This window comes from Bartonella sp. AA18HLJMS (assembly GCF_042197245.1).
Classification (GTDB): domain Bacteria; phylum Pseudomonadota; class Alphaproteobacteria; order Rhizobiales; family Rhizobiaceae; genus Bartonella.
This window is the reverse complement of record NZ_JBHIRP010000005.1, coordinates 1-57671: the sequence shown is the minus strand read 5'-3', so window position 1 is coordinate 57671 and position 57671 is coordinate 1. Positions and strand designations below refer to the sequence as shown.

Annotated in this window: 38 protein-coding genes, 2 tRNA genes and 4 pseudogenes (1 of these 44 running past the window's edge); 5 read left to right on the top strand and 39 right to left on the bottom strand. The window is 37.0% G+C overall.

The features are described from left to right. The 9 genes from ACFINW_RS04475 to ACFINW_RS04435 form a co-directional block, all read right to left on the bottom strand. On the bottom strand, positions 1-881 hold the 5' portion of the coding sequence (locus tag ACFINW_RS04475; RefSeq protein ID WP_375628106.1) for a COG2958 family protein. It extends 58 nt beyond the left edge of the window; only the first 881 of its 939 coding nucleotides appear in the window; the start codon lies at positions 879-881; its stop codon lies beyond the left edge, outside the window. Positions 882-1260: 379 nt separating this feature from the next. Continuing rightward, entirely contained in the window at positions 1261-4014 is a 2754-nt protein-coding gene (locus ACFINW_RS04470) for a DEAD/DEAH box helicase (RefSeq protein ID WP_375621247.1), read from the bottom strand. Between the two features lie 22 nt (positions 4015-4036). Further along, positions 4037-5677 carry a site-specific DNA-methyltransferase gene (locus tag ACFINW_RS04465; RefSeq protein ID WP_375673833.1) on the bottom strand — a complete coding sequence of 547 codons (1641 nt, stop codon included), beginning with the start codon at positions 5675-5677 and terminating at the stop codon, positions 4037-4039. An 83-nt stretch (positions 5678-5760) separates the two neighbouring features. After that, complete coding sequence (locus tag ACFINW_RS04460; RefSeq protein WP_273787976.1) at positions 5761-6162, bottom strand: SUF system Fe-S cluster assembly protein; 402 nt, start codon at positions 6160-6162, stop codon at positions 5761-5763. Continuing rightward, complete coding sequence (locus tag ACFINW_RS04455; RefSeq protein ID WP_375618154.1) at positions 6155-7399, bottom strand: cysteine desulfurase; 1245 nt, start codon at positions 7397-7399, stop codon at positions 6155-6157. Before ACFINW_RS04455 ends, ACFINW_RS04460 begins: the two co-directional genes overlap by 8 nt. Positions 7400-7409: 10 nt before the next feature. Beyond that, entirely contained in the window at positions 7410-8672 is a 1263-nt protein-coding gene (gene sufD / locus ACFINW_RS04450) for a Fe-S cluster assembly protein SufD (protein WP_375672030.1), read from the bottom strand. An 11-nt stretch (positions 8673-8683) separates the two neighbouring features. Beyond that, positions 8684-9439, bottom strand: coding sequence for a Fe-S cluster assembly ATPase SufC (gene sufC / locus ACFINW_RS04445; protein WP_375672022.1), 756 nt, complete (start codon positions 9437-9439; stop codon positions 8684-8686). 158 nt (positions 9440-9597) lie between these two features. Next, complete coding sequence (sufB, locus tag ACFINW_RS04440) at positions 9598-11109, bottom strand: Fe-S cluster assembly protein SufB (protein ID WP_375634078.1); 1512 nt, start codon at positions 11107-11109, stop codon at positions 9598-9600. A gap of 139 nt (positions 11110-11248) precedes the next feature. Next, entirely contained in the window at positions 11249-12424 is a 1176-nt protein-coding gene (locus ACFINW_RS04435) for a cysteine desulfurase family protein (protein WP_375673831.1), read from the bottom strand. Between the two features lie 160 nt (positions 12425-12584). Here ACFINW_RS04435 and ACFINW_RS04430 point away from each other — a divergent pair, with 160 nt between their 5' ends. The 3 genes from ACFINW_RS04430 (at position 12585) to ACFINW_RS04420 (ending at position 15517) form a co-directional block, all read left to right on the top strand. Next, entirely contained in the window at positions 12585-13265 is a 681-nt protein-coding gene (locus ACFINW_RS04430; protein ID WP_375613441.1) for an alpha/beta hydrolase, read from the top strand. Positions 13266-13587: 322 nt separating this feature from the next. Further along, positions 13588-14841 (top strand): tyrosine--tRNA ligase, encoded by a 1254-nt coding sequence (gene tyrS / locus ACFINW_RS04425; RefSeq protein WP_375640760.1) that lies wholly within the window; start codon positions 13588-13590, stop codon positions 14839-14841. 190 nt (positions 14842-15031) lie between these two features. After that, the gene (locus tag ACFINW_RS04420) at positions 15032-15517 is read left to right on the top strand and encodes a peroxiredoxin (RefSeq protein WP_375640755.1); all 486 of its coding nucleotides are present in this window, start codon (positions 15032-15034) and stop codon (positions 15515-15517) included. A 346-nt stretch (positions 15518-15863) separates the two neighbouring features. On the opposite strand, the gene prfB is transcribed toward ACFINW_RS04420, so the two are convergent. The 3 genes from prfB to ACFINW_RS04405 form a co-directional block, all read right to left on the bottom strand. Beyond that, a protein-coding gene (gene prfB / locus ACFINW_RS04415) for a peptide chain release factor 2 (protein WP_375640750.1) occupies positions 15864-16992 on the bottom strand; the annotation gives its coding sequence in 2 pieces (ribosomal slippage) (positions 15864-16922 and positions 16924-16992; 1128 coding nt in all). A gap of 169 nt (positions 16993-17161) precedes the next feature. Then, positions 17162-19627 (bottom strand): penicillin-binding protein 1A, encoded by a 2466-nt coding sequence (locus ACFINW_RS04410; RefSeq protein WP_375621237.1) that lies wholly within the window; start codon positions 19625-19627, stop codon positions 17162-17164. A 168-nt stretch (positions 19628-19795) separates the two neighbouring features. Beyond that, complete coding sequence (locus ACFINW_RS04405) at positions 19796-21025, bottom strand: N-acetylmuramoyl-L-alanine amidase (protein WP_375640745.1); 1230 nt, start codon at positions 21023-21025, stop codon at positions 19796-19798. Between the two features lie 587 nt (positions 21026-21612). Between ACFINW_RS04405 and ACFINW_RS04400 the strand changes: the two genes are divergently transcribed. Continuing rightward, complete coding sequence (locus tag ACFINW_RS04400; protein WP_375640740.1) at positions 21613-24243, top strand: ribonuclease E/G; 2631 nt, start codon at positions 21613-21615, stop codon at positions 24241-24243. Between the two features lie 89 nt (positions 24244-24332). Here the strand turns inward: ACFINW_RS04400 and ACFINW_RS04395 are convergent, their stop codons facing one another. The 24 genes and pseudogenes from ACFINW_RS04395 to ACFINW_RS04280 all read right to left on the bottom strand — a co-directional run bounded on the left by ACFINW_RS04395 (position 24333) and on the right by ACFINW_RS04280 (position 52570). Next, positions 24333-24944 carry an invasion associated locus B family protein gene (locus tag ACFINW_RS04395; protein ID WP_273791265.1) on the bottom strand — a complete coding sequence of 204 codons (612 nt, stop codon included), beginning with the start codon at positions 24942-24944 and terminating at the stop codon, positions 24333-24335. A gap of 1640 nt (positions 24945-26584) precedes the next feature. Beyond that, positions 26585-27424, bottom strand: coding sequence for a hypothetical protein (locus ACFINW_RS04390; protein WP_375640735.1), 840 nt, complete (start codon positions 27422-27424; stop codon positions 26585-26587). Between the two features lie 242 nt (positions 27425-27666). Next, complete coding sequence (gene mfd / locus ACFINW_RS04385; RefSeq protein WP_375673829.1) at positions 27667-31155, bottom strand: transcription-repair coupling factor; 3489 nt, start codon at positions 31153-31155, stop codon at positions 27667-27669. A 5-nt stretch (positions 31156-31160) separates the two neighbouring features. After that, on the bottom strand, positions 31161-31448 hold the full coding sequence (locus ACFINW_RS04380; RefSeq protein WP_375621232.1) for a succinate dehydrogenase assembly factor 2: 288 nt from the start codon (positions 31446-31448) through the stop codon (positions 31161-31163). 65 nt (positions 31449-31513) lie between these two features. Next, positions 31514-32194 carry an ABC transporter ATP-binding protein gene (locus ACFINW_RS04375; protein ID WP_375640725.1) on the bottom strand — a complete coding sequence of 227 codons (681 nt, stop codon included), beginning with the start codon at positions 32192-32194 and terminating at the stop codon, positions 31514-31516. Next, a complete protein-coding gene (locus ACFINW_RS04370) occupies positions 32194-33462 on the bottom strand; it encodes a lipoprotein-releasing ABC transporter permease subunit (protein ID WP_375640720.1) in 1269 nt (422 codons plus the stop codon). Before ACFINW_RS04370 ends, ACFINW_RS04375 begins: the two co-directional genes overlap by 1 nt. An 11-nt stretch (positions 33463-33473) precedes the next feature. Next, complete coding sequence (gene proS, locus ACFINW_RS04365) at positions 33474-34799, bottom strand: proline--tRNA ligase (RefSeq protein ID WP_375640715.1); 1326 nt, start codon at positions 34797-34799, stop codon at positions 33474-33476. A 203-nt stretch (positions 34800-35002) separates the two neighbouring features. Continuing rightward, positions 35003-36679 carry a ribonuclease J gene (locus ACFINW_RS04360; RefSeq protein WP_375673827.1) on the bottom strand — a complete coding sequence of 559 codons (1677 nt, stop codon included), beginning with the start codon at positions 36677-36679 and terminating at the stop codon, positions 35003-35005. Positions 36680-36724: 45 nt separating this feature from the next. Further along, a pseudogene (locus ACFINW_RS04355) lies at positions 36725-37535 on the bottom strand (biotin--[acetyl-CoA-carboxylase] ligase). Further along, positions 37535-38989, bottom strand: coding sequence for an NADH-quinone oxidoreductase subunit NuoN (gene nuoN, locus ACFINW_RS04350; RefSeq protein WP_375640709.1), 1455 nt, complete (start codon positions 38987-38989; stop codon positions 37535-37537). Before nuoN ends, ACFINW_RS04355 begins: the two are co-directional and overlap by 1 nt. Positions 38990-39006: 17 nt before the next feature. Next, positions 39007-40476, bottom strand: coding sequence for an NADH-quinone oxidoreductase subunit M (locus ACFINW_RS04345; RefSeq protein WP_273791287.1), 1470 nt, complete (start codon positions 40474-40476; stop codon positions 39007-39009). Then, a complete protein-coding gene (gene nuoL / locus ACFINW_RS04340; RefSeq protein ID WP_375629783.1) occupies positions 40476-42440 on the bottom strand; it encodes an NADH-quinone oxidoreductase subunit L in 1965 nt (654 codons plus the stop codon). Before nuoL ends, ACFINW_RS04345 begins: the two co-directional genes overlap by 1 nt. A 6-nt stretch (positions 42441-42446) precedes the next feature. Continuing rightward, complete coding sequence (gene nuoK / locus ACFINW_RS04335; protein WP_273791275.1) at positions 42447-42755, bottom strand: NADH-quinone oxidoreductase subunit NuoK; 309 nt, start codon at positions 42753-42755, stop codon at positions 42447-42449. A gap of 14 nt (positions 42756-42769) precedes the next feature. Beyond that, positions 42770-43390, bottom strand: coding sequence for an NADH-quinone oxidoreductase subunit J (locus ACFINW_RS04330; protein ID WP_375621225.1), 621 nt, complete (start codon positions 43388-43390; stop codon positions 42770-42772). A gap of 94 nt (positions 43391-43484) precedes the next feature. Then, positions 43485-43976 (bottom strand): NADH-quinone oxidoreductase subunit NuoI, encoded by a 492-nt coding sequence (gene nuoI, locus ACFINW_RS04325; protein ID WP_273723184.1) that lies wholly within the window; start codon positions 43974-43976, stop codon positions 43485-43487. Positions 43977-43990: 14 nt separating this feature from the next. Beyond that, complete coding sequence (gene nuoH / locus ACFINW_RS04320; RefSeq protein WP_375629900.1) at positions 43991-45037, bottom strand: NADH-quinone oxidoreductase subunit NuoH; 1047 nt, start codon at positions 45035-45037, stop codon at positions 43991-43993. A gap of 22 nt (positions 45038-45059) precedes the next feature. Continuing rightward, positions 45060-47129, bottom strand: coding sequence for an NADH-quinone oxidoreductase subunit NuoG (gene nuoG / locus ACFINW_RS04315; RefSeq protein WP_375640706.1), 2070 nt, complete (start codon positions 47127-47129; stop codon positions 45060-45062). 68 nt (positions 47130-47197) lie between these two features. Next, positions 47198-48502, bottom strand: a complete 1305-nt coding sequence (gene nuoF / locus ACFINW_RS04310) for an NADH-quinone oxidoreductase subunit NuoF (protein WP_375629774.1) — start codon at positions 48500-48502, stop codon at positions 47198-47200. Positions 48503-48631: 129 nt separating this feature from the next. Further along, positions 48632-49322 (bottom strand): annotated as a pseudogene (gene nuoE, locus ACFINW_RS04305) (NADH-quinone oxidoreductase subunit NuoE). Continuing rightward, a complete protein-coding gene (locus ACFINW_RS04300) occupies positions 49322-50512 on the bottom strand; it encodes an NADH-quinone oxidoreductase subunit D (protein WP_375613457.1) in 1191 nt (396 codons plus the stop codon). Before ACFINW_RS04300 ends, nuoE begins: the two are co-directional and overlap by 1 nt. 120 nt (positions 50513-50632) lie before the next feature. Beyond that, positions 50633-51244: an NADH-quinone oxidoreductase subunit C gene (locus tag ACFINW_RS04295; RefSeq protein WP_375629771.1), complete on the bottom strand. Its 612-nt coding sequence runs from the start codon at positions 51242-51244 to the stop codon at positions 50633-50635. Between the two features lie 14 nt (positions 51245-51258). Further along, complete coding sequence (locus ACFINW_RS04290; RefSeq protein ID WP_375629768.1) at positions 51259-51840, bottom strand: NuoB/complex I 20 kDa subunit family protein; 582 nt, start codon at positions 51838-51840, stop codon at positions 51259-51261. Continuing rightward, positions 51831-52196 carry an NADH-quinone oxidoreductase subunit A gene (locus ACFINW_RS04285; RefSeq protein ID WP_005773599.1) on the bottom strand — a complete coding sequence of 122 codons (366 nt, stop codon included), beginning with the start codon at positions 52194-52196 and terminating at the stop codon, positions 51831-51833. Before ACFINW_RS04285 ends, ACFINW_RS04290 begins: the two co-directional genes overlap by 10 nt. Before the next feature lie 297 nt (positions 52197-52493). Next, positions 52494-52570: transfer RNA gene (locus ACFINW_RS04280), tRNA-Asp, on the bottom strand. Positions 52571-52742: 172 nt separating this feature from the next. Between ACFINW_RS04280 and ACFINW_RS04275 the strand changes: the two genes are divergently transcribed. Then, a tRNA-Val gene (locus ACFINW_RS04275) sits at positions 52743-52818 on the top strand. A 34-nt stretch (positions 52819-52852) separates the two neighbouring features. On the opposite strand, the pseudogene ACFINW_RS04270 reads toward ACFINW_RS04275, so the two are convergent. The 3 genes and pseudogenes from ACFINW_RS04270 to ACFINW_RS04260 all read right to left on the bottom strand — a co-directional run. After that, positions 52853-53286: pseudogene (locus ACFINW_RS04270) on the bottom strand (XRE family transcriptional regulator). Positions 53287-53405: 119 nt separating this feature from the next. Further along, complete coding sequence (locus ACFINW_RS04265; RefSeq protein ID WP_375640700.1) at positions 53406-54098, bottom strand: AAA family ATPase; 693 nt, start codon at positions 54096-54098, stop codon at positions 53406-53408. After that, a pseudogene (locus ACFINW_RS04260) lies at positions 54052-57671 on the bottom strand (hemagglutinin repeat-containing protein); the annotation flags it as partial. The pseudogene ACFINW_RS04260 and the gene ACFINW_RS04265, both read right to left, overlap by 47 nt.

Sequence of the window (57671 nt, the reverse complement as noted above, 5' to 3'; positions counted from 1 at the left end):
CGAATGAGCTTAATATAATCAAGAAAATCTTTGTTTTCCTCCACTAATCTATTAGCAGTATCCCAATCAATATCACTACGTTCTTTGGCAGGAATTAAGATTTCACTCTCGGAAGAGTTTTCCTTATTAAGTCTTATAAATCCAATTCCATGCAAACTTGAAAGCATCCGAAGCTCTTTTAATGTATCAACTCCTTCAATTTCACTAGCAACTAAATAACTCAAATTAGCCCATGAAGAATTACTAACTGTTTGAAAAAATGCTTTTCGTAAATTTGAACGATTGATGAGAATTTTTACTTCAAAAGACCAAAGCTTTGTCTTTTTATCAAAATATTGCAAAACACAGTCTTTGATTTCACGATTCCATTCCTTGCTTAAATCTTGCATCCCTACGAGATCTGGATAAAGCCATTTATTTCCGCCTGCACCATGTTTATTACGAGAACATTTCTCATTAATGCGTTTGCTATAAACTGCAAGCTCTGACCATAAAAATTTAGATAATAATGGATAAAGATCATGCTCTTTAACAGAGCCATCTTCTGTTCTACTCTTTGCATTGTCCTCTATTGCATCAATTTCAGCACTATCTGTTTGTTCAGTAAAATAATATTGTCGCGGTCGTCCTTCAGTGGTTTTAATTTCTGAATAACGCTTTTGTAACTGAGGGCGTTTTGCCCCTATTTCAGCAACAATTTGCTGAATAAGAGCTGCATCACTATTAAGGGGAGTGATTATTGCCGTTGAATTCTTTTGTTTTTGACGGCATTTTTCTGGGTAATTTTCAAATATCCATTGAGCAATTTCTCGAGCTGTAAACTTTTTTGTCGGGTTTTTCTTTAAAAAATTAAAAACAGTGTTTGTTAAATTTAAAGTCATATGAAAAACTCCCCCTTTTATCCTCTGGGTATTTCATTATATTCAGGCGTTTTAAATGAAAGAACAATAAACTGTTTAAGTTTTTTAAAAAAAAGAACATTTATCAAATTACTCAATAAAATTAAAATATTTTTTTTAATTTATGACTATAACTCAAAGATCTTTTCACATAACAAAAATAAGATTGTACTTTTATAAAAAAGTGTAAATGTGCTACAAATCCCCATACAAAAGCATAATCTTGTATAACTTTGCTATACATTTTTCCTTTTATTTTAACGTCGTTAGAAAAAAGTTAAAAATAATTATTCAAACATTTGATTGAATCTCACATCCGTCAATTAAAAAAACTTATGTGTTTTATTTTTGAAGCAAAAAGTTATGAGCTCTCAAGTATAGATTCTGAAATGGTAAACTCTGCACACAAACCTTCAAAACTACTATTTGCTTTAATAGCATCATGGGGAATAAGAACATAATACCATTTTTTATCGCCATAAGTCGCCGCATAGCGCGTTGCATGACAACACCATTGAACTGCAGCTTCTCTCTTTTTTAAAACAATAGGATTTTGCATTTCAGAGGCTTTTTTAGGCTCACAAAGATATTTGGCATCCTTCGTTTCTACAACAAAGTCTGGTTCATAGATTGATCCTTTATCATATTCTATCTTGAAAAAACCTCGAGCGGGTTTCATCCATTTCAAGACTTGTGCATCATCCTCTAATATTTGAGCAAATCGTAATTCCCCTTCTACTGAATCAAACTTTTGTAAAGGATAACAGCATTTTCTAAAGCCGCTGAATACAAGTTTTTTAATATCGCTTTTAATGGCAGGAATATTACGAAAGTCAAGAGGAGACGTCCCTTGCGGCAACACATAATGGATAGGTTGTAAAGTTGTAAAACCTCGTGTAACTTTAACCGCATAATCTTTTTGCGTTTCCCATTGATGTTCTCTTAATTGCGCAACAATAAAACTAGTAAGCTTGTGCTGATAGTGAATTAATACGTTCTCAACAGCTGTATCATTGGGTAAATAAGATCGGAAATGTTCTACTATCTGACTAGCTAATTTTCGTAATAAGAGCGTATGGTTATCATAATCGACAAAGTCATTATCAATCAAACCACGAATGATGTAGTTTTCAAGATAAGGCTCTTTGACATATTCATTCTTAGATGTGAGAAAAATGCTTTTATGGGTACGCAATTCTCGAATTAAAAGTTCTTTACTAACAGGTTGAAAATTTAAGTTTTCTAAATTTTCCAAATCAAAATCATAAAAACCATAAGTAACATCACGCGAAGGAATGAGTATAATATTTGGAATATCTATGATCAGTTCTGTTAATTGTTTTGTCAGAATTGTCACCACTTTTGATACAAGAGACTTTTGTGATGAAGGCTTAATATTCATAACTTTATTAGCAATTTTTTCTTGTATCTGTGCAGAACAAAGCATTTGAGAACTTGGCAATTTATCATTCTCTTTGATAAGATCCCACGCGATCGCTGCAATATCTTGCTCTTCAGGTGTTAATGTAGGGGAATCTGTATGACGTAATATGATACCTTGTAAATCAGAAGATGCTCCATTTATATCGGAATTACGTATTACCATCGTTTGCATCAATAAAGCTTCTACTTGACTTGGAACTGTCACTATATCGGTCTTTTCAAAGGGGATATTCCCTCCTGTTCCAATCTCAATATGCTTTTTTATAATTGAGTTTGGATCGTTTGCACGATCAATAATATCTTGAAAACGATCATGCGCAATAATTGTTAAACGATCAATAGCTTCCACGCCTGTTCTATACCCATAAGGCAAACGCAATCCACGCCCAATTGTTTGCTCTGTTAAAATTTCTGAAGCCGATGCACGCAACGGTACAATAGTATAGAGATTCGTAACATCCCACCCCTCCTTTAATTTATTAACGTGAATAACAATTTCTGTTGGGTCATGAGAATCTTCAATTGCAATCAGCTTTTGAATATTTTGATCTTCTTCTATATTCGACTGTTTTGTATGAATCTCTATAACTTTTCCCTTATAAGCTCCTGCAAAAAAATCATCTGATTCCAATAAATCACGCAATTTCTGTGCATGATTTGTATCTTGAGCGACAACTAAAATAAAAGGCTTAACGAACTTTTTGTTATAATCTTTTGCATAGACAATTAAATCTGCTTTCACGTTTTCATGGGCATGAATTGCATCTTGTAATTTGATATGTTCTAATTGTTCAGATGTATAATTTTGAGGTTGAAAATCTTTACGTGTAGCAACAGCAGGCTCTTTTACAAAACCATCTCTCATAGCCTCTGCAAGTGAATAACTATAGACAACATTTTTAAAATCTACGGGTTTTGCACCTATTGTTTTTGGTGTCGCTGTAAGCTCTATTCCTAAAACAGGTTTTAACTCATTAATTGCTGCCGCACCAGCAGAAGCTCGATAACGATGTGCTTCATCCATTAACAAAACTAAATCAGGAAGATTTGCGAGATAATCAAAATAACTTTCACCAATCGTTTCTTGTAAGCGTTTAATTCGCGGAATACTAGATTTTAGTGCGCCTTTTTTATTATCCGTTGTATTAATTTTAGAAATATTAAAAATATTGATAAAGGCCGTATCTCTATTCTCAAACAAACGCTTTTGTCCTTGAATATGGTGTTCATCAACGCGAATACCTTTACCACTTTCATAATCTTCACCTGTAATAATAACGGGTCTATTGGCAATAAATTCACTCATTCCACTGAAAACATACTTCGGACTTTGGGGACTAAAATCCTGTTTTAACTTTTCATAAATAGTCAAATTTGGCGCTAAAACAAAAAAATGGCGACTACGACCTGTTAAATAAAGATAGCTGATAAAAGCCCCCATAAGTCGCGTTTTCCCAACACCCGTTGCTAAGGCAAAACAAAAAGAGGGAAAGTTTCGTTCAAAATCTTGTACAGAAGGATAAAGATTTTTTATCACTTCTAACTCTGCAACCAAATCAGCATTTTTAGAAAGCTCTATATTTTCTAAGATTTTTACCAAAATATTTAAAGATTCACGTTGAGGATCACGCAACGATAAGCGAGCAGAAATCCTTTTTTCAACAGTGTTCATGAAAAACTCCGCTTTTTATATATTATTCAAATAGATCTAATTCTGCTTGCGCAATATCTTTATTTTTGCTGTTTTCTTTTACCACAATCACTGGTTCAAGATTGGCTACATTTAAACTGTAATCGTCCCTTCCCCATTCGCATTTTTCTAATATTGCACGGGGGATTTTAGTGAGTGTCAGATTTTCAAAGGATGCTGATTTTGTATCAAAGGCTGTACCACAAATCAGCAACGTGCGATGAGAGCCTACCTCTTCACTCATTATACAGAGTTGTTCATGGGTCATGGCGCTCGTTGTGACATAAATATAATCTGTTTCGGTTGAATACCCTTGCATCCAATAATGATTTTCATCAGGTGCGTAGGTAAATCCCATATGTTTGCACATGGCTTCTGATAGCATGGCAGCATTATATTCGCGACTAATAATCCATTGTCCCCATGGATCTTTTTGCAACAGGGAAGGTGCAAGGCGATAATAACGGAATCCACCGCCACCTTGCCAATTGACACTTTTGGAAATTCCCCCTTGATCAGTTCCATCAATGACTTGTTTTAAACGAGGGATAATGTGGGTGTGACAATGCTCACCAAGTTCAATCATAATCCACTTCCTTCCCATTTTATGGGCAACAGCACCGGTTGTGCCAGAACCAGCAAAAGAATCCAGTACAAGATCACCGGGATTAGTGGCAAGTTGAATAATGCGTTCCATTAAACGTTCCGGTTTAGGAGTTGTAAAGACACTATCAGAATTAAAAATTTTAACTTCTCTTTTGGCATCTTGGTTGTGTCCCACTTCTGTGTAGGGCCAAATCGTCATTGAAACCATACCATTTTTTACTTCTGATAAAAAACGCTTAATACGTGGCACTCCATTATTATCTGTTCCAAACCAAATACGATTATCTTTCAATAATTCAAAGAATTTTTTTTCATTTATAGCCCAACTTCTACCATTAGGAGGCATCACCTTGCGTCCAGAAGGTGTGATGATTTCATAAATATCCTTAGGCGTTACTCTTTTTACGGACAAATCTCCAGATTGCCATAACCCACGCGGATCATTATCAGGATTTTTATAGCGCGCATCCATATCGCTTGAACGAGGAAGCAATTGAGGGCGCCAAATCGTTTTATCTTTGGCATAAACTATCACGAAATCATGATTGTCTGAAAGCCACTTTGCATCATTCTGCGGAGCAAATTTTTTTTGCCAAATAATGTTGTTGATGAAATTTTGGCGACCAAAAATTTCATCCATCATCACTTTAAGATAAGCTTGTTCATCATCATCAATGGAAATCCAGATACTTCCATCATCCGCCAGTAAATGATGTAACAATTCTAGCCTGTCTCTCATAAGGCTGAGCCATATGGAATGCTCTAAACCATCTTCATAATGTTCAAAGGCATTGCCTGTATTATAAGGCGGATCGATATAGATACATTTTACCTTCCCCATATATTCTTGTTCAAGCGCTTTGAGTGCGAGCAAATTGTCACCAAAAATAAGTTTATTATCAAAAATATCCTGGGATGATATTCGATGCGAAGCGTGATAAGATTTTTCAAGATCTTCTAATAAGATACGAGGCTCTAGTTTTGGGCGTTTTTCTTTTCCAATCCAAGTGAGTTCTAGTTTTTGTTTATTATAACTCATGTGATCGTCCTTAAATTCAAATGCTTGTGAAAAGTAAACAGCTTATTCATGAATGGCTAAATTAGAGTCTCTTAACAATACTTTTAGTACCATCCGACAGCAATTTGAGCTTCTTCTGACATACAATCAGGTGTCCATGGTGGATCAAAAGTCATAGTGACTTCAACATACGAAACCCCTTCAACTGCACTGACTGCATTTTCTACCCACCCTGGCATTTCACCCGCAACAGGACATCCCGGTGCTGTAAGAGTCATTTCAATTTTTACTGAACGATCATCTTCAATATCAATACGATAAATCAGTCCTAGCTCATAAATATCAGCAGGAATCTCTGGGTCATAAACTGTTTTGAGAGCAGCAATAATATCATTTGTCATACGATCAATTTCGTCTGCTGGAATTGCTGATATGTAAGATTTTTTATTTTCGCTTACAGTTTCAACGGATTCTGTAGAATGACGCTCTTCAATTGATTCAGCCATTAAAAAATGTCCTTGTTTCTTGCAATGCTTCTACTAATTGATCTATATCCTCTTGAGTGTTATACATGGCTAACGATGCGCGGCAAATAGATGTTAGACCAAAGCGCTGTAATAAAGGCTGTGCACAATGAGTTCCCGCACGTATCGCAACCCCTTTTCTATCAATAAACATAGCGATATCATGGGCGTGAATCCCTTCAATTGTAAATGATATAATAGCTCCTTTATTGGGAGAATGACCATAAATACGCAATGACTCAACCATTTTAAGTTTTTCCTGCGCATAAGCTAAAAGGGATCTCTCATGGGCATGAATCGTGCTACGACCTTTCTCTTGTATATAATCAATAGCCGCAGTTAATCCAATAGCTTCAACGATAGGAGGAGTGCCTGCTTCAAAACGGTAAGGAGGAGCATTATAAAAAACCTTATCGGTTGTTACCTCCTCGATCATTTCCCCTCCCCCTTGAAAAGGACGCATTTCTTCTAACCTATCTTCTTTACCATACAAAACACCAATACCAGTGGGTCCATAAAGCTTATGACCTGTAAAGACATACCAATCACAATCGAGATCTTGCACATCAACGGTTAAATGTACTGCTCCTTGAGAACCATCAACAAGAACCGGAATAGAATTTTGATGTGCTAGTTTAATAATCTCTTTAACAGGAGGCACAGTTCCTAATATATTGGACATATGCGTTATAGCAACAAGCCGCGTTTTTTCGCTTAAAGCCTTTTGGAAATCTTCAATGTGCAGAACACCATTTTCATCGACAGGAACAAAAATAAGTTTAACACCTTTTTGTTCACGGAGAAAATGCCAAGGAATAATATTTGAATGATGTTCCATGATCGTTAGAACAATCTCATCACCTTCCTTGAGTTTTGGCATCGCCCAACCATAAGCAACAGTATTAATAGCTTCTGTTGCATTTTTCGTAAAAACAATTTCTTCAGCTTTTTGAGCATTTAGAAAAACACGAACGGTTTCACGAGAATTTTCATAGGATTGTGTTGCTATATTGGCTAAAAAATACATTCCCCTATGCACATTAGCATAACTATAGTGATAATAATTATTCATTGCATTGAGTACTGACATTGGTTTTTGGGCAGAAGCACTACTATCAAGATATGCTAATCGCTTTCCATAAACTTGATGGTGCAAAATAGGAAAATCACGCCGAATTTCTTCGACATTATAAGTAAATGTTTGTACGTTATTTTCCATTTTTTCTACCTTAAACATTTTTTTCAAGCCATTTACTAATGATATTCTCCAAAACGATTTGAATATTATCTTGCTTGATGTCATCAATGAGCTCAGAGATAAATCCTTTAATCAAAAGTGCTCGCGCCGTTTTAAATGGGATACCACGTGTCATAAGATAAAAAAGATAATCATGATTAATATTAGCAACTGTTGCACCATGACCACATGCAACATCATCAGCAAAAATCTCCAGTTCAGGCTTTGCATTAAATTCTGCATCATCTGAAAGAATAAGGCTATTACAAGCCATGCGTGCATCTGTTTTTTGCGCTTTTTGAGAAACACGTATTATTCCTTGGAAAACACCAACAGCCTTATCCGTAACCACATTGCGTATAATTTCGGTTGATGTTGATTTTTCTTCCACGTGACGAACAGTCATTGTAAGATCACTATGTGTTTGTCCTGATAATAAATTTATGACGCGTAATTGAAAATCAGATTCTTCTCCCTGTAATTCAATATCGATTTCTTGGCGATTTAATTGACTCCCTATATTAATGACATAAAGTGATAACTTCGCTCTTTGATCAAGAACAGCACAAAATCGACCAAATTGTGTAGAATTAAAATCACGATTGCGAATGAGAATCCACGTAACATCACTATCAGCAGCAACATTTAATGAAAATATTGAACTGACAAAGGTATCTTTATCATTGCCAACCTGATGTTCAATAAACATAACTTGACTATTTTTATCAACTTTTATATCCGAAAAAATATGAGATTGTCCCCCCATTTGTATATTTTGTAATTCAATGGGGATATTTAACTTTGTATTTTCAGGGATGTAAAAAAGCCAACCATCTGTAACAAAAGCTGTATTTAACTGTCCAATAAAATCTTCATCAGAAATGTTTTGATTTATCTGTACAGAATTATCTTCTAATGCGTCTGAAAGGCGTTTTACTGCAATGTTGTCTACCTTTGACTCTATCGATGTTTTTCCATTGTTTATGGAGAAAACAGCACTTTCTGAAAGCAATGCATCAACCAATTGATTGTCTTGAACTTTTGAAAAATTGCTAATAGACTTCAGTAAGGTACGTAGATTGGTATAATGCCAACTTTCGATTTTACGGGAAGGAAGCCGTGTCATTTGAAACTGCTCAATAGTTTTCTTGCGGATTTCCTGTACAGCTTTATCACCAGGTAAGTGGTTTACATACTGATTGAAATTACTGAGTATATTTTCTTCAACCGCTAACAAGTTTTGCTGTGCATTCATATTTAATAACCTCAAATCGCTTCCCTAATAAGATCAGCATACCCATTTTGCTCTAAATAAAGCGCTAAGGATTTATCACCGCTTTTGATAATTTGTCCTTTATAAAGAACATGTACCGTATCAGGAATAATATAATTAAGCAGCCGTTGATAATGGGTAATCACCAAAAATGAACGTTTTGAATCCCGAAGTTTATTAACACCATCTGCAACAATTTTTAGTGCATCAATATCTAAACCAGAATCCGTTTCATCTAAAATGCAAAGTGTAGGTTCAAGAAGTGCCATTTGTAAAATTTCAGCGCGTTTTTTTTCTCCACCTGAAAAACCTACATTTAATGGACGCTTTAGCATATCCATATCTATTTCAAGTTTGGCTGAAACTTCTTTAACACATTTTATAAATTCAGGAATTTTAAGTTCTTCGTCACCTCGCGCTTTGCGTTGAGAATTCATCGCAACTTTTAAAAATTCCATTGTTGCTACCCCTGGTATTTCCATTGGATATTGAAATGCAAGAAAAACACCATATGCAGCACGTTCTGCTGGATCCATTTCTAAAAGTGATTGTCCATTATAGAGAATATCTCCTTCTGTTATTTCATAATCATCACGACCAGCAAGCAAATAAGATAAAGTTGATTTTCCGGCTCCATTTTGTCCCATGATAGCGGCAACTTCTCCATCTTGAACTGTCAAGTTTAAACCACGAATAATTTCTGTATCGGTTTCAGCAATACGGGCGTGCAAATTTTTGATCTCTAACATAATTAATCCTGTTTTGGCTGTTTTTCAGATATCAATGCGTATTATTTTACCTTAGCATCCATCTACTTTTGTAATTACCATAGAGGTCATTTTTAGCATTATATGCTACCGTTACAGCCTTTTTACATAAAGTCTTCTATTTATCTAATTAAATAAAATTATCCAACACTACCTTCAAGGCTAATACTAATAAGCTTTTGTGCTTCGACAGCAAATTCCATAGGAAGTTTTTGAATGACCTCTTTTACAAAACCATTTACAATTAATGCGATAGCTTCTTCTTCGGGAATTCCTCTTTGCATAACATAAAAAAGTTGGTCATCAGAAATTTTTGATGTTGTGGCTTCATGTTCAAACTGAGCTGTTGCATTTTTTGCTTCAATATAAGGAACTGTATGCGCACCACAATCATTTCCGATTAACAAACTATCACATTGCGTAAAGTTACGCGCATTTTGTGCTTTTCGATGCGCTGTGACTTGTCCTCGATAAGTGTTATTTGAAAAACCTGCAGAAATACCTTTGGAAATAATGCGACTGGATGTATTCTTTCCCAAATGAATCATTTTTGTACCAGAATCAATTTGTTGATAACCGTTTGCAACAGCAATAGAATAAAATTCTCCACGCGCATTATCACCACGGAGTAAGCAGGATGGATATTTCCAAGTAATCGCAGAACCGGTCTCAACTTGTGTCCATGAAATTTTAGAGCTATCACCTCGACAATCTCCACGCTTCGTCACAAAATTATAAATACCGCCCTTTCCATCTTTATCGCCAGGATACCAGTTTTGTACTGTAGAATATTTAATCTCTGCATTTTCAAGGGCAATAAGCTCAACAACAGCAGCATGAAGTTGGTTTTCATCACGTTGGGGTGCTGTACACCCTTCAAGATAAGAAACATAGGAATCTTCAGCGGCGATAATCAATGTTCGTTCAAATTGGCCAGTGTTGCGTTCATTAATCCTAAAATAAGTTGAAAGCTCCATAGGACAACGAACCCCTTTAGGAATATAAACAAATGAACCATCTGTAAAGACAGCTGCATTTAAGGCCGCATAATAATTATCACTTATAGGTACAACTGTTCCTAAATATTCTTTAATAAGCTCAGAATGTTCAATAATCGCCTCTGAAATAGAACAAAAAATCACACCAGCACGTGCCAGCTCTTTTTTGAATGTTGTTACAACAGAAACAGAATCAAAGACTGCATCAACAGCCACCTGCCCCGATACAGACATACTGTCATCAAAAGTGGAGGGATCAGACTGTTTTCTTACTCCTGCCAAAATCTCTTGTTCTTTAAGGGGAATGCCAAGTTTTTCGTACGTTGCTAATAACTCAGGATCCACTTCATCCAAAGATTTTGGTCCTGTATGATTTTTGGGAGCAGCATAATAATAAAGCTCCTGAAAATCAATTTTAGGATATTCAAGACGCGCCCAATGAGGCTCTTGCATTGTCAGCCAACGGCGGTAAGCTTTTAAGCGCCATGTTAGCATCCATTCAGGCTCATTTTTTTTAGCGGAAATAAATTTGATAATATCCTCATTTAAGCCTTTTGGAGCTTTATCGGTTTCAATATTGGTTTCAAAACCATATTTATATTGGTCAACATCTATTTCACGTACTTGGCGTATCGTTTCTTGTACTGCCGGCATAAATTTTCTCCATTTTTTGGCGTCAAAAACCGGTAACTAAAGTCTTGTTTTTTACAAGATTAAAGTAAGCAAGTTATCTCCTAGGCTATAGGTAAAGCGCAAAAATTTCAATCAAACTTATTTTATTTTTAAAATAATTCTAATTTTTATAACTTTCTGATGATAAATCTTCCCCTTTTTTCCTGCTTATAATTTGAGAAAAAAACGACAGAAAATCATCAATATCTTCAGAAGTTGTGCCACGCCCTAGCGAAATGCGAATGGCACCATTTGGAACATGATACCCCATTGCCTCCAACACTTTGCTTTGTTTTACTTTTCCCGAAGAACAAGCAGAGCCGGATGATAAAGAAAACCCTTCTAAATCAAAAGCAATTTGCATCGTTTCAGCTTTTATATTTTTCACGGTAAAGTAAGTTGTATTTGGCAAACGTTGAACTCTTTTGCCAAAAATCTCAACATTTTTACTTATTTTTTGTAGTCCAGCTTCTAATTTATTGCGTAAATATATTAACTGTTTTATTTCCTCCTGTGTGAAGCAATCAGTCATTGCTGCCCCAAAAGCAGCAATAAGGGGCAATGCTTCTGTTCCTCCACGGAGACCTTTTTCTTGTCCTCCCCCAATAATAAGAGGGTGTGGCATGAGAAGATTACCACATGAAACAAAAGCACCGATTCCTTTAGGACCGCCAACTTTATGTGCAGACAGTATAAAAAAGTCTCCTCCTAGCTGATTAATATCCACAAAATTTTTATCTATATATTGTGTCAAATCAACTATAAGAGTGCCTCCAAAATCCCGAACAATAGCGGCGATTTCTGTTAACGGTTGAATAACACCCGTTTCACTATTTGCAGCTTGAATAGCAACAAGAGGTAAACCTTTTATTTTATCGTGAACCGTTAAGAGTGATGTTAATTTATCTTGTTGTATGAGCCCATCTTGATCAACATCAATGACGCTTATCAACTCTTTAGAAAAACGTCCTCCCTCTGCAACAGAGGGATGTTCAGTCGCTCCAAGGTAAAGATGAGAAAATTTAACTTTTGCTTTCCCCATATTGTAAAAGGGTGTTAACAAAGTCATTGCAGCTTCACTCGCACCAGAGGTAAATACCACGTGATCTGGATCTGTTTTAAGATTTTCAGCGATTTGCCGACGGGCCTTTTGTAACAAAGTTTTAGCGGCACGCCCTTCCTTATGAACCGATGATGGATTACCAAATATCTCTAAAGATTCCAGTAACGCTATCCGTGCCACTTTTTTGAGCGGTGTTGTTGCGTTATGATCAAAATATCGGCGTTTTATAACCATTTTACATCGCAATCATTAATCTTATGAATTGATTGAAAAAATAGCGCATTTTTCTTGAAAAGTGCACTAAAAAAAGAATATCTAATAATTATTTAAGAGATTCTATGGTAAAAGTCGACCAGGGTCAAAGAGAGCCTTTTATTGCATTAAGGAGCATTTTATGCCAGAAATTATTTTTAACGGTCCCGCGGGTCGGCTCGAAGGGCGTTATCAACCTTCACAACAAAAAAATGCACCCATTGCGATCATCTTGCATCCTCACCCCCAATTTGGTGGAACTATGAATCATAAAATTGTCTATGACCTTTTTTATATGTTCCAACAACGTGGCTTTACAACTTTACGTTTTAACTTTCGTGGTATTGGTCGTAGTCAGGGTGAATTTGATTATGGAATAGGAGAACTTTCAGATGCTGCTGCTGCTCTCGATTGGGTTCAAACACAACATCCAGACTCTAAAAATTGTTGGGTAGCAGGATACTCATTTGGAGCATGGATTGGTATGCAGCTTTTAATGCGCCGACCGGAAATTGAGGGATTTATCTCAGTTGCCCCTCAGCCTAATGTTTATGACTTTTCATTTCTTGCACCTTGTCCCTCTTCTGGACTTATCATTCATGGCGGTATCGATAAAGTTGCCCCTCCAAAAGATGTTCAAATACTTGTCGATAAATTAAAAACACAAAAAGGTATCATCATTACACAAGAAATATTGGAAGAGGCTAATCACTTTTTCAGTGGATGTCATGAAAAACTTATTGAACGATGTGCCCACTATTTGGATAACCATATCTCCAATGAACTTCTCGCTCCTCCTCCTGAAATACTTTCACTAACTTAGGAAAATACGATAGATTTATAAAAAATTAGCAAAAATCGTCTCTGATCATAACAAAGTAATTTTTTTAGTCTGCATTTAAAATTTTTCTAAATTTTATTTCAGGATAGAAATGAGAATAACAGAACACCTTTTTTCTATTACTAAGAAGTTTCTTTTTTAGCGTAAAAAAGAAATAATACCTGTATTATTATCTTTATACTACCAATATGTCTCTTTCTCTTGTGAGGTGTGCGTCAGTTATGATAGATAACGCATTAATAATTCGTTATATAGTCGCCTATTATATACAATAAATGCACTCTTAAATTAGGAAATTAAATCTGTGTTTGCCTTTAAATCTGATTTTTTACACATTATGAGCGAACGTGGTTTTATCCACCAAATTTCAGATGAAAAAGGCTTAGATGATCTTTTTTCAAAAGAAACTGTAAGCGCTTATACTGGATTTGACCCAACAGCATCGAGTTTACATGCTGGAAGTCTTCTTCAGATTATGATGCTTTATTGGTTACAAAAAACGGGTCATCGCCCCATTGCTTTAATGGGTGGAGGAACCGGATTGATTGGTGATCCTTCTTTCAAAGACGAAGCGCGACGCCTTCTGACACAAGATGATGTTGCTGCAAATATTGATGGTATTAAAAAGGTATTTGCTAACTATTTGACATTCGGTGACCGAGAAACCGATGCTTGTATTGTGAATAATGCTGAATGGTTATGCAATTTAAACTACTTAGAATTTTTGCGTGATGTAGGAAAGCATTTTTCTGTCAACCGTATGTTGTCATTTGATTCTGTCAGACTCAGACTTGAGCGTGAGCACTCTTTGTCATTCTTAGAGTTTAATTATATGATTCTGCAAGCTTATGACTTTGTTGAACTTTATAAACGTTATGGGTTGCGTATGCAAATGGGGGGCTCTGATCAGTGGGGCAACATTATTAACGGAATCGAATTAGGACATCGTTTAGGAACACCGCAATTATATGCGTTAACATCACCATTGCTGACAACCTCTTCCGGTGCCAAAATGGGTAAATCATTGAATGGGGCTGTATGGCTAAATGCGGATAAACTTTCACCTTATCAATTTTGGCAATACTGGCGCAATACAGAAGATGCTGATGTAACACGATTTCTAAAGCTCTATACTCCATTGCCGATGGATGAGATTCTTAAACTTTCTCTATTACAAGGAACTGAAATTAACGAAGCAAAAAAAATTCTTGCAACAGAAATTACAGCAATGTTGCATGGACGTGTTCTTGCTGATGCAGCAGCAGAAACGGCTCGCAAGACGTTTGAAGAAAAAACTCTGGGAGAAAATCTTCCAACTGTTGAAATTAATGCCTCAGAATTAAAAAAAGGTGTTGGATTGCTCACTCTTTTAGTACAAGCAGGACTCGCTAGATCTAATAGTGAGGCACGCCGACACGTTCAAGGTGGAGGTGTCCGTGTAAATGATCAAATTATTGAGGATGAAACACATCTTATTATTGAAGGGGATGTCAGTGCAGAAGGAACCATTAAACTTTCTTTTGGTAAGAAAAAACATGTTGTAATGAAACCAGTATAATCTTTTGCTGTTTTGTTTATGTTGTTCACGTCGAGCTTGTTCTTTCAATTCAATCGTTGTGATAGGGCGAATTTTGTTAGGGAAATAAAAGTCTCTTCAAAACGATAAAATTCTAGAGAGTTGAATAGTTCTTTTCTTCTGTGTACTCTGATATCTTATACCTGTTACACAAAAAAGAAAGATGAAAACAATGACAAGACCAATGAAAGGTGCTCTTGCTCCTGATTTTACTTTGCCGCGCGATGGAGGTGAGACAGTGTGTCTTTCTGACTTTAAAGGAAAGCCTGTTGTTTTATATTTTTATCCCAAAGATGACACCAGTGGTTGCACAAGTGAAGCACTTGATTTCACAAAATTAAAGATGAAATTTGATGAAATCGGTGTTGCTGTTATTGGAATCTCTCCAGATAATGTAAAAAAACATGATAAATTTAAAATAAAACATGAACTTGATGTCATCTTGGTTTCTGATGAAGAAAAAACGACCCTCGAAGCTTATGGTGTTTGGGTTGAGAAAAGCATGTATGGACGCAAATATATGGGAGTTGAACGGAGCACTTTTTTAATTGATGCAAATGGAATAATAGCAGAAGAATGGCGCAAAGTAAGCGTATCTGGGCATGTTGAAAATGTTTTAGCTACTGCAACACTTTTATATCATAATGGTAACTTGTAAATTGAGTGTTTGATTTACCTTCAAAAGCAAAAGTTATTCTCCCTAATTGATTTTAGTTTTTCAACGGATTCAATTTTTACAATATATTGATTTATAAGGATAATGAATTGTTTTACATTTATATTAGTCCCCCGAATATCGCAAAATTTTCTGATTTCAGATTCTTCCTATCACTTGCAATATCATAAGCAGAATTAGCGTGTGAGAAAAAGTTGAAGAAAGGAACAAGAAAATCCCCCTTTAAACCTTTAAACCTTTAAAGTATCAAAGGCTATATAACATCACAGCATCCATAAAACGAACAGCTTAAGAAAAAATCTACATGGCTTGAAGGAAGGATATGTAATTAACGAATATCCTCAATTTTTTTGTCTTGTCCATAAATGCGCCGTGCGAGTGCTGCCTCTATAAATGCATCTAAATTACCATTAAGTACGGATTGTGGATCCGTATTTTCAATTCCTGTACGCAAATCTTTGACAAGCTGATAGGGTTGAAGAACATAAGATCTAATTTGATGTCCCCATCCGATTTCTGTTTTAGAAGATTCAGCAGCATTGGTTTCTTCTTCTCTTTTTTTAAGCTCTTCTTCATAAAGCCGTGCACGCAACATCGACCAAGCCGTAGCGCGATTTTTATGTTGAGAACGCTCTGTTTGACATTGAACAACAATACCCGTTTTTATATGTGTGATGCGAACAGCAGAATCTGTCGTGTTAACATGTTGTCCTCCTGCTCCAGATGCACGATATGTATCAATACGCACATCTGCCTCTGAAACATCAACTTCAATATTGTCATCAATAACTGGATAAACCCAAATGCTCGCAAAAGAGGTATGGCGCTTTGCATTCGAATCAAATGGAGAAATCCGCACTAAGCGATGAACACCTGATTCTGTTTTTAACATTCCATAAGCATTATGCCCTTTTACAAGAATAGTCGCTGACTTTATTCCTGCCTCTTCTCCATCATGAATTTCTAAAATCTCAACCTTCATTTCATGCTGTTCAGCCCATCGCATATACATACGTAAGAGCATAGAAGCCCAATCTTGGCTTTCTGTTCCCCCTGCTCCAGCATGAACTTCTAAATAGGTATCATTCGGATCTGCCTCTCCTGAAAGAAGTACGTCAATTTGCCTTTTATCTATCTCATTTTTAAGATTACGTATTGATCTTTCTGCATCAGCGATAATTTCCACATCACTTTCTTCTTCGCCCATCGCAATAAGCTCAATGCATTCTTCAAGTGTTTTTGTAAATGATAAAAGACCATTGATTGAATCATCAAGACGTTGACGCTCACGCATCATATCCTGTGCTCGTTGTGCATCATCCCATAATGATGGATCTTCCGCTTTTTGATTAAGATATTCAAGACGCTTTAGTGATTGATCCCAGTCAAAGATGCCCCCTTAGCAATTGTATTGCTTTCTGGATTTCATCAACTAATGTTTCTATTTCTGCTCGCATAATTTAACACCGTATTTTAAAAAACTCTTTTTGGTTGTGTCTCTTAGCATTTTATACAAATTTAATAGCTGCTATCAGAAAATGGTACAGTTCTATCACTCTATTTATAGAACCGACATTGTAAAAAAAGATAAAAACCATGACTCATGGCAAAAGGAGATTTTGTCGATTAATACAGGCCACCTGTCCCACTTTCAAGTGCTTTGTTGACTTGTGGAGAAGTCGTTACTGCAGGAACACCTTCTTGAAAAGAATTTGTACTCCCAATAACTTGATATATATCAGCAGGACCAGTCCCTGGTTTAAATGCTTCTATAATGACATCTTGATCTCCTCTTTCGGCAAGCATTCCTGTTTTCCGATTAATTGGCATTAAAATCATACCTTTTGGCATCTTAAAGGGAACATCTGGCTTCCCTTTAAGAGCATCTGCCATAAAATCACCAAAAATAGGTGCAGCTAATGAACTTCCTGTTCCATTATATCCTAACGAAGCTGGTTGATCATAACCGACAAAAATACCAACGACAATGTCAGGAGTAAATCCCATAAACCAGACATCCTTAGAGTCATTGGTTGTTCCTGTTTTAGCGGCAATATGTCGATTAAGATAACGTAAACGTGCCGCAGTACCACGCTGAACAACCCCTTCCATCATCGAGGTAATTTGATAAGCTGTCATAGGGTCAAGAACTTGATCTCGCTCATCAATCAATGTGGGCTCACTTTGATTATTCCATGAATTCGTATTACAATTTTCGCAAATACGATCATCATGACGATAAATTGTCTTCCCATAACGATCTTGAATTCTGTCTATCAGAGAAGGTTTAATAGAGCGTCCGCCATTGGCAATAACGGAATAAGCTGTAACCATCCGTAATACTGTTGTTTCACCAGCCCCTAAAGCCATGGGAAGATAAGGCTGCAATTTATCTACCACCCCAAAGCGTTCTGCATATTCAGCGACAAGAGGCATTCCCATATCATTGGCAAGCCGTATTGTCATAAGATTACGAGAATGCTCAATACCATAACGCAACGTTGAAGGTCCTGCAAAGGTACCACCATAATTTTTGGGTTGCCAAACTTCACCATTATATTGACGAACTTCAATGGGGCCATCTAAAACAACGGATGCTGGTGTATATCCGTTATCAAGAGCTGCTGCATAAACAAAAGGCTTAAAAGCAGACCCCGGTTGGCGGTAAGCTTGGGTTGCACGATTGAATTCAGATGCGGCAAAAGAAAATCCTCCCACCATAGCAAGAACGCGCCCTGTATGAGGTTCCATAGCAACAATTGCACCTTCAACCTTTGGAATTTGTTGTAAACGATAAGTGTTGTTTGTATTGGATAGTTTTTCAACAAAAATGACATCCCCAACTTGCAGAACATGAGATAAATTCTGAACAGTTTTTCGATAACCATTTTCTTTTACAACATGGAGTGCCCATTTTGAATTAGCTTCAGATAAAACAGCAATTTCCCGTTTTTTTGATAATATACCTGAAGCTTCGCGCTGTGGCTGTAAACCAATCTCTACTTTGTTGGGATTAGTAGAAAGAACAACAGCTAAACGCCATTCAGGAACATCACTTAGCCCTATGATATCTGCAAGTTCTGCCCCCCAATCACCTTTCTCATCAATATGCGCATAAGCTCCACGCCATCCTTGCGCATGATCAAATCTAATTAATCCATCGTGCAAAGCACGTCGCGCAATAAGTTGTAAATGCGGATCAAGCGTTGTACGAATGGAAAGCCCACCTTCATAAAGTGTTTTAGCCCCATAGCGATGTATTAAACGACGCCGTACTTCTTCAGTAAAATAATCAGCTGCAAAAACATAGCTATCACTCCCACGGATTGTCGCTCCTAAAGGTTTAGCTTTCGCTTTTTCACCTTGTTCACGCGTTACATATCCATTTGCAATCATCCGGTCTATAACCCAATTACGCCGATCAATAGCACGTTGTGTATTCTTAAATGGATCATAATTTGCTGGTCCTTTTGGAAGAGCAGCCAAATAAGCACATTGTTCTAGCGTCAGGTCATTGACGGATTTATTGAAATAAGTCAAAGAAGCAGCAGCTATGCCATAAGTGCCACGACCCAGATAAATTTCATTGAGATAAAGCTCGAGAATATGATCTTTTGAATAAGTTTTCTCAATACGCATTGCTAAAATAGCTTCCTTAAATTTACGTTCTAACGTTGTTTCTGAACTTAAAAGGAAGTTTTTAGCGACTTGTTGCGTTATAGTTGATGCACCCTCTGGACGTCTTCCAGAACCAATATTACGAATATTATTGATCAAAGCTCGAGAAAGTCCTTCAGGATCTAAACCAAAATGATGATAAAAGTTTTTGTCTTCAGCCGAAATGAAAGCATTTATAACAAGCTTTGGTATTGATTGAATCGGTAAATAGAGGCGATGTTTTGTTGCAAACTCTGCCATAAGACGGCCATCAGAAGCATGGACACGGGTCATTACCGGCGGCTCATAAAGTGAAAGAACTTCATAATCAGGGAGTGCATTTGCTTGACCACTGGTCATAACACCCCACGTTATTGCACCATAAAGTCCAATAGCAATAAAAAAACGAAGAAGATATCTTAAAAAAATCATCATAAAAATGGCTATCGCTTTCTTAAGAATTAATTAAAGAAAAAATACGTTACTTCAAACACACCAAGTGGATATCACCACAAGATTGAGATCAAGAGAAATTGTTTTCTATCTTTTATTTATACCAGGGTACATTAGAAGCCCATATTGATACTCTATTTTCTCATAAATTTAAAGAGGCTGTATCATTTTCTGCCTATAATCAGCAAATTGACGAATAGAATGAGCAATAGAGGCTGCCATTTGTTTTCTCCAATGAGGATCATTTAATAACTTTTCATCCTCTTTATTGGATAAATAACCTATCTCTATCAAGACTGAGGGTATATCTGAAGCTCTTAAAACTTGAAAATTAGCATACCGATGTGGGTTATTAATCAAGTTAATATGATTCTTTGATAAACTTGAAATAACACTATTTGCAAAATTAACCGAAAATGTATGTGTTTCACGTCGTGTAAGATCCATCAAAATATCTGTAACTTCGAGCGTTTCATCTGCAGGCAAACCATCAAGCAAATCAACTTTATTTTCACTTTCAGCTAAAGATTTTGCAATGGCATCAGAGGCTTTATCTGATATGGTATACACTGTGGCACCGCGAAGAGAATGTAGATCAATCGTATCTGCGTGAATAGATATAAAAAGGTCAGCATCAAACTCTTGCGCTTTTTTAACTCTTTCACTTAGTCTTAAAAAAATATTGGAATCTCGTGTTAAAGCAACGGTAATATGAGAATCCTTTTGTAATTCGTCTCGCAATGCACGCGCAAAGTCTAAAGTCACATCTTTTTCTAAAATTCCAGTAACACCCCGTGCACCACCATCAATACCACCATGACCAGGATCAAGAACAACACGGAAATTATATGCTGGCATTAACTGTGTTTTTGTATCAAAATTGCTTCTTTGCTGTTTTTTTAATATCTCATCAAATTTTTCTTGTGTACTTTTACGAATATCAATCAGCAACTGCCATAAACCATTATTTAATTTTTTTACGACATTTTTTTCAACCACAAAAGCCGTTTTACTTGTCAAAATAATGCGTGAAGTCTGTATGTCAGAGAAAGCATAACGCACATCTGAAAGCATAACGGATAATGTATTCCGTTTCTTTAAAGGCGTATTTTGCATCGAAAAGTCAATTGTAGGTAAATTGATAACCAAACGTGCGGGCCTGTCCAAAATCTGTAAACGAACATTTGGTTTTGAATTAAAAACCGCAATAATACGCGTATGAACACTATCACCAATGGTTCGAAAATTAATAAGTCTCAGAGGATCTGCGGCTTGAACACTAGTTTGGAGTAGCAAAAAAGATAATAAAAAGTATGTGACGAGCACAATAACATCCCCATAAGCTGTTTTCAGCTTTTTGGTAAAAAAAACTCTTATCATAAGCAAAATACTCTACATTACCTTTGTAATAATTTATCTTGTTTACATAAAATGATACACCAATTTATTATCTATTTTTCAATAAAAGCTAAATAAACACCTCAAAACGAAATTAAGGGCATAAAGATATTATAATTATACATGATTTACATTGTTACTTGCCAAACGCATGATATCAACATAAAAGAATATTTATGCTTCCTAGCTGATAATAGTCATCTAAATTATCTGTAACTCATATTAAGTTGTCTTTAGAGGTTTTTTGTCTATTATGCGTTGAGACTTTTTTATGGATGAAAAATTTCTATGTTGTAACATTAGGATTGCATTACTTAAGATTCGTTGGTTCGGATATCCGAACTGTTTTAAAGATTATTTTACCGGAGACTTTTAAGAAAATATGAGTCATAAAAAACAGATGGAAATAATGATGAGAAATGGTGTAAATGCAGTCATGCCTTTGCACGTGGTGTTCCGTCCTGTTTTTCTGGTACCTCCCTTTTATGGCAGACAGCCTTTTATGTTTACGAATAGTTATAGCGTTCGTTTGAATAAAATTGTGCATGTCGCCTTCAGGATATTAACTTATGTCAAACAAAATGCTTATAGATGCCTCCCATCCGGAGGAAACACGTGTTGTTGTTGTTCACGGCAACAAAATTGAAGAACTTGATTTTGAATCAGAACATAGAAAACAGCTCAAGGGGAATATTTATCTCGCACGTATTACGCGTGTAGAACCGTCTCTCCAAGCGGCTTTTGTTGAATATGGTGGAAACCGACATGGTTTTTTAACATTTTCTGAAATTCATCCTGATTATTATCAAATTCCTATTGCTGATCGCCTTGCTCTTCTTGAAGAAGAAGAAAAAGAAGCTGTAGGAGAAAATTCTGTAGATACCTTTACGGAAGAAGCAACTAAAAATAAAAAACGCTCCAGAAGAACAAAAAAAAGTGAAAAAAACAATGTTATAGCAGCCGATATTGAAAATGATATCACATCTGAAGCGATAATAATTGATAATACAGAAGAAGCATTAAATGCTGATATCTCTTATGATGAGATTGAAATGGTCGGTGCTGAGGACATCCGTGAAGAGCTCCCAATTTATCAAAGAAAACAAGGGCGCCAGTATAAAATTCAAGAAGTCATTAAACGACGTCAAATTTTGTTGGTACAAGTTATCAAAGAAGAGCGTGGTAATAAAGGTGCTGCCCTTACAACATATCTATCTCTAGCTGGTCGTTACTCTGTTCTAATGCCCAACACAGCACGTGGTGGTGGTATTTCACGAAAAATTACGAACGTACAAGACCGTAAGCGTCTTAAAGAAATCGTAAAAGAATTAGCCGTTCCAAAAGGTATGGGCGTTATCTTACGAACCGCTGGTGCCAATAGAACAAAAGCTGAAATTAAACGTGATTATGAATATCTTATGCGGTTATGGGACACTATTCGCACTTTGACACTCGAGTCAACGGCGCCATGCCTTGTCCATGAAGAAAGCAATCTCATCAAGCGTTCTATACGAGATCTTTATAATAAGAACATTAGTGAAATTCTTGTCTCTGGAGACCAAGGATATCGTGAAGCGAAAGACTTTATGCGTATGCTCATGCCAAGTCATGCAAAAGTTGTGCAACCTTACCGTGATCCTACGCCCATTTTTGCAAGAAATAATATTGAAATTCAACTTGATAAAATGTTGCAACCACAGGTTTCTTTAAAATCTGGTGGTTATCTTGTTATTAATCAAACAGAAGCACTTGTTGCTATTGACGTAAATTCTGGCCGCTCTACGAAAGAATTCTCTGTTGAAAAGACAGCCTTACAAACTAACCTTGAAGCTGCTGAAGAAGTAGCGCGTCAATTACGCTTGCGTGACCTTGCTGGTTTAATTGTGATTGATTTTATTGATATGCTTGAAGAACGCAATGTGAAGCTGGTCGAAAAAAAATTAAAAGATTGTTTAAAAAACGATCGTGCTCGTATTCAAGTAGGTCATATTTCACACTTCGGCCTTTTAGAAATGAGTCGTCAACGTATTCGCATATCGGTTTTAGAAAGTACGACACAGCCCTGCCCACATTGCGCAGGAACAGGAAATATACGTTCTGAATCATCAATTGCGTTACATGTCATGCGCTCAATTGAAGAATATCTTCTTCATAATTCGCAACATAATATTATCGTGCGCACCCCCGTAGCAACAGCGCTTTATGTATTAAATCATAAACGCAATATTCTTGTTAATTTAGAAGCTCGCTTTAAACTTAATATTAGTATTGAAGCAGATGATAGTATTGGAACACAACATCTTGTTATTTCTAAAGGCTCAATAGCAGAGAGAATTTCTCAATCTTCATTGGAAGATGACAATAAGCAAGAAATTGAAGATTCTGTTTTCATAAAGAGTGAATCTATTGAAAATCCTTCTCCCATTGAAACAAATCAAAAGCGTCGGCGCAAAAATCGTCACGGTGAAATTACTGATCATTCTCTCTCCAACGTTCATAAAAAAGAAGATACCTTGAATGATGATTCTTATCGTCGAGGACGTCGTCGAGGACGTCGTGGTGGTCGACGCAATCAAGATAATAGTTTTCATCAGATTCGCGTTCCTTATGCAGAACCAGTGGGAGATTTTGCTAAGCAAGCTTTAGCAGAAATTAAAGCAGCGCATCGCAAACGTCGTGTTTCACCTGCTAAATCTTTTGAACTTGAAGAAACAAAAAATAATACACAAACTCTAGATATACAACAACAGAGTGAATCTGAAAAAAATGATACAAGTATTAAACCTAAAAAACGTAAAACACGTTCTTCAAAAGTAGTAGAAAATCAACTTTCTTTAGAGAATGATCAAAATATTGCAGAACAAAAATCTCTTGAAAAAAAACCTACAACCAGTCCGGTGCGTAAAACTAAAACAAAAAAAGCAGACAAAGCTATTCATGAGGTAGAAGATAAAGCTCTTGAAAAGAGTAAAAAATCAACACGTGGAACACGTAAAAAATCATCTTCTAAAGAGACAACGCAAATACAAAAAATATTAGAGCAAGAAACTGTAATCGAGATGGAGAAAGTTATCGAAACCTCTCCTTCCCAAATTGAAGAAACAATTAATCAATCCGTTGTTATTTCATCAACGCCTAATGATTCTTCCAAAACTGAACGTATTGGTTGGTGGAAACGCAGAATTCTTTCGAAAAATTAAGGATTAAAAAAAACCGCCACAGAAAACTGTGGCGGTTCAAATAAACAATTATAGAAAACGTTTTGACCAACTTTTATGGTGTGGTTTTATTACTTTTGTTTCGCTTTTTCTTGCTCAGCCCGCATACGCTCTTCAATTTCTTTTTGCTTTGATTGAATAGCTTGCTGCAGCTTTATTTGTTCTTGTTGGAAATCTTTTTCCTCCATACCAGGACCGGTATAGGCTGCTGTAAACCCATTAAGAGAAAATTCAATAGGATTAGCTGAACCACGGAAATTAACTGTGGTTACAACCATTTTTGTACCACTTTTCATAGCTGCTATAAGCTTATCATCTAAGACATCATTAGCAATACAACTTGGTCCATTACAAATAATATAAGGAATTTTTTTAGAGAACTCGTCACCAATTTTAATGTGAACACCTTCTGGCAAAAAACGACCTGTAGGCACTTGAATACCTATACGTTTCTCATTTTGCTTCCCTTTTATTTCAACAAGATTAAAAGCCGTTAAAGGTTGTCCCGTATTCGATAATACAGTATTCATTGTATTACAAATATCAACATCATGCTGCTTACTGCAAACTTTGTACCAACCTTGTGATAAAGTTTGCGCATTTGCAGAAATACCAGCTATAAGAAAAAGGGCAGCGGCTCCAACTAATACTGAAACAGCAGAATAAACATTTTTATGCGACATGATTAAGTTAATCCTTTCAACGCGCTCTTAAGTAACTTCAAAAAAATATTAAATATAATTCCAACTTAATTTATTAAATTATAATGAAATAACAATTAATTTTACTATTTTTACTTCAATATAAAAAAAAAAGTCAAATTTAGAGAAAAAATACGACGAGCCATTCTAATTTTTATACACTCATATCATTTCCCCTCTTCATCACATTGGTATTTGATGCAATCTATCCATAAAACACCTCTGTGCACTTAAACTAAGATTACACAAACGAATCAATATTGCAATATTAATTAAAATAAACTCTGATACTACTCTAAAAAACTTACTAATTAAAATTTTTACATTTATTACTCTTCATGTTAAGCTTATAGAACCTTTGCAACAGGTGTTGCAATGCATGAAGCTCCAAAATATCAGATAAATTTTACTGTTTTCCTTGTGTGATACACAAAAACAAAATCATCTACGATATTATTGAAACATTTAATGAATTAAAACCACTGATTGTCTAAAATTTCTGCATAATTGTAAGAGAGCTTTTTGCTAATGAACAATTTTCTGCCCTTGTTTACAAAATAATAGTGATACGCTTTTGTAATAAAAATTTTATATTCCATAGCGTTTAACTAAACAGTTTAGTTTAAAAATACGCTACTAAAGAAGTGCTTTTTTCTTAATTAAACAACACATTTTCTTAGAGAGAAAATCTATAACTGCTGAAAATATTTTATTTATAATAAACTTTCTTAAAATATAATAACATATTAATTTATAATAATAATTTATCTTTTTTCTATATTGTATGAAAGATCCTAATAGCGCAAACCTCTCTTATGTTGAATCAATAAAATTTATCCACTTGTACATCACAAGCGGAGTTAGTTTTATAGATAAAACTACTGAACAAAGGAAACCCTCCCTATGAATCATCTCACGTGCCTAAAGCCATAATAAATTTATGCTCATATATTAAACATCTATTATTGCACTTCTGTACGAATATCATCTCTCAGTTTTATAACGTGAATAAAAAATATAGCTTTTATCAATTTCTTTTAAGTTATTTCTTAAATAAAAGAATCTACTAAAATGATAAATTCTTTTTATCTTTCACAATATCAAAGATATAAATCGTTAATGATTTAAGTTTTAAGAAAAAAATGAATTAAAAATATCATTTTGTTTCTCTATATAACACAACTTAGAGCTATAAAATAGCTCTCTTATCATATTAATGAAACAAGATTTATGATATGAGATGTATCGTCATTAAAATAATTAAACAGATAAAAATAAAAAACTACAAGCACAAAAAATTATGCATAAAAAGAAAACATAAAAAAGATATATGATTTTATTATTTAATATATATATTAAATCTTATATGATAAGAACAATATATAATATCTTATGTGCATAAAATTACTTTATTATAAATAATAATTAAAAACAAAAAATTAAAATATATTTTAAATATTATTTAGTATATAATCTTAATTTCTCTGTATTTATATGAGTAAATTTTTAATTGGCTATTCTTATAGCATTATTTTTTATGAATTTTCTAAACTATACCGTTACGAAAAATTAAGTATTTTTCTATTTTGAATATAATTCAACATAAATCAAATAAATAATTTTTAATTGAATAATTCTTCAACATGAAAACGCATACGATCTATAATATTCTTTTTCTTGTTTGGAAGCATTATATTATGTACTTCTTTAATGGCATTACAAAGCTTAGGTGCACTTTTTACAAACCAATTATCTTCTGTAAGACTATTTTTTATATCGTCAAATATTTGTTTTTCATAACTATAAGAGCCATCTGTTAGTAATTCTTTAATATCCCTGACTAAACTAGGACTTATTGAATTATTTGCGCCTTTAGCCCAACTAAAATCTTTATCTTTCCAATCAAAATCTTTGCGCAAAATAGCACCTATATCACTTTGCAATATATCCGCTAACGTATTGCAAGCAATAATAAATATGAGATAATTTTTCATTATCTCATCATCACCTCCACTTTTCTCATTCATTCCCCATTCATTAAACGTTTGAGTTTTTTTTAAATAATCTTTTGCTTTAATCAACTTTTCTTCATACTCCCCTACTTCATACTCTCTCGCTATATGTATTCTAGAGATAATTTTTTGTTTTTTTTCAGCTAGATCCTGTAATTTCGAACCAAGATTATAATATTCATCCTTCAGAGTTTTCAGTTTTTTATATAACTTATTCCGTTCCTGTAAACGCTCATAGTATTCTGCTTTAGAAATATTTTTTTCCCAAATATCCAAATGAGATATACTTTCTTCAATAAATTGTATGCTCTCTTTAATATTCTTTCTTTTGTTTTTTAAATGTTGGTATTGTTCATCAGAAGATAACTCAGCATAAGCGTTTTTTACGCCATATATTAAAGTGAGTAACAAAAAAACGATAGTTAGACACTTTTGTAATGAAGAAAGCATGCTATCTTTAGCTAAATTCTTTCTAAAAAATTTACAGGAGCTTATTAGCTTATTATATTGAAAGTGCTATTTATTGCAGTTAAACCGTCTAATCTATTTTCTTCATTATATCAATACGTATATAATAACAACCAAATAAATATATAAAAGGTTCTTTATTATAAACTTAAAGTTTATTCAGAATGATTTTATAAAAATGAGTAACAGTTCTGAAACAATAAAGAAATTTTTTAAACAGAATGTTATTCTGCCATTTCGACAAGCTGTGTCATAATATTCGCTGCTCCAACAAGCCTTTCATCCGCTGAGGACCAATCACGAATAAGAGCAATACTTTGATCTGGTCGAATTTTTGCCATTGTACCTTGTTTTCCCACCCACTGAACAAGAGCAACACTATTTGCGAAATAGTTATTACGAAACTGTATGACAATCCCCTTTGGTCCAACATCTAATTTTTCTACATGTGCTTTTCGACACAATGTTTTAATATGAAAGACTTTAAGAAGATGTTGAACCTCAAGGGGCAAAGGACCAAAGCGATCAATTAATTCCGCTGCAAATTCATCAATTTGTTCTAAATCATCAAGTTCTGTTAAACGACGATAAAGTCCCATACGTAATGATAAGTCAGGCACGAAACTTTCTGGTATCATAACTGTTGTACCAAGGGAAATTTGAGGAGACCATTGCTTATCTTCATTTAGCTCTCCATCTTTTAATTCAGCAACAGCTTCTTCAAGCATTTTTTGATAGAGTTCAAATCCAACTTCTTTGATATGCCCCGATTGCTCTTCACCTAAAAAATTGCCTGAACCGCGGATATCCATGTCATGGCTTGCCAATTGAAAACCGGCCCCTAAGGTGTCAAGAGATTGTAACACTTTAAGACGGCGATCAGCAGCAGTTGTTAAAACTTTACCAGCAGGAAATGTAAAGAGAGCATAAGCACGTTGTTTTGAACGTCCTACCCTACCACGTAACTGATAAAGGGCAGAAAGGCCAAACATCTCAGCACGATGCACAATTAGGGTATTTGCTGTTGGAATATCAAGACCTGATTCAATAATGGTTGTTGAGAGCAGCACATCATATTGTCCATCATAAAATGCATTCATGATATCATCAAGTTGTCCAGCCGGCATTTGTCCATGAGCCACAACGAATTTCAGTTCTGGCACATGTGTTTTGAGATATTCTTCTACAAAAGCTAAATCTGAAATACGAGGACAAACATAGAAACTTTGTCCACCACGATAATATTCTCGAAGCAGGGTCTCTCGTATAACAAGTGCATCAAAGGGTGAAATAAAAGTACGAACCGCCATTCTATCAATGGGGGGGGTTGTTATCAATGAAAGTTCACGTACACCCGATAAAGCTAACCCTAAAGTGCGTGGTATGGGAGTTGCTGAAAGTGTGAGAACATGAATATCACTTTTAAGCTCTTTTAAACGCTCTTTGTGTTTGACACCAAAATGCTGTTCCTCATCAATGATAAGAAGGCCTAACCGTAAAAAATTAACTGCACCACTTAATAATGCATGGGTTCCAATGACAATATCGATTGTACCATCTGAAACACCTTTTTTTACTCGTGCAAGTTCTTTCGCTTTTACAAGCCTCGAAGCATGTCCAATTTTAACCGGTAATCCTTGAAAACGCGAAATAAATGTTTTGTAATGTTGACGTGAAAGCAAAGTTGTCGGTACAACAACAGCAACCTGATATCCATTTAATGCTGCAACAAAAGCACTTCGAATGGCTACTTCAGTTTTTCCAAAACCAACATCACCGCATATCAAGCGATCCATCGGCTTGCCTGAGGCTAGATCGTCCAAAACAGCATCAATTGCATTCATTTGATCTTCCGTTTCTTCATAGGGAAAGCAAGCAACAAACTCATCAAATGGTCCAATTGGTGGAAGTAAAGCAGGCGCAGCACGAGTCATACGCTCTGCAGCTATACGGATTAATTGCCCTGCCATTTCCAATAAATGTTTTTTAAGCCGAGCTTTACGTGCTTGCCAAGCAACACCTCCTAATTTATCTAAAGTTACCTCTGTTCCTTCTGAGCCATAACGTGAGAGAAGCTCAATATTTTCAACAGGTAAAAAGAGTAAATCACCTCCAGCATATCTAATTTCAAGGCAGTCTCGTAAAATTCCAGTGGTTCTGATGGTTTTAAGACCAACAAATTGGCCAATACCGTGGTCGATATGCACAATAATATCACCAGAATTTAAAGCAGAAATTTCAGAAATAAAATTTGTATTATTCTTACGCTGCTTTGGCGATCTTATAAAACGATCGCCAAGGATATCTTGCTCTGCAATAATAGCCAAATCTTCAGCCACAAAACCATGTTCTATCATGATAACAGCTGCTAATATGCGATCTCGAGGTGTTGCTTTGACTGTTTGCAAAGATTTTGCAACATCTATTTTTTTCAATCCATGCTCATCGAGAACTTGTAACAAACGATTGAGAGATCCTTCACTCCAACACGCTAAAAGCACTTTTTTACCAGCAGCGCGTAAAGATGCGATATGATCAATAACACTTGAAAAAACATTTTTTTCCTGCGCATTACGCTCTTTTACAAAATCATATCCTTGTTTAACATTTGTGTGAATAACAGTTTGTTCCAAACTTTGTGGAACATTAAAAGGAGAAAAATCAATACGCTGTGAAGATTGTTGCGCACCTTCCAAAACACGCTCTGGCGTTAAATAAAAAAGACTAGGATCTATTGGATGATAAGAAGTAGAATTTTTTTCATCACTTTCGCGCTCTTTGCGTGCATTATAATAGTCTTCAATAAGACGATAGCGCTCAATGAAAACTTCTTCTATGAGATGCTCAAAAACTATCGGTAAATTGCCACAATGATCAAAAAAGCTATCAAGGTTTTCATAAAAAAATGGAAGCCAATGTTCCATACCGGCAAAACGCCGACCTTGAGAAATTGCTTCATAAAGCATGTTATTTTTTTGTGATACACCAAATGTACGGGTATAATTGCTTTTAAAACGACTGATGCGTTCTGGTGTAAGAGCAACCTCACTCATTGCCTGTAATAAAAGTTCAGTTTTTTGGCCTGTTGTCCTTTGACTTTCTGGATCAAATACGCGGATACTTTCTAGGGTATCTCCAAAAAAATCAAGGCGTAAAGGTTCAACATCCATCGGAGAAAAGATATCAAGTATTCCTCCTCTTACAGCAAACTCACCAATATCACGGACAACCGTAACGCGTTCAAAACCATTGGTTTCTAGAAATTGAATAAGATTTCCCATGTTATTGCGCTGGCCAACACGTGCGTGAATAAGCTGAGCTTCTATCATTTCACGAGGAGGCAACTTTTGCATAATTGCATTTGCTGTTGTTAATATAATTGCAGAATATGGATCTTTCCGTAAATTTGCTATGTGTGCCAATGTTGATAGTCGACGTGCCATAACAGCAATTCCTGGTGATACGCGATCATAAGGCAAACAATCCCATGCAGGAAATTGAAGTACGGGTAAATTGGGTTCAATAAAATTTAAAACTTGTTGTAAATGCGCAATTTTTGTTCCGTCACGGACAACATAGAGGAGCGGTTTACCTTGTGCAATTTCTGAACTTAATTTAGCAAGCGCAAAGGCTTCAAATCCATCAGTAACGCCATCTAAAATCATACGAACAGAATTATTTTTGGGAATAACAATTTTTTTAAATATAGGCATTGGAATCAATAACTTAAGCAAAAACGATAATTAGCAATATCACGAAAAAGTGGACTATCGACCTCAGTGGGGGGCAAAATTTCTCCAGTGATCCATGTGAGTAAATCACGGTCATCAAAAGACATAATATACTCAAGCTCAGAGAGCGTTTTATCATTCATCTCAGTGATATGAGCATCAACATAATGCCCAAAAATGAGATCCATTTCACGAATACCGCGATGCCATGCACGAAAAATCAACCGACGACGACGAGCATCTAATTGATTTTTGTCAACGACAAAAACTGTCATAAAAAATCTCCTTGAATAAAGTAATATAAACTATTCAATTAGTCGTATAAAGTTTTTACCTTGCTTTAAGGAAGTTCTATAATCTTTTGTTCTTTAAGTGTAATTCGACGATGCATTTGCTTAGCCAAAGCGTAATTATGTGTTGCAATAAGAGCAGAAAGACCAGACTGACGAACAAGGATAGATAAAGCTTGAAAGACATAAGCTGAAGTTACTGGATCAAGATTTCCTGTAGGTTCATCAGCCAAAAGAACCGAAGGGCCATTTGCTACTGCACGTGCAATAGCAACACGTTGTTGTTCTCCTCCCGATAACTCTGAGGGACGATGGTTCGCACGATGAGAAATACGCAGATACGTTAATAATTTGCACGCACGATCTTCTGCTATGGATTTTTTTAATCCTGCTATCATTTGCGGTATCATGACATTTTCTAACGCCGTAAACTCTGGAAGTAAATGATGAAATTGATAAACAAAACCAATATCATTTCGTCTTATAGCTGTTCGCTCACTATCAGAACGCTTTGCACAAGAAACACCTCGTAACATCACATCACCAGCGGTTGGTTTTTCTAATAATCCAGCAATATGAAGAAGTGTTGATTTTCCAGCACCAGATGGTGCAACAAGTGCAACAAGCTCTCCACGATTAAGAGTAAAATTCGCTTTATCTAAAACAATGAGCGGCTTATGACCCTCGAAAAAGTGTCTTTCAATCTCTACAAGCTCTAAAATAGCTGTCATTATTCATACCTCAAAGCTTGTACGGGATCTAGCTTAGCAGCACGCCATGCCGGAATGAGAGCAGCAAGAAACGACAAGAATAAAGCCATCATAGCAACCAAGATGGTCTGTTTCCACTCAATTTGTGCAGGCAATTTTGTTAAAAAATAAAGTTGAGGATTAAAAACGTCGACATTAAATAACCAAGATATAAAATCTTGGATATGATTAATATTCGCGGTCGCGATAACACCTAAAACTAACCCCAATATAGTTCCAATAAAACCAATCATCATTCCTGTAATGATAAATATACGCAAAATCGCACTCTGTTGAGCCCCCATCGTGCGTAAAATTGCAATATCATGACTTTTATCTTTTACAAGCATAATCAGCCCTGAAATAATATTTAAAGCAGCAACAAGAACGATCAGAGAAAGAATGAAAAACATAACATTTCGTTCAATCTGTAAGGCTGAAAAAAAAGCCTGATTGCGTGTACGCCAATCAATTAAATAGACCTGTTGATCAACTGCTTTTTCTACAACAGGTTTTATTTGATCAACAGCATCAGGATCATTTAGAAATAATTCTAAAGACTGAACCTTATCTCCCAAATTAAAAAACATTTGTGCTTCATGGAGAGGCATAAAGATAAATATTGAATCATATTCAGACATACCAACTTCAAAAATAGCAACGACTTTATAAGCTTTCACACGTGGGGTAACGCCAAAAGGAGTCTCATCACCATCTGGAGTAATAATACGAATATCTCTTCCAACTGTCAGTCCTAATTTTTCTGCTAAGCCACTTCCAATTGCAACACCTTCTTCTTGATCAAACCGAGAAATCGATCCTAATTTAATGTTTTGAGAGACTGTTTTAAGCTTTTCTAGATCTTGTTTGCGCATACCACGAACTAACGCGCCAGAGCCACCTTGAACTTCACCTTGAACAAGCGCTTGACCTTCAATAACAGGTAAAGCAAACTTCACACCATTTGTAGTTTCTAAAGAAGAAATAAGAGTCTTATAATCAGAAAAACCAGAATCAACTGTTTGAATAATAAGATGCCCATTCATACCAAGAATACGATTGAGAAGTTCTGTACGAAAGCCATTCATCACCGCCATAACAACAACCAGAGCAAATACCCCCAACATAATCCCAATAAGAGAAATAATTGAAATAACAGATGCAACGACATGTTTTTTATTGGGAATCATATAACGAAAAGCGATCATCCACTCATAAGATGAAAAGCATTTGTTTTTCAGCCTCTTCATAATATTTCCTATTAAATTATAGAAAGTTGGCTGAGCACATCTTCAACCTTTAGAGATTTTTTTATTCCTGTTTTTCGATCTTTAATTTCAACTTCATTTTGTGCAATGCTGTTAGGACCAACAATGATTTGCGTTGGCAAACCAATCAAATCCATTGTTGCAAATTTTGATCCAGGGCGTTCATTTCTATCATCTAATAACGGATCAAAACCAACCTTCTTTAATCCCTGATAGAGAAACTCACATGCCTGTGTGCATTTTTCATCATCGGGCTTCATATTGATAATCCCAAAATCAAACGGTGCCATCGACTTTGGCCAAATAATACCATTTTCATCATGAGAAGCCTCAATAGCGGCCGCAACAAGACGCGAAGGCCCAATACCATAAGATCCCATAGAGACCACATGCTCTTTTCCATCTTGTCCCATAACTTTTGCTCCCATTGGAGTAGAATATTTAGTACCAAAGTGGAAAATATGCCCTACTTCAATACCACGCGCTGAAAGACGATTATGATCAGAAACTTTAGCCCACTCCTCTTCATTATGCATTTCTTCCGTTGCTGCATAAAAAGATGTCCATTGCTTAACAATATCATCTAAAACAGCTTTATCACTAAAATCGATTGAACTATCAGGAATGGTAAGTTCAAGAAATTGTTTATCACAGAAGATAACACTCTCTCCTGTTTCAGCCAAAATGATAAATTCATGACTGAGTTCCCCCCCTATTGGACCTGTATCTGCACGCATAGGAATTGCTTTTAAGCCAAGGCGAGAAAAAGTGCGTAAATAAGCAACAAACATACGATTATAAGATGTTTCAGAGCCTTCATAATCAAGATCAAAAGAATAAGCATCTTTCATTAAAAATTCTCGTGCTCGCATCACACCAAAACGTGGACGAATTTCATCACGAAATTTCCATTGAATATGATATAAATTAAGCGGAAGATCTTTATAAGAACGAACATAAGAGCGAAAAATATCTGTTATCATCTCTTCATTGGTTGGACCGTAAAGTAAATCACGCTTTTGACGATCTTTAATGCGGAGCATTTCCAAACCATAATCATCATAACGACCGCTTTCACGCCAAAGATCAGCAGACTGAATTGTAGGCATCAATATTTCTATTGCACCCGCACGTTCTTGCTCTTCACGAATAATTTTACAAACTTTATCAAGCACTTTTTTTCCCAAAGGAAGCCAAGAATAAATCCCTGATGTTTGTTGTCGAATCATTCCAGCGCGCAACATGAAGCGATGAGAAACAATTTCTGCTTCTTTAGGATTCTCTTTTAAAAGTGGAAGGAAATATTGAGAAAGACGCATTGAAATAATTAACTCCTAATCAGATATATCATATCGGAACAATTTATCACACCCTCTATTCATCTATAGCCGCATTCTGAATACTTGCAAATATAACGATCTTATCATTTAAAAATTTATTGTGCTTTATTCTCTATTTTTCTTATTTAGCAATAAAATAAAAATGCTCTTCTCTTTTTTAATAACGTAATAGAAAAGTTCTTTTATTTTGACCGATGTAAAAAAACTGTACAGATAGGTTTTTTTTGCCAAATTTCATGAACAGCCGCTCTTACTGCACGTCGTGTTGCCTCTCGAATAAGTTCATTATTTTTCTGTTTCATGCGTGGGATATTATAAACTGTGTTTTCTACGATATCTAAAAGAATATCTTTTAAACTTTCCCCCTTTCCATTACTTTCAGGTAACCCGAATGTTGTTAGACCTATATCCCCTAATAATTCATGCTTACTATTTATATGGAGAGAAATAGTAACATGACCAGCATAACTTAGTTTACGGCGTTCACGAATCCCTAATTCATCTTCATCTCCAATTAAGCAACCATCCTTATAGATGCGGCCAACAGGAACTTGATCAATAACTTCTACAGGCTCTGGTGCAAGACGTAACATATAGCCATTTCTGATATCCATAACAGTTTTAATACCCGCTTGACGTGCTAAAATTGCCTGAGCCTTAAGATGCATTGCTTCCCCATGTACAGGGACAAGTATTTGTGGCTTTATCCAATCATACATCTGTAAAAGTTCTGAACGACGGGGATGACCTGAAACATGAACAAGTGCATCTTCATTCGTAATAATTTTAATACCCAAATCAATGAAACGATTTTGTACCTCAATAATCGCTTTTTCGTTTCCTGGAATACTTCGTGATGAATAAATAACGGTATCACCAGCGGAAAGTGCAATATTTTTCATTCCATCACCTGACAGTTTAGCCAAAGCAGCACATGGCTCACCTTGGCTCCCTGTGACAATTAAAACAAGATCTTTTCGCGAGATGTAGCCATAATCATCTTCCGTTACAAATGGTGCTAAATCATTCATATAACCAAGCTCTTGTGCAACCATAATACTTCGCTTAAGGGAACGCCCAATGACAAGCACCTTACGTCCAGCAGCTTCAGCTGCAAGAGCAATAGAACGTATCCGACCAATATTAGAAGAAAAAGTTGCTATCGCAACGCGCCCTTCAGCTTTAGAAATAATCTCTGAAAGACTGGCTTGAACTTGCTGTTCTGAAGGAGAGATACCATCCCGACATGCATTTGTGGAATCACAAAGTAATGCTAAAATACCTTTTTTGCCTAAAGCACGAAATCTTTTTTCATCGGTTACAGCCCCGAGTGAAGGGGTATGATCAATTTTCCAATCACCAGTATGAATCACAGTCCCCAAAGAGGTTGTAATTGCTAAAGATACAGATTCTGGTATTGAATGGTTAACGGCTATAGCCTCTACAGCAAAGGAACCTACCTGAAAACAATCACCAGCTTGAAAAATATTGAGTAAAATTTTTTGAGATTCAAAATCTAATTGTTTTTTAGTTTCCAATAATCCTGCCGTAAAAGGCGTACAGTAAATTGGTACTTGTAACTTTGGACATAAATCAAGAACGGCCCCATAATGATCTTCATGTGCATGTGTTAAAACAAGACCCCGTATATTGTGTTTTTCACTTTCTAGAAAACGAATATCAGGCAAAACAAGATCGACACCTGGTAATTCAGAACCAGCAAAACTAACCCCCATATCAACCAGCAGCCATTCACGAAGACTTTGGGGACCAAATCCGTAAGCAGCTAAATTCATCCCTATCTCACCTACACCTCCCAGAGGTAAAAAAACAAATTCATTCTTATTGGCTGCAACCATAAACATCTCCCAAATCATTAAGGTATTTGATGATAAAATAATTTTTCAACAACGGCCTGCATTAGACAGAATCAGCCAAACCAAAATGAACATCCCCAGCTGTTATAATTGCTGTCTGACCGTCTTTTTGCTTTATGATGCAGTTAAAATCACTATCAAGACCATCAAAAATACCCTCAATGACTTTTTCATCATTCACCACTTTGACATATTTCCCAAGATGAGCGGAGTATAAAAGCCATTTTTTTCGGATTATTTCACATCCTTTTGGTTGTTTCCAAAGAAGGTAATTTTTAGAAAAACACTCCGTCAAAACCGTAAATAATTGTTCTGCATCAATATGCAAACCGATATTCTTTAAGCTTGAAGTGGAATAGGGCGCATCTTCATAATTATATTTCACATTTATTCCAATACCAATAACCAAGGCATATTGTTGTGATGACAATTTTAAAATCTCAAGCAAAACTCCAGAGCTTTTTTCTCCTCTGAGCAAAATATCGTTTGGCCATTTTAAGCTCACAATATTGTTTGTCTGCTTTTCCTCTTTTATCAATTGTTTTATTGCCTCTGCCACACTTACTCCAGCAACAAAACCAAGTTGAGCCGCAGTTTGATGAACAATATCATCAATTAATAAAAGACTAGAATAAAGGTTCCCTTTTGGACTAGACCAAGTCCTCCCTCTTCTTGCTCTTCCCTGTGATTGTTCTTGTGCAACAATCCAAAGATTACCTTGATGACCAGTTTGCGCTTTTCGTTGCGCAATGAGATTTGTTGAATCAACACTATCGTACGCTTCAACAGTGTATCCCTGTTTTTGTGCAAAATCTGATAAAGTATAAACCATATTCATTAAAACAATGCTGTTGCTGCTTTTTCTGCTAGCTCAGCGAACCAAACTCCAAAAAGCGCGTAAAATAAAATAAAGAATACAGAAAGACCAAGACAAAATTGAAGCTCTTTCGATAAAGCAACAAAATGCGCTTGTGCATCATCAAACCACATAATTTTAATGACTCGCAAATAGTAAAAAGCCCCAACGACAGACGTTATCATCCCAACGACAGCAAGTGGCGTAAGTCCAGCGTGGACAGCAGCGGAAAAGGTATACCACTTTCCAAAAAAACCAGCCATAGGTGGTATACTGGCTAAAGAGAAAAGCTGTATTGTCATCACAACAGCCATAAACGGATTCGTCTTTGCTAACCCTGAAAGATCATAAATATTTTCAACATTTCCATTCTGAGAGCGCATTCCAAGAATAAAGGCAAATGAACCAAGCGTCATTCCAAGATAAATAGTCATATAAAGGATAACACTTTTTATCCCAAGCATATCTCCAGCAGATAAACCAACAAGTGCATACCCCATATGACTGATCGACGAATAAGCCATTAAGCGCTTAATATTATTCTGACCGATTGCAGCAAAAGCACCCAGTATCATTGATGCAATCGCCATGAACACCAAAATTTGTTGCCATGCAGGCATCACGTTATCAACACGCCCTAGGGGAATAAAGGTCACCACAATAATACGGATGATTAAAGCCATTGCAGCAACTTTAGGGGCACCAGCAAAAAATGCTGTAATCGGTGTGGGCGCTCCTTCATAAACATCAGGTGTCCACATATGAAACGGAACAGCAGAAATTTTGAAAGCCAAACCAGCTAAAATAAAGACAATTCCAAAAATGACCCCCAATTGTACATTTTTGCCTTTTAAAGCAAGAGCAATTTCGTGAAAACCAATTTGACCGGTAAAACCATAAAGCAAAGAAATACCATAAAGAAGCAAACCTGAAGATAATGCTCCTAAAACAAAGTATTTTATACCGGCTTCAGAAGATTTTACATTATTACGATTAATCGCTGCTAAAACATATAAAGCTAAAGATTGCAGCTCTAACCCCATATAAAGCGACAGCATATTACCCGCTGAAATCATAAACATCATTCCAAGGGTTGCTAAAAGAACAAGTACTGGAAACTCAAATATATTAAACTTTTGTGCATTGGCAAAACCAACAGACATGATAAGAGAAAAGAGTGCACCAATAAGCATTAAAATTTTCATATAACGACTAAAGGAATCGATAACGAGCGCATTGGTTTGAAATGAACCATTTTTCGGAAAAATTATAAGAATAATAATGGTTGCCACAAGAATTGCTATGGCTAAACCTGTCACTGTTAAAGAAGCACGTGTATTGGAATAAACACCAATCATAAGCAGCACGACAGCTCCTAATGCAATTAAAAGTTCTGGAAGAATTAAGACTAATTGCGCTATTATTTCAGTTTGCATGTGCATTCTTCCCTTATCTAGTGCAGTTTATTGATGAGGGTTTCTACGGAAAACGCCGTTGCCTTAAGAATAGGCGTTGGATAGATACCAAAGAATATTGTAAGAATAACCATTGGATAAAGGAGGAATTTTTCTCTTAAAGAAAGATCTATTAATACTTTTAAATTCTCTTTATCCAAGGAACCAAAAACCACACGCCGATAAAGATAAAGGGCATAGGCTGCCGATAAGATAACACCTGTTGTTGCTAAAACAACAACCAATTTATTTACTTGAAAAACACCTATTAAGGTTAAAAATTCACCCAAAAATCCTGAGCTTCCAGGCAAACCAACATTTGCCATGGTGAAAATTAAGAAAACAACAGCATATTTAGGCATATTATTCACTAAACCACCAAACGCTGAAATTTCACGTGTATGCAAACGATCATAGATAACCCCAACACAAAGAAACAATGCTGCTGAAACAATTCCATGGGATAGCATCTGATAAATAGCCCCTTGTATCCCCTGTTCATTCGCAGCAAAAATACCCATCGTTACATATCCCATATGCGCTATTGAGGAATATGCAATAAGTTTTTTGATGTCACTTTGAACAAGTGCAACCAGTGATGTATAAATAATAGCGATAAGCGATAATGTGAAAACAAAAGGCGCAAAATCTGCTGAAGCGATAGGAAACATAGGCAAAGAAAAACGAAGAAAACCATACCCACCTAATTTAAGTAAGACACCAGCTAAAATAACAGAACCCGCTGTCGGTGCTTCTACGTGAGCATCAGGGAGCCATGTATGAACTGGCCACATTGGCATTTTAACTGCGAAAGAAGCAAAAAATGCAAGCCATAGCCATATTTGCATATGAGCAGGAAACTGATAATTGAGTAAAGTTGGTATATCAAGTGTCCCAGCCTCCCAATACATAACCATAAGAGCAACCAGCATAAGCACTGAACCAAGTAAAGTATATAAGAAAAACTTTATACTTGCATAAACACGACGTGCTCCTCCCCATACACCTATAATGATAAACATTGGAATGAGGCTGCCTTCAAAAAAAACATAGAATAGCATTGCATCAAGAGCACAAAAAACACCAATAATCGCAACTTCTAGAAGAAGAAACGCAATCATATAGGCTTTTAATCTTTCTTTAACATTCTCCCAACTTGCTAAAATACAGAAAGGCAAAAGAAAAGCCGAGAGAACAACAAAAAGAATAGAAATACCATCGACCCCCATATGATAGCTAATACCCCCCCCTAACCAACTGGATTTTTCAACCATTTGAAAATTTTGGTTGCTAGAATCAAATCCTATCCAAATAATTAAAGAAATAATAAAAACAAATAGAGTCGTAAAAAATGCGACATTACGTATATTATGGCGTGCTACTTCACTATCATCTTTGATAAACAAAATCAGAAGAACACCAACAAGCGGCAAAAATGTAACCGTAGAAAGAATAGGCCAATCGGTCATTAGTTTACGCCCCCGATCATCATCCATGTAATGAGCAATGCAACGCCGATAAGCATTGCAAATGCATAGTGGTAAAGATAGCCTGTTTGCATTCGAACAACTCTATTTGTAATATCAACAACACGCGCTGCAATACCATTGGGACCTAGACCATCAATAATCTTACCGTCTCCCACTTTCCAAAGAAAAGAACCAATTCTAAAGGTAGGACGAACAAATAAAAAGTTATATAATTGATCGAAATACCACTTTTGGTAAAGAAAGTGATACACTCCTGGCATAATACGCGCCATTTTCTTGGGAAGAGAGGGAGCCACAATATAAAATAAATAAGCCAACATAAACCCAAGAATCATTGCTATAAAAGGCGACCATTTTACCCAATTAAAAACATGGTGAGCATCATGAAGAATATGATTATGGCTGCTTGTAAATAATGCTCCCTTCCAAAAAGCATTATACAAGTCACCAAAAAAGTAAGGTTGGAAAACGACACCAGAAAATATTGCTCCAATAGATAAAAGAAAGAGTGGAATCAACATAACTGGAGGCGATTCATGAACATGATGCATCACATCAACTGTTGCCCGTGGTTTACCATGGAATGTCATAAAGATAAGTCGCCATGAATAGAAACTTGTTAAAAAGGCAGCAAAAACAAGAAGATAAAAAGCATATCCTGAAGCAATATTATGAGATGCAAAAGCAGACTCTATAATCGCATCTTTTGAGAAAAAACCTGCAGTCCCGAAAAGTGTTCCTGGAATTCCAACACCGGTCAAGGCAATGGTCCCGACCATCATCATCCAATAGGTGACCTTTATATGTTTGCGTAACCCACCCATTTTTCGCATATCTTGTTCATCAGATACAGCATGAATCACAGAACCTGCACCAAGAAACAATAAGGCTTTAAAAAAAGCATGCGTAAAAAGATGAAAGACAGCAGCGCCATAAGCTCCAACACCTAATGCCACAAACATATAACCAAGTTGAGAGCATGTAGAATAAGCAATAACACGCTTAATATCGTTCTGCACCAACCCCACAGTTGCTGCAAAAAACGCTGTTGTTGCACCAACAATAATAATCACGGTCAAAGCAGTTGAAGAAAGTTCAAAAATTGGCGACATACGCGCAACCATAAAAACACCAGCCGTTACCATTGTAGCGGCATGAATAAGCGCTGATACAGGGGTTGGTCCTTCCATTGCATCAGGCAGCCAAGTATGTAAAAGAAATTGTGCGGATTTTCCCATCGCACCAATAAATAATAAAAGACATGTAATGGTAATTGCCGTCTGCCCATCAAATTGCCAATCTAAAAATGTCATATTTTGTATAAAGCTCTTGTCGGCAGCTTTTGCAAAAATAGAGGCAAAATCAACCGATTGGAACAAAACAAAAATACTAAAGATTCCTAAGAGAAAACCAAAGTCTCCAACACGGTTAACTACAAAAGCTTTCATTGCGGCCTTATTAGCAGAATCGCGCTGAAACCAAAAACCAATGAGTAAATAAGAAGCAAGTCCGACACCTTCCCATCCAAAAAACATCTGAATCAAATTATTGGATGTGACCAACATAAGCATCATAAATGTAAACAAAGAAAGATAAGAAAAAAAACGAGACCTTGAAGGGTCATGGTGCATATAACCAATTGAATAAATATGCACCAATGCCGAAACACTGTTTACAACAATAAGCATGACAGCTGTTAATGTATCAACATGTAAAGCCCAATTAAAGCTTAAGTCACCAACAGTCATCCAATGTAATACCAATACATCAATCGCTGGAATATGACCAAGTGCAATACTGAAAAATGCTATCCACGATAATATGGCAACAACAACCATAAAGCTACATGTTATCAATTCACTCGCACGATCTCCTATCGTTTTTCCACCTAGTGCAGCAATTAAAAAACCCAAAAGCGGAAGAAAGACAATCGTATAATACATCACTGGTTAGCCTTTCATTACATTAACATCTTCAACCGCAATGGAACCACGATTACGGAAAAAAACGACCAGAATTGCTAAACCAATGGCAGCTTCAGCAGCTGCTACGGTTAAGACAAATAAAGCGAATACCTGACCAACGAGATCATGAAGAAATGCTGAAAATGCAACAAAATTGAGATTAACTGAAAGCAATATAAGCTCAATGGACATCAAGATAATAATCACATTTTTTCTGTTGAGAAAAATTCCAGCAATACCAATTGTAAACATCAAAGCAGAAACAGTGAGATAATGTGTAATATCAATATACATCTACATAGCCCCCCTTACATACCTTTGCCTGATTCAACTTGTTTGATTTCAATGGCACTTTCTACCGTTCTAGAAACTTGCTCCGCAATAGATTGCCGCTTTACTCCTAATTTATGACGAAGTGTTAAAACAATAGCTCCAATCATTGCAACCAATAAAATCATTCCAGCAATTTGAAAATAGAAAACATAATCCGTATAGAGAATATCACCTAATGCTTGTGTATTTGTTCGCTGCGCTAAATCTGGCATTGGTTGCGTAACATGCGTTCTCAAGACTGGAGAAAAATAGCTACTCATAAAAACAACAATCAATTCTACAGCGATAATAATGCCAATAAGAGCCCCAATCGGAGCATACCGAAGAGTTCCACTCTTTAACTCAGCAAAATCAACATCAAGCATCATAACGACAAATAAAAATAAAACAGCGACAGCTCCAACATAAACAACAAGCAGAATAAGCCCCAAAAACTCTGCTCCTGCAAGTAAAAACAAAGCTGCTGCATTAAAAAATGCGAGGATTAAAAACAAAACAGAATGCACTGGATTGCGTGCTGTAATAACAATAACTGCACTTGTTAGCATAATAAAAGCAAACAAATAGAAAAATGCCGCCGCTAGATCTGTTAGCATAGGCTTCTCCTTAATTATTCAAACAATTGGTATAAACTTCATACCAGATTACAATTTATCGGAAAAATATCCGACACCTCATTTAACGATACACTTAACGATAAGGCGCATCCATCAATATATTTCGAGCAATTTCTCGCTCCCAGCGATCTCCATTCAATAAAAGTTTTTCTTTATCATAATAAAGTTCTTCACGTGTTTCCGTCGCAAACTCAAAATTTGGACCTTCGACAATAGCTTCAACCGGACAGGCTTCTTGACAAAAACCACAGTAAATACATTTAACCATGTCTATATCATAACGGACAGTTCTACGTGTACCATCATTGCGCCGTGGCCCAGCTTCAATTGTAATCGCTTGAGCAGGACAAATCGCTTCACATAATTTACAAGCAATACACCGTTCTTCACCATTTGGATAGCGACGCAATGCATGCTCACCGCGAAAACGCTGAGATACAAAACCTTTTTCATAAGGATAATTAATCGTGGGTTTTGGTGAAAAAAATTGACGCATAGCTAAGAAAAAAGCACTCACAAATTCCAATAGAAGAAGTGACTTTGCCGCCTGAATAAAACCTGACATCGTAAAATCTCCTCTTAAACGAAATCCGTAAACTTTAAAAAAGCAGCAGTTATCACAACCATTGTTAGTGAGAGAGGAAGAAAAACCTTCCAACCAAGCCGCATGAGCTGATCATAGCGATAACGTGGAACAAATGCTTTGACCATAGCAAACCAAAAAAATACAAAACAGACTTTTAAAACAAACCAAATGATACCAGGAACCCAATTAAGCCACCAAACATCTAAGGGAGGCAGCCAACCGCCTAAAAATAGAATGGTTGTTAATGCGCACATTAAAACAATCGCAACATATTCACCTAGAAAGAAGAGCATGTAAGGCGTTGAAGAATATTCTACCATATGACCAGCAACAAGTTCAGATTCTGCTTCCACCAAATCGAATGGAGGACGGTTTGTCTCTGCAAGCGCAGAAATAAAAAATATAATAAACATTGGAAAAAGGACCAACCAATTCCAATCGAGAAAACTGTTAAAAGGAAGACCAAGAGTTGTACCAAGCCCGTGCGTTTGTTTAAAAACAATTGTTGTGAGATCTAACGAACCACTTATTAAAATGACAGTCACAAGCACAAAACCAATGGAAACTTCATAAGAAACCATTTGTGCCGCCGAACGAAGAGCTCCTAAGAAAGGATATTTTGAATTTGATGCCCATCCCCCCATAATAACACCATAAACTTCAAGAGATGAAATGGCTAAAATATAAAGCAAGCCAACATTAATCTTTGCAACCTCCCAGCCCTCATTGACAGGAATAACAGCCCAAGTTGATAAAGCAAGTGTCGCTGAAACAAAAGGAGCCAAAAGAAAAACCCCCTTATTTGCACCTGCTGGGATAATAGGTTCTTTCACAACAAATTTAATTAAATCTGCAAAAGACTGTAACAAACCCCATGGTCCAACAACGTTTGGTCCACGACGCAATTGTACCGCTGCCCAAATTTTTCTATCGGCATAAAGAAGATAAGCAACTAAGACCAAAAGAACGACCAAAAGAAGAAGTGTTTTTCCGATTATAATGAGTAATGGCAACAGCCAAGTCATAAAGAAATCATACATCATTATTCCTTTTCCTTTGCCCTTACTTTACTGTTTGTATAGCACGTTTTTTTGCAAGAGATGAACATTCAGCCATAACAGCAGAAGCACGTGCTATCGGATTTGTTAAATAAAAATCTTTAACCATAGAAGTAAATGCTTGACTCTCGAGAGAAACCATTTTTGAACCAAGCGCCTTAAGATCACTTATATCAGAAGGCACTATATCATCAACAGCACAAAGGTGTGGATAATCATTAAACAAGCATTGCCTTAATTGAGAAAGAGAATCAAAAGGGAGCTTTTGTCCTAAAATATCCGATAAAGCACGCAAAATAGCCCAATCTTCTTTTGCTTCACCTGGAGCAAAACCAGCCCGATTTGTCATTTGAACACGTCCTTCTGTATTCACATAAAGCCCTGATTTTTCAGTGTAAGCAGATGCAGGCAAAATAACGTCAGCAGCATGTGCACCATTATCACCATGGCTCCCAATATAAACTGTAAAAGCTTTTGTATTGGCTAATTCTACTTCATCAGCACCAAGCAAAAATAGAACTTCACAGGTTTTAAGTATATTTGCAACCCCAAGCTTAGAAGTAAAGCCTATGTCCAACCCTCCAACAATCGATGCTGCATTATGAAGAACCCCAAACCCATTCCATGTCTCACTAAGAGCACCTATATTATCAGCTAATTTAGCAAGACTTTTTAAAACCGATAAACCTTCACTTCCTGAAACCGCTCCCTCTCCGATAAGAATAAGGGGCCTCTTCGCTTCTTTTAAGACATTAAAAAAAACATCCTCTCCACGAATAAGTGTCGTTAATGTATCACTCCCAGATCCAAGGTAAGAATAAGGATAACGTAAATCGACTTTCTCTCCAATTAATGCAATAGGAAAATTGCCCATCCGTTGGCGCTTTAAAATACGCGCATTTAAAACAGCTGCTTCATGACGTGGATTAGATCCCACAATAAGCAGTGCATCAGCCTGTTCAATACCTACAATTGTAGGATTAAAAATATAACTCGAGCGCCCAAACTCTGGCGATAAAGCCCCCCCTCTTTGACGACAATCAAAAAGCGTTGAGCCCAAAGAACTCAATAATGCTTTAAGGGCATACATTTCTTCAACAGAAGCAAGATCCCCCGCAATGGCTCCAATTTTTTCTGGAAAAATTTTAGAGATTACCATTTTAATTTTTGCAAAAGCTTCTGTCCAACTGACAGGTTGAAGCTTTCCATCTTTGCGTACATATGGCTTATCAAGCCGCTGAGTCCGTAATCCATCCCAAATAAAACGCGTTTTATCAGAAATCCATTCCTCATTTACATCTTCATTCGTACGCGGCATAATCCGCATAACTTCACGGCCGCGGCTATCAATACGGATAGCACTACCAAGCGCATCCATCACATCAATCGATTCCGTTTTTACCAATTCCCACGGACGGGCATGAAACGCATAAGGTTTTGAAGTTAGAGCTCCCACTGGACAAAGATCAATAACATTTCCCTGTAATTCAGATGTCATAGCTTTTTCAAGATACGTCGTAATTTCAGCATCTTCACCACGACCGATCAAACCAAGCTCAGAAATACCTGCAACTTCCGTTGTAAAACGAACACACCGTGTACAATGAATACACCGTGTCATAACAGTTTTGACGAGAGGTCCAATATATTTATCTTCTACAGCACGTTTATTTTCTGTATAACGAGAACAATCTCGTCCATAAAGCATTGCTTGATCTTGAAGATCACACTCTCCCCCTTGATCACACACTGGACAATCCAAAGGATGATTAATGAGAAGAAATTCCATAACACCTTCACGTGCTTTTTTTACCATCGGTGTATTGGTAAAAATCTCAGGTGCCTCACCGTTAGGCCCCAATCGTAAATCACGAACCCCCATAGCACAAGAAGCCTGAGGTTTTGATGGACCACCCTTAACCTCAACTAAACACATACGACAATTTCCAGCAATTGACAAAGATTCATGAAAACAAAAACGTGGAATTTCTGCCCCAGCCGCCTCAGCAGCCTGAAGCAAAGTGTAGTAATCAGGAACTTCAATCTCTTTGCCATCAACTTTGATATTTATCATCACCCATCCAACCTGCGGATAACCCACTTAAAATTTGCATTCGGTTGCTCTTAAAACAAAATCCTTTATTAAACCGCTTCTAAAGCAATATTTTTGCTTTGGACTACATTTCGCGTGTATTCATCAATTCTACGCTCGATTTCCGGACGAAAATTACGTATCAACCCCTGTACAGGCCATGCGGCAGCATCACCAAGCGCACAAATAGTGTGTCCTTCAACCTGTTTAGACACTTCAAACAAAAGATCAATCTCGCGTTTTTGCGCTCTTCCCTCAACCATACGCCCTAAAAGACGCATCATCCATCCCGTCCCCTCACGACACGGTGTACACTGACCACAACTCTCGTGCTTGAAAAAAGCAGCTATACGCCAAATTGCCTTGATAATATCGGTTGATTTATCCATAACAATCATTCCCCCTGTGCCAAAAGAAGACCCGACATCTCTCATCCCATCAAAATCCATGATCGCATCGATCATATCCTCACCACGAACGACTGGACAAGAAGCCCCCCCTGGAATAACTGCTAAAAGATTATTCCATCCACCACGAACACCACCCGTATGTTTTTCAATTAATTCACGGAATGAAACACCAAGAGCGTCTTCAAATGTACAAGGTGCATTAACATGCCCTGAAACCATAAATAATTTCGTTCCAACATTATTTGCTCGTCCGATTGATGAAAACCACGAAGCACCCCGCCGCAAAATCGTTGGAACAACGGCAATAGACTCTACATTATTTACTGTTGTTGGACAGCCATAAATCCCCATATTGGCAGGAAATGGTGGTTTAAGCCGAGGTTGTCCCTTTTTTCCCTCAAGACTTTCAAGAAGAGCCGTTTCTTCACCACAAATATAAGCACCAGCTCCATGATGAATAACAATATCACAAGCATGCCCATATTTCGTTTTTTTACCAAGTAAACCCGCATCATAGCATTCATCAACGGCAGCTTGAAGCGCTTCACGTTCACGAATATATTCACCACGAATATAAATAAAAGCAACATTGGCTCCCATAGCAAAAGTAGCGATTGCACATCCTTCAATCAAAGTGTGGGGGTCATGACGTAAAATATCACGGTCTTTACAAGTTCCAGGTTCAGATTCATCGGCATTGACAACCAAATAATGAGGACGCCCATCATTCTGCTTTGGCATAAAGGACCACTTCATTCCAGTAGGAAAACCAGCACCACCACGACCGCGTAAACCCGATGCCTTCACTTCATCAATGACCCAATCACGACCTTTGTCAATCATTTCTTTCAGACCATTCCAATGCCCACGCAACATCGCAGCCTTTAATGATTTGTCTTTTAAACCATAAATATTGGTGAAGATACGATCTTTATCAGCTAGCATACCCCACCTTTTTTTCTATTACCCATAGCATTTTCCGCTTTTCCTCAAATGCAGTTTTTAAATATCTTTTCAAGACTTCTTACTTTTCGTTAAATGTTGCCGTCATGGGTAGAATAATAAAATATTTTCTCAAGAAAAATACTTAATTATGTTCCCCATTCTTTCCTTATCCTTTTTTGGTGAAGACTTGAGAGATCTTTTTTTCTTTCTCATCATCAATAAGAGAAGTTAAACCACTAATCGGTTCCGACGATTTACGACTATTTTGCGGACCAACCGCTATCTCAGAACCCTTACCTGCTTCAAATGCATCAATAATTTCTTCAAGGCGTTCAGCTGTAAGATCTTCATAAGTATCTTTAAAAATCATAACCATCGGAGCATTCACACAAGCACCAAGACACTCCACCTCTTCCCATGATAAGGTTCCATCCTGATTGGTCGCAAAAGGTTCATGATGAATTTTTTTCTGACAAACTTTAATCAATTCGTCAGAACCACGTAACATACAAGGCGTTGTACCACAAACTTGAATATGCGCTTTTGTTCCAACAGGCTTAAGCTGAAACTGAGTATAAAAAGTAGCAACTTCTAAGACACGGATATAAGCCATGGAAAGAATCTGAGCAATATGCTCAATCGCTGCACGTGTCACCCAACCATCTTGCTCTTGAGCACGCATTAATAATGGAATTACAGCAGACTGCTCACGCCCTGCAGGATATTTTTTTATGGTATTTTTTACCCATATCTGATTTTCTTTTGTAAAAGAAAACTCAGCGGGCTGATAAACATCATCTGCAAGACGGCGTACGGACATTAGCGATCAACCTCCCCAAAAACAATATCAATCGAACCCAAAATAGCTGTAGCATCTGCTAACATATGACCTCTGGTTAAAAAATCCATAGCTTGGAGATGAGCAAACCCAGGAGCACGCAACTTGACACGATAAGGCTTATTGGTTCCATCAGAAACAAGATAAACACCAAACTCACCCTTCGGAGCTTCCACAGCAACATATACTTCTCCAGGAGGTGTATGAAAACCTTCCGTATAGAGTTTAAAGTGATGAATCAGTGCTTCCATCGAGCTTTTCATTTCACTCCGCGTCGGTGGTACAATTTTGCGATCCAAGCTCGAAACCGGTCCATTTTTTTCAGTACTCAGTAAACGTTCCACACATTGGCGCATAATTTTCGCTGATTGACGCATTTCTTCCATACGAATAAGATAGCGATCATAACAATCGCTATTTTTACCTATAGGAATATCGAATTCCATTTCATCGTAACATTCATAAGGCTGACTTTTACGCAAATCCCATGGAACACCAGCTCCACGAATCATAACCCCAGAAAAACCGCGTGCCCAAGCTTCATCAATACTTACAACGCCAATATCCACATTACGCTGCTTAAAAATCCGATTTGGGGTCACAAGCGCATCAAGTTTTCCGAGAGAAACAAGAAATGGATCAATAAAATCACCAATATCCTCAACTAAAGATTCTGGTAAATCTTGATGCACGCCACCAGGACGAAAATAATTTGCATGAAGACGAGCACCACAGGCACGCTCATAAAAAATCATCAATCTTTCACGTTGCTCAAATCCCCAAAGCGGTGGTGTTAAAGCACCAACATCCATTGCCTGTGTCGTTACATTAAGCAAATGATTAAGAATACGCCCAATTTCAGAAAACAAAACACGTATTAATTGCCCTCTTTTAGGAACTTTTATATCTAATAACTTTTCAATAGCAAGAACAAAAGCATGTTCCTGATTCATAGGAGCAACATAATCCAAACGATCTAGATAAGGACCAGCTTGGAGATAAGTCTTTGTTTCCATTAATTTTTCAGTACCGCGATGCAACAACCCAATATGTGGATCTACACGCTCAACAACTTCACCGTCCAGCTCCAGAACCATGCGCAAAACCCCATGCGCGGCAGGATGCTGCGGACCAAAATTGATATTAAAGTTTCGAACATTGACCTCAGCCACAATCAACCCCTTGCTTTTTAAAAAACTTCATATCAAATATCAAAAAATCTATCACGCTAAAAAATATTTAATTATTTAAGAAATACAGTACTCTAATATAATGCCTTATCAAAACCAATATTATTTTTTTTCATCTGCTTTCCCATCACATGGCAAAGTATACTGTCCTCCTTCCCAAGGAGAAAGAAAATCAAAATTACGCATCTCTTGACGCAAAACAACAGGCTCATAAATCACCCTCTTTGCTTCATTATCATAACGGCATTCAACAAATCCTGTCACAGGAAAGTCTTTGCGTAAAGGATATCCTTCAAACCCATAATCTGTTAAAATCCGTCTCAAATCCGGGTGTCCTGAAAATAAAACCCCATACATATCATACGTTTCACGTTCATACCACTCTGCGCCAGGATAAACCGTACAAGCTGAAGCAACAGGAGTATTTTCATCCGTACGAACTTTTACACGTAAGCGTAAATTCTCACGAGGAGATAACAATTGGTAAGAAACATCAAAGCGCTTATCGCGAAAAGGATAATCCACACCACTAATGTCTGTAAGATTAATAAATTGACAGCGAGAATCATCACGAACAAACATTAAGACATCGATAATTGCATCAAGACGTGCCACAATGGTCAATTCACCAAAAGCAAGAACAGTCTCTTCAAGCTTATTTTTTAATTTGTTTTCCAAATAAGCAGCAAGCTCAACCAATGTTTCATCCACCATGACAAGAAAACTCTCTATCGCTCTATGGATCCGGTACGACGGATTTTTTTCTGTAGCAACAATATGCCGTATAATAATGCCTCTGCTGTAGGTGGACACCCTGGGACATATATATCGACAGGCACGATACGATCACATCCCCGCACTACTGAATAGGAATAATGATAATATCCCCCACCGTTTGCACATGATCCCATAGAAATCACATAACGTGGCTCTGGCATCTGATCGTACACTTTTCTTAAAGCAGGAGCCATCTTATTTGTTAGAGTACCTGCCACCACCATCACATCTGACTGGCGGGGTGAAGCTCGTGGTGCATATCCAAAACGCTCATTATCATAATGAGGCATTGAGCATTGCATCATTTCGATAGCACAACAAGCCAAACCAAAACTCATCCACATTAAAGAACCGGTACGTGCCCAAGTAATCAAAGCATCTGCCGAGGTAACTAAAAACCCCTTATCTGATAATTCAGCATTGATATCACGAAAAAACTTATCGTCAGATCCTATCAGCCCACCAGTATTTGGATCAATGATTCCTTTTGGTTTTGGAGCCTCAATCGTTGAATTATTAGATATTAATTCCATTCAAGGGCTCCTTTTTTCCATTCATATATAAATCCAATAGTCAAAATCGCTAAAAACACAATCATCGACCAAAAGCCAAACATACCTATTGATTCGAATGAAACAGCCCAAGGAAAAAGAAATGCAACTTCAAGATCAAAAATAATAAATAAAATTGACACCAAATAGAAACGAATATCAAACTTCATGCGTGCATCACTAAATGAATTAAACCCACATTCATAAGCCGATAATTTTTCAGGATCGGGGGAACGATATGCTACAATGTAAGGTGTAATCAACAAAACTCCAGCAATAACCGCTGACACAATAATGAAAATCAAGACTGGCAAATAAGAGCTCAATAAATAAGCCATAACCCTCTTCCATCGTAACGAAATGCCTGAGTTTAACACAATGATTCAATATTGCGAGACCAAACAGACAAATTTAACAATCGCTCTATTAACTCTATTCATACTGCTTCAAAGGCATACAGAGCGATACTTTTCTTATCGGCATAGGTAACGCAGAGCAAAGAAAGACGCAAGCCCTATTCTTATAAACCATATAAAAAGAAAGAAAAAACATATTTATTCCCAATCAAACACTCCACCACATCACTCATAGCATATGGATATTTTAAAAAGGAAATTTCATAAGGAATCACGAAATGGCGCGAGTGACGGGGCTCGAACCCGCGACCTCCGGCGTGACAGGCCAGCACTCTAACCAACTGAGCTACACCCGCGCATTTTTTCGAACCAATTTAATTTGGTACAAGCGGTCGTGTAAGGGGTTCATGCGTTTATGTCAAGAAGGATTATGCATTTTTAAAAAAAATTATCAAATACCATCTTTATTCTTGCGTTTAGAAAAATTTTTCCTTAAAGATTCTCCATTCAATGGCTGATCATTGCATTGGGCGATTAGCTCAGCTGGTAGAGCGCCTCGTTTACACCGAGGATGTCGGGAGTTCGAGTCTCTCATCGCCCACCATATAGCTTTATATTCCTATTAAGTTTTTGATTCTTCATATATTTTTAAAAGATAAGGGATGCCTAAATAAAGTTAGGGGAATATGATTTTTATTCTTTTCTTTACAAAGCGCATTCTTTTTGCCAGCTTTCTCTAACAATTTTTTAATAGTTCTAAATCTTCTTGTGAAATAATGTTTATCAGTCTAGCAAACATACCAACAGCTTCACATCTAAATGTATCAGAAGACTTTATAGTGAAACTTTTACAATAAGAATCCGATTCTCTTTTCAAAATTTCTGCTACCTCTTGATCTAAACTATAAAGCTCTATGATCTTTTCCTCCAGTCCTACAGGAACAGATTTTTTGCTAATCTCGACAGAAGATAAAAATCCTACAGATATGTCTAATTTCTTAGCCATATCTAAGAGGCGTTTGGAGTGATCAATGCGAAGTTTCCGTAAAATTTTACCAAAGGGTGTAAGCATTTAAATAAAACGCGTAAGGGTATAAGCTTTACGGCATAAACTGAGAAAATTATCCACCAATAATATGTTTCACGCAATCAGCAATGTGATTTACCTTCTTTGCATTAGCAGCAACTCCATTAAATTTTTTTTATAATCCAATCAGCTCCTGTTCCAAGGTGTGTAATCCATGTTTTGTGAACAATAGGCTCAACAGCCCTCACAGTTTCTTCAGTAGATGTAGTTAATTCCAGAAATCTTTCACAAACAATTCGAGGCGCTTCAAAATCATTTGCTTCATTACGTACGGTAAACAAATTATCCAAATTATCGTCGTTAATAAGATAAGGGGAATGCGTCGAATAAATTACTTTATTGCCCTTTATGCTCGATAACGTTTGTAAGGAGCTTAATATTTTTCTCTGTGGATGAATATGTAAATTATTTGCTGGCTCATCCAATAAAAAAACTATTCCATTTTTGCTTCTATGCCTGCGAACTTCTGTAAGAACTTTAAAACAAAAAAACCAACGAAACCCTTTACTTCTCTCATGTAAATAAAAAAAGAGGTTATTTGCTTTAATTTGTAAACAATAATCTACAAAACCACTGACAGTATCGTGATCACTATTAAATTTTTCTATTATACAATCATCAAAAAGGCTCTTCCCTTCAGTAATATCCACCCAACCTTCCTTCACTACTGACTTCAAATAACCATTGATCAATCCTATACGCTGCTTAACAGCATCGTTGTCATCACAATCGACAATATCTTCCTGAAAACTAATACCAAGATTTTTTCTTATTTTGCACTCGATTGGATGAGCCATAATTATAGCGACATTTTGGACTCGCATCTCCAAGACAAGTATGGGGACTTATGGGATTCATGACCACTCTCCACCATTCTGTCAAAACGTTACTACCAGCAGGTATTGTCTCATAAGTATAGCCATTGCCGCCAATAATTCTGCTTACAAAGTCATATCTATGCCCATCAAAACCAACAATGGTTTGTTTGCCATCACTCACATAACCTAACAGACCGGATGCAACTAAAACATTAAAGGCTGGTCCATAGAAATTGATATTCGTGTTGTCGGCTATACCGTGAACACCTTCTTGTTTGAAAGAATTCAGCATATTTCCCAATGTCATTGTCCCGCGACTATGTCCATAAAGTTCTAATCCTGTAAGACCATAGCTATACATCAAATCTTTTGCTTCTTGTGTTGAATTGGTCAAACCCCAAAAGTTATTTTCCATAAACTTCTGATAGCCCGCGACTAGAAGTTCTGAGATAGCAGAATCGGCTTCTGGGAACACAACAAAATAAAGCGGTTCATTTTTATCCTTCGCATGTTGAACCGCATAAACAACGGCTTCCTCTGGTGGAGTAAAGATGCCATTAAAGGACACATGCACCTTGCCATCAGCACCCTCTTGTAAATGCTGCTTTTCTTCATCCGTTTAATAATGTGCGTGAGGTATTGGTTGTCCACGAGCGTCTTTGATATACTGTCCATTTGCATCTATTTCATAGAGTATATTGCCCTGTTCATCACGATCCACCACGGCGATGGGGTGCTCTTTGATAAACATGGTTTTATAGGAGTCATCACTGTATTTAAATCCTTCTTCTAAGAGTTGAGTTGCCATTTCACGGTTTTCATGGACGATTTGTTCCAGCTTGCCTACATCGAGCTGTTGTACACCCTTATGGGCGCTAGCAGTATCCCGATTAAGGGAGGGCTATGGCTTGCTCAACATCTTGCCCTGTTAATGCCTTCTGCCCTGCTTCATCAGTAATGACGATAGTGCCATTGCTGATAGCGGATTTGGTATATCCTTCCTCTGAATCTTTAGCTTTTGAATGATCTAAGACATTTTTAGCAATGTTTTTCCCGACACCATATTTGCCCTGATACATCGGACCACCCGCTGAAATGCTTAAACCTTGACTGCTGGCTTGCGCATGCGCACTGTTGCTGATATCACTGGTACTAATGCTTCCTGTGGTCAGGCTGTTTTTTTCTGCCGGCGCGGTGCTTTCAATAATACCTCCGGTCAGCGTTGTTTTATCTTTAACGTTGATCTTAAAACCACCATCACCCGCTTTGATGCCTGATTGCTCCACAACACTATGATAATCACTAGAGGATTTATCCTTGTTCAAGGAAATATTGGTTGTGGCTGTACCATCCTTTTCTCGGCTATTATAACCAATGGAAACAGAGTTTTGCTTGCTGGAACTTTGTCCCGTATCACTGCGGCTGGTAATGGCAAAATCACCCCCTACTTCCATTTCTACACGCTCTCCAGAAACCACGGCGCCTGCCAATGTGGTGTTTGCCCCACTCGTGGTATGAACGGTGCCGGTGCCTATAATATGGCTGTTTTTGTGTTGAACTTCCTCACTGGAACCTTCCCCTTGACTAAAAGAAGCACTACCCGTTGCCCCTGCGCCACCCGTGCCATAACCGGTGCCAACACTCATTGAAGCACTTTCACTGCTGTTTTGTGTGCTTTGCGTGTTTTGTGCACTTTCAAAGATGATATCTTTACCTGCTTCCATGGTGATCTTTCCGCTCTGTGCATCATTTTCCAGCACATAGATTGGATTGGTACCAGCGATAATATCAGCACCAACACCATGAATGCTGCCTTTGTGGGCTTGCATGTTAACAGCGCGTCCGCCTTCTATGCTATCTGTCACCGCTGTGGAGACTTGAGAAGAGGCTTCTGTTTTCTCAGTTTTAAAGCCCACGGTTACACTGCCAGATGCACCAGCCATATTGGCAAGAGCATCCTTGGTGGAGCCCCCCAATCCTCCTAATGAGCTACTCAGTCCTTTGGTTACGTTCCCCTTTTCCCCCGTATTGCCAGTCAGCCAATTAACAAAGGTTTTGCCTTTACTATAAAGATGACTGATTTTCATGCCAGTCAGTATGCCATTAATAACTGTATTGTTACCATCCTTATTATTCATGTGATCTGCGGCATCTTTTAGTCCTTGTACCGTGCCAAGGACACCGATATCAACGGAAGTTGTCACACCAGCAAAAGACTTTTCATGCTTTTCTTTTGCGTTAGAGGTATCATAGCTTTCTGATAGGGTGATATTATTGCCGGCATCAATGTTGACATCACGATTTGCCGAAACAATGGCTGCTTGCATATTTACATCATTGTCAGCAGTAATCTGCACATCTTGGCGTGCCGTGATGTGTGATTGTGTGGAAGTGGTTTCCCATTGATCGCCCGTATCTTTGGCGCTTGCAATTCCAACCCCCAAGGAAGCACCGCTGTTGCTCTTTTCAAACTGAAACCCAAAGCCTTCCCGTTCTTCTACAGAGTTTGACTTATGGCTATTATGACCAACAAGCACATTCACATCATGCGCTGCGGTAAGATTAACATTTTCCCCTGCAAGATCAGAGCCAACAATTGTCACATCTTTTTTCTTGGCAGTGATGTTAATCGTACCATCCGCATTGAGAGAAGAACCTTGATGCTCAAAACTCTCTTCATTTTCTGTCTTTCCCTCACTCCCGTATATCGACACAAAGCCCTTACCTGATCCCACACCAAAACCCGTTTCATGGGTCTCTGAATGGCTTTTATGGTGATCTTGCATGCCATCAATCGTCACATTTTCTCCGCTCACATTGATATCTTGACCGGAAAGCAGATGAGAAGCAGAAATCTTGGCTTCTCCTTGTGCGTCTAACACGATGTTGCCCGTTGCCCCAAGGATAGAGGAGACCGTTGTGGTATGCGATTGAGATGTATCGGACGATTCCTCATGCAAAAAGCCACTTGATGACGATTGTGCTTGCTGATCCAAGTGTTCTTGGGCGCCTTTGATAGTAATCTTTCCCCCAGAGTGAATAGTAATATCCGCTTTTTTCTGATCTCCTAGTGCTTTCTCTCCTGACTTTTCCTCTGCCTTACCGGCTACGAGCATCGAGGCTACAACTTCCGTGTTGTTTCCGGAATCAATGGCAATGCCTTCACCCCCTGTTATGCTTGACCCCACAACTTGGCTCACATCCATCTTGTTATGCTCAGATTTGCTGCTACTAAACACCCCACCGTCTTTATGGTACGACATCTCATAATGTAAGCTATCCTCTGCATTATTGATCAGGACATGGTTGCTGGCTTTCAGCCCCACCTTGCCATCAGCAGCAATGGAACTGCCTGTAATGCTAAGATCATGCGGTTTGCCATCCTGCCCTGCAATGACAGTGGTGTCACCTCCCGATTTTATCGAAGAGCCAACGGCATGAGAGGCTTGCATGTCCACTTTCGTGTTTTTGGTGCGAAGATGATACTCCATCTCATCGTTTCTTACCCCTATTGTTACCTCCCCTTGGGCGCCAAGAGCAACATTACCCTTG

Excerpts from the sequence above, each read along its gene's own strand:
- ACFINW_RS04470 (WP_375621247.1), bottom strand. The coding sequence starts at position 4,014 with ATGAACACTGTTGAAAAAAGGATTTCTGCTCGCTTATCGTTGCGTGAT.
- ACFINW_RS04465 (WP_375673833.1), bottom strand. The coding sequence starts at position 5,677 with ATGAGTTATAATAAACAAAAACTAGAACTCACTTGGATTGGAAAAGAA.
- ACFINW_RS04460 (WP_273787976.1), bottom strand. The coding sequence starts at position 6,162 with ATGGCTGAATCAATTGAAGAGCGTCATTCTACAGAATCCGTTGAAACT.
- ACFINW_RS04455 (WP_375618154.1), bottom strand. The coding sequence starts at position 7,399 with ATGGAAAATAACGTACAAACATTTACTTATAATGTCGAAGAAATTCGG.
- sufD (WP_375672030.1), bottom strand. The coding sequence starts at position 8,672 with ATGAATGCACAGCAAAACTTGTTAGCGGTTGAAGAAAATATACTCAGT.
- sufC (WP_375672022.1), bottom strand. The coding sequence starts at position 9,439 with ATGTTAGAGATCAAAAATTTGCACGCCCGTATTGCTGAAACCGATACA.
- sufB (WP_375634078.1), bottom strand. The coding sequence starts at position 11,109 with ATGCCGGCAGTACAAGAAACGATACGCCAAGTACGTGAAATAGATGTT.
- ACFINW_RS04435 (WP_375673831.1), bottom strand. The coding sequence starts at position 12,424 with ATGGTTATAAAACGCCGATATTTTGATCATAACGCAACAACACCGCTC.
- ACFINW_RS04430 (WP_375613441.1), top strand. The coding sequence starts at position 12,585 with ATGCCAGAAATTATTTTTAACGGTCCCGCGGGTCGGCTCGAAGGGCGT.
- ACFINW_RS04420 (WP_375640755.1), top strand. The coding sequence starts at position 15,032 with ATGACAAGACCAATGAAAGGTGCTCTTGCTCCTGATTTTACTTTGCCG.
- ACFINW_RS04410 (WP_375621237.1), bottom strand. The coding sequence starts at position 19,627 with ATGATGATTTTTTTAAGATATCTTCTTCGTTTTTTTATTGCTATTGGA.
- ACFINW_RS04405 (WP_375640745.1), bottom strand. The coding sequence starts at position 21,025 with ATGATAAGAGTTTTTTTTACCAAAAAGCTGAAAACAGCTTATGGGGAT.
- ACFINW_RS04400 (WP_375640740.1), top strand. The coding sequence starts at position 21,613 with ATGTCAAACAAAATGCTTATAGATGCCTCCCATCCGGAGGAAACACGT.
- ACFINW_RS04395 (WP_273791265.1), bottom strand. The coding sequence starts at position 24,944 with ATGTCGCATAAAAATGTTTATTCTGCTGTTTCAGTATTAGTTGGAGCC.
- ACFINW_RS04390 (WP_375640735.1), bottom strand. The coding sequence starts at position 27,424 with ATGCTTTCTTCATTACAAAAGTGTCTAACTATCGTTTTTTTGTTACTC.
- mfd (WP_375673829.1), bottom strand. The coding sequence starts at position 31,155 with ATGCCTATATTTAAAAAAATTGTTATTCCCAAAAATAATTCTGTTCGT.
- ACFINW_RS04380 (WP_375621232.1), bottom strand. The coding sequence starts at position 31,448 with ATGACAGTTTTTGTCGTTGACAAAAATCAATTAGATGCTCGTCGTCGT.
- ACFINW_RS04375 (WP_375640725.1), bottom strand. The coding sequence starts at position 32,194 with ATGACAGCTATTTTAGAGCTTGTAGAGATTGAAAGACACTTTTTCGAG.
- ACFINW_RS04370 (WP_375640720.1), bottom strand. The coding sequence starts at position 33,462 with ATGAAGAGGCTGAAAAACAAATGCTTTTCATCTTATGAGTGGATGATC.
- proS (WP_375640715.1), bottom strand. The coding sequence starts at position 34,799 with ATGCGTCTTTCTCAATATTTCCTTCCACTTTTAAAAGAGAATCCTAAA.
- ACFINW_RS04360 (WP_375673827.1), bottom strand. The coding sequence starts at position 36,679 with ATGGTTGCAGCCAATAAGAATGAATTTGTTTTTTTACCTCTGGGAGGT.
- nuoN (WP_375640709.1), bottom strand. The coding sequence starts at position 38,989 with ATGCAAACTGAAATAATAGCGCAATTAGTCTTAATTCTTCCAGAACTT.
- ACFINW_RS04345 (WP_273791287.1), bottom strand. The coding sequence starts at position 40,476 with ATGACCGATTGGCCTATTCTTTCTACGGTTACATTTTTGCCGCTTGTT.
- nuoL (WP_375629783.1), bottom strand. The coding sequence starts at position 42,440 with ATGTATTATACGATTGTCTTTCTTCCGCTTTTGGGTTTTTTAATTGCT.
- nuoK (WP_273791275.1), bottom strand. The coding sequence starts at position 42,755 with ATGTATATTGATATTACACATTATCTCACTGTTTCTGCTTTGATGTTT.
- ACFINW_RS04330 (WP_375621225.1), bottom strand. The coding sequence starts at position 43,390 with ATGCTAACAGATCTAGCGGCGGCATTTTTCTATTTGTTTGCTTTTATT.
- nuoI (WP_273723184.1), bottom strand. The coding sequence starts at position 43,976 with ATGTCAGGTTTTATTCAGGCGGCAAAGTCACTTCTTCTATTGGAATTT.
- nuoH (WP_375629900.1), bottom strand. The coding sequence starts at position 45,037 with ATGTATGATTTCTTTATGACTTGGCTGTTGCCATTACTCATTATAATC.
- nuoG (WP_375640706.1), bottom strand. The coding sequence starts at position 47,129 with ATGATAAATATCAAAGTTGATGGCAAAGAGATTGAAGTTCCTGATTAC.
- nuoF (WP_375629774.1), bottom strand. The coding sequence starts at position 48,502 with ATGCTAGCTGATAAAGATCGTATCTTCACCAATATTTATGGTTTAAAA.
- ACFINW_RS04295 (WP_375629771.1), bottom strand. The coding sequence starts at position 51,244 with ATGGTGGATGAAACATTGGTTGAGCTTGCTGCTTATTTGGAAAACAAA.
- ACFINW_RS04290 (WP_375629768.1), bottom strand. The coding sequence starts at position 51,840 with ATGGAATTAATATCTAATAATTCAACGATTGAGGCTCCAAAACCAAAA.
- ACFINW_RS04285 (WP_005773599.1), bottom strand. The coding sequence starts at position 52,196 with ATGGCTTATTTATTGAGCTCTTATTTGCCAGTCTTGATTTTCATTATT.
- ACFINW_RS04265 (WP_375640700.1), bottom strand. The coding sequence starts at position 54,098 with ATGGCTCATCCAATCGAGTGCAAAATAAGAAAAAATCTTGGTATTAGT.